This is a genomic window from Pseudomonas sp. NBRC 111130, assembly GCF_001320485.1.
GTDB lineage: Bacteria > Pseudomonadota > Gammaproteobacteria > Pseudomonadales > Pseudomonadaceae > Aquipseudomonas > Aquipseudomonas vlassakiae.
In genome coordinates this window covers 113,480-170,265 of record NZ_BCBG01000003.1, presented here as the reverse complement: position 1 = coordinate 170,265, position 56,786 = coordinate 113,480, and the positions used below count along the sequence as shown (strand labels likewise).

At 63.1% G+C, this 56,786-nt stretch carries 50 protein-coding genes, 4 tRNA genes and 1 pseudogene (2 of these 55 running past the window's edge); 25 read left to right on the top strand and 30 right to left on the bottom strand.

From position 1 onward, the window contains the following. Positions 1–718: the 3' portion of a phosphoadenylyl-sulfate reductase gene (locus APH33_RS02180; RefSeq protein WP_054883572.1), read on the top strand. The gene continues 17 nt to the left of window position 1, outside the view; 718 of the gene's 735 nt are visible here — the last part of the coding sequence; its start codon lies beyond the left edge, outside the window; the stop codon is at positions 716–718. A gap of 54 nt (positions 719–772) precedes the next feature. Here APH33_RS02180 and cysB read toward each other — a convergent pair whose 3' ends face one another. From cysB to APH33_RS02165, 3 genes are all read right to left on the bottom strand, one after another. After that, positions 773–1,747 (bottom strand): HTH-type transcriptional regulator CysB, encoded by a 975-nt coding sequence (cysB, locus tag APH33_RS02175; protein ID WP_033699078.1) that lies wholly within the window; start codon positions 1,745–1,747, stop codon positions 773–775. A 129-nt stretch (positions 1,748–1,876) separates the two neighbouring features. After that, the gene (locus tag APH33_RS02170; protein WP_054883571.1) at positions 1,877–2,374 is read right to left on the bottom strand and encodes a universal stress protein; all 498 of its coding nucleotides are present in this window, start codon (positions 2,372–2,374) and stop codon (positions 1,877–1,879) included. 103 nt (positions 2,375–2,477) lie between these two features. Continuing rightward, entirely contained in the window at positions 2,478–3,425 is a 948-nt protein-coding gene (locus APH33_RS02165) for a putative 2-dehydropantoate 2-reductase (protein ID WP_054883570.1), read from the bottom strand. 200 nt (positions 3,426–3,625) lie between these two features. On the opposite strand from APH33_RS02165, the gene APH33_RS02160 reads away from it, so the two are divergent. Next, a complete protein-coding gene (locus APH33_RS02160; RefSeq protein ID WP_054883569.1) occupies positions 3,626–4,702 on the top strand; it encodes a 3-deoxy-7-phosphoheptulonate synthase in 1,077 nt (358 codons plus the stop codon). 64 nt (positions 4,703–4,766) lie between these two features. Here the strand turns inward: APH33_RS02160 and APH33_RS02155 are convergent, their stop codons facing one another. Then, a complete protein-coding gene (locus APH33_RS02155; protein WP_008095521.1) occupies positions 4,767–5,048 on the bottom strand; it encodes a GNAT family N-acetyltransferase in 282 nt (93 codons plus the stop codon). Between the two features lie 520 nt (positions 5,049–5,568). Between APH33_RS02155 and oprI the strand changes: the two genes are divergently transcribed. Next, a complete protein-coding gene (gene oprI / locus APH33_RS02150) occupies positions 5,569–5,820 on the top strand; it encodes an outer membrane lipoprotei OprI (protein ID WP_003259780.1) in 252 nt (83 codons plus the stop codon). A 138-nt stretch (positions 5,821–5,958) separates the two neighbouring features. Here oprI and APH33_RS02145 read toward each other — a convergent pair whose 3' ends face one another. The 3 genes from APH33_RS02145 to APH33_RS02135 all read right to left on the bottom strand — a co-directional run bounded on the left by APH33_RS02145 (position 5,959) and on the right by APH33_RS02135 (position 8,013). Next, positions 5,959–6,936 (bottom strand): L,D-transpeptidase family protein, encoded by a 978-nt coding sequence (locus tag APH33_RS02145; RefSeq protein ID WP_054883568.1) that lies wholly within the window; start codon positions 6,934–6,936, stop codon positions 5,959–5,961. Positions 6,937–7,067: 131 nt separating this feature from the next. Then, on the bottom strand, positions 7,068–7,349 hold the full coding sequence (locus APH33_RS02140; RefSeq protein ID WP_054883567.1) for a hypothetical protein: 282 nt from the start codon (positions 7,347–7,349) through the stop codon (positions 7,068–7,070). A gap of 58 nt (positions 7,350–7,407) precedes the next feature. Further along, on the bottom strand, positions 7,408–8,013 hold the full coding sequence (locus tag APH33_RS02135) for an arylesterase (RefSeq protein WP_054883566.1): 606 nt from the start codon (positions 8,011–8,013) through the stop codon (positions 7,408–7,410). A 10-nt stretch (positions 8,014–8,023) separates the two neighbouring features. Here APH33_RS02135 and APH33_RS02130 point away from each other — a divergent pair, with 10 nt between their 5' ends. Then, the gene (locus APH33_RS02130; RefSeq protein WP_054883565.1) at positions 8,024–8,707 is read left to right on the top strand and encodes an ABC transporter ATP-binding protein; all 684 of its coding nucleotides are present in this window, start codon (positions 8,024–8,026) and stop codon (positions 8,705–8,707) included. After that, on the top strand, positions 8,707–11,214 hold the full coding sequence (locus tag APH33_RS02125; protein ID WP_054883564.1) for an ABC transporter permease: 2,508 nt from the start codon (positions 8,707–8,709) through the stop codon (positions 11,212–11,214). Before APH33_RS02130 ends, APH33_RS02125 begins: the two co-directional genes overlap by 1 nt. Positions 11,215–11,338: 124 nt before the next feature. Here APH33_RS02125 and greB read toward each other — a convergent pair whose 3' ends face one another. The 3 genes from greB to APH33_RS02110 form a co-directional block, all read right to left on the bottom strand. Further along, the gene (gene greB / locus APH33_RS02120) at positions 11,339–11,812 is read right to left on the bottom strand and encodes a transcription elongation factor GreB (RefSeq protein ID WP_054883563.1); all 474 of its coding nucleotides are present in this window, start codon (positions 11,810–11,812) and stop codon (positions 11,339–11,341) included. 11 nt (positions 11,813–11,823) lie between these two features. Then, the gene (locus APH33_RS02115; protein WP_054883562.1) at positions 11,824–12,132 is read right to left on the bottom strand and encodes a hypothetical protein; all 309 of its coding nucleotides are present in this window, start codon (positions 12,130–12,132) and stop codon (positions 11,824–11,826) included. A gap of 205 nt (positions 12,133–12,337) precedes the next feature. Then, on the bottom strand, positions 12,338–13,744 hold the full coding sequence (locus APH33_RS02110; RefSeq protein ID WP_054883561.1) for a transglycosylase SLT domain-containing protein: 1,407 nt from the start codon (positions 13,742–13,744) through the stop codon (positions 12,338–12,340). Positions 13,745–13,902: 158 nt separating this feature from the next. Between APH33_RS02110 and APH33_RS02105 the strand changes: the two genes are divergently transcribed. The 3 genes from APH33_RS02105 to APH33_RS02095 all read left to right on the top strand — a co-directional run bounded on the left by APH33_RS02105 (position 13,903) and on the right by APH33_RS02095 (position 16,723). Then, positions 13,903–14,700: a TatD family hydrolase gene (locus tag APH33_RS02105; protein ID WP_054883560.1), complete on the top strand. Its 798-nt coding sequence runs from the start codon at positions 13,903–13,905 to the stop codon at positions 14,698–14,700. A gap of 88 nt (positions 14,701–14,788) precedes the next feature. Next, positions 14,789–16,267, top strand: coding sequence for a methyl-accepting chemotaxis protein (locus tag APH33_RS02100; RefSeq protein WP_054883559.1), 1,479 nt, complete (start codon positions 14,789–14,791; stop codon positions 16,265–16,267). 87 nt (positions 16,268–16,354) lie between these two features. Further along, positions 16,355–16,723 (top strand): Mpo1-like protein, encoded by a 369-nt coding sequence (locus APH33_RS02095; protein WP_054883558.1) that lies wholly within the window; start codon positions 16,355–16,357, stop codon positions 16,721–16,723. A gap of 3 nt (positions 16,724–16,726) precedes the next feature. Here APH33_RS02095 and APH33_RS02090 read toward each other — a convergent pair whose 3' ends face one another. The 3 genes from APH33_RS02090 to APH33_RS02080 form a co-directional block, all read right to left on the bottom strand. Then, positions 16,727–17,524: an acyl-CoA thioesterase II gene (locus APH33_RS02090; RefSeq protein ID WP_054883557.1), complete on the bottom strand. Its 798-nt coding sequence runs from the start codon at positions 17,522–17,524 to the stop codon at positions 16,727–16,729. An 87-nt stretch (positions 17,525–17,611) separates the two neighbouring features. Then, positions 17,612–18,379, bottom strand: a complete 768-nt coding sequence (locus tag APH33_RS02085) for a CHAD domain-containing protein (RefSeq protein ID WP_054883556.1) — start codon at positions 18,377–18,379, stop codon at positions 17,612–17,614. Between the two features lie 14 nt (positions 18,380–18,393). Further along, positions 18,394–18,672: a hypothetical protein gene (locus tag APH33_RS02080; protein WP_054883555.1), complete on the bottom strand. Its 279-nt coding sequence runs from the start codon at positions 18,670–18,672 to the stop codon at positions 18,394–18,396. Between the two features lie 167 nt (positions 18,673–18,839). Here APH33_RS02080 and APH33_RS02075 point away from each other — a divergent pair, with 167 nt between their 5' ends. Then, the gene (locus tag APH33_RS02075; RefSeq protein WP_054883554.1) at positions 18,840–19,880 is read left to right on the top strand and encodes a patatin-like phospholipase family protein; all 1,041 of its coding nucleotides are present in this window, start codon (positions 18,840–18,842) and stop codon (positions 19,878–19,880) included. A 167-nt stretch (positions 19,881–20,047) separates the two neighbouring features. On the opposite strand, the gene APH33_RS02070 is transcribed toward APH33_RS02075, so the two are convergent. The 11 genes from APH33_RS02070 to APH33_RS02020 all read right to left on the bottom strand — a co-directional run bounded on the left by APH33_RS02070 (position 20,048) and on the right by APH33_RS02020 (position 29,784). Next, on the bottom strand, positions 20,048–21,919 hold the full coding sequence (locus APH33_RS02070) for a SurA N-terminal domain-containing protein (protein WP_054883553.1): 1,872 nt from the start codon (positions 21,917–21,919) through the stop codon (positions 20,048–20,050). Between the two features lie 183 nt (positions 21,920–22,102). After that, positions 22,103–22,375 carry a nucleoid-associated protein HU-beta gene (gene hupB, locus APH33_RS02065; protein ID WP_054883552.1) on the bottom strand — a complete coding sequence of 91 codons (273 nt, stop codon included), beginning with the start codon at positions 22,373–22,375 and terminating at the stop codon, positions 22,103–22,105. A 152-nt stretch (positions 22,376–22,527) separates the two neighbouring features. Continuing rightward, entirely contained in the window at positions 22,528–24,924 is a 2,397-nt protein-coding gene (gene lon / locus APH33_RS02060; protein ID WP_054883551.1) for an endopeptidase La, read from the bottom strand. 165 nt (positions 24,925–25,089) lie between these two features. Further along, positions 25,090–26,373, bottom strand: a complete 1,284-nt coding sequence (clpX, locus tag APH33_RS02055; protein ID WP_054883550.1) for an ATP-dependent Clp protease ATP-binding subunit ClpX — start codon at positions 26,371–26,373, stop codon at positions 25,090–25,092. 108 nt (positions 26,374–26,481) lie between these two features. Then, entirely contained in the window at positions 26,482–27,123 is a 642-nt protein-coding gene (gene clpP, locus APH33_RS02050) for an ATP-dependent Clp endopeptidase proteolytic subunit ClpP (RefSeq protein WP_003259400.1), read from the bottom strand. A 91-nt stretch (positions 27,124–27,214) separates the two neighbouring features. After that, positions 27,215–28,528: a trigger factor gene (tig, locus tag APH33_RS02045; protein ID WP_054883549.1), complete on the bottom strand. Its 1,314-nt coding sequence runs from the start codon at positions 28,526–28,528 to the stop codon at positions 27,215–27,217. Positions 28,529–28,776: 248 nt separating this feature from the next. Next, the gene (locus APH33_RS02040) at positions 28,777–29,076 is read right to left on the bottom strand and encodes a DUF6388 family protein (protein ID WP_054883548.1); all 300 of its coding nucleotides are present in this window, start codon (positions 29,074–29,076) and stop codon (positions 28,777–28,779) included. A 258-nt stretch (positions 29,077–29,334) separates the two neighbouring features. Beyond that, positions 29,335–29,410: transfer RNA gene (locus APH33_RS02035), tRNA-His, on the bottom strand. 36 nt (positions 29,411–29,446) lie between these two features. After that, positions 29,447–29,531: transfer RNA gene (locus tag APH33_RS02030), tRNA-Leu, on the bottom strand. Positions 29,532–29,588: 57 nt separating this feature from the next. Next, positions 29,589–29,664: transfer RNA gene (locus APH33_RS02025), tRNA-His, on the bottom strand. Positions 29,665–29,707: 43 nt separating this feature from the next. Continuing rightward, positions 29,708–29,784: transfer RNA gene (locus tag APH33_RS02020), tRNA-Arg, on the bottom strand. Positions 29,785–30,054: 270 nt separating this feature from the next. On the opposite strand from APH33_RS02020, the gene folD reads away from it, so the two are divergent. From folD to APH33_RS01980, 8 genes are all read left to right on the top strand, one after another. Then, complete coding sequence (gene folD / locus APH33_RS02015) at positions 30,055–30,909, top strand: bifunctional methylenetetrahydrofolate dehydrogenase/methenyltetrahydrofolate cyclohydrolase FolD (RefSeq protein WP_054883547.1); 855 nt, start codon at positions 30,055–30,057, stop codon at positions 30,907–30,909. Positions 30,910–31,112: 203 nt separating this feature from the next. Further along, the gene (locus APH33_RS02010; protein WP_054883546.1) at positions 31,113–32,177 is read left to right on the top strand and encodes an ornithine cyclodeaminase; all 1,065 of its coding nucleotides are present in this window, start codon (positions 31,113–31,115) and stop codon (positions 32,175–32,177) included. Between the two features lie 75 nt (positions 32,178–32,252). Further along, positions 32,253–32,744, top strand: coding sequence for an Lrp/AsnC family transcriptional regulator (locus APH33_RS02005; protein WP_054883545.1), 492 nt, complete (start codon positions 32,253–32,255; stop codon positions 32,742–32,744). 66 nt (positions 32,745–32,810) lie between these two features. Next, positions 32,811–37,613, top strand: coding sequence for a dermonecrotic toxin domain-containing protein (locus APH33_RS02000; protein ID WP_054883544.1), 4,803 nt, complete (start codon positions 32,811–32,813; stop codon positions 37,611–37,613). Between the two features lie 302 nt (positions 37,614–37,915). Next, positions 37,916–39,226, top strand: a complete 1,311-nt coding sequence (locus APH33_RS01995; protein WP_054883543.1) for a C4-dicarboxylate transporter DctA — start codon at positions 37,916–37,918, stop codon at positions 39,224–39,226. Positions 39,227–39,270: 44 nt separating this feature from the next. After that, positions 39,271–39,975, top strand: a complete 705-nt coding sequence (locus tag APH33_RS01990) for a FadR/GntR family transcriptional regulator (RefSeq protein WP_054883542.1) — start codon at positions 39,271–39,273, stop codon at positions 39,973–39,975. 16 nt (positions 39,976–39,991) lie between these two features. Continuing rightward, on the top strand, positions 39,992–40,672 hold the full coding sequence (locus APH33_RS01985) for a GntR family transcriptional regulator (RefSeq protein ID WP_054883541.1): 681 nt from the start codon (positions 39,992–39,994) through the stop codon (positions 40,670–40,672). A gap of 85 nt (positions 40,673–40,757) precedes the next feature. Further along, on the top strand, positions 40,758–41,822 hold the full coding sequence (locus APH33_RS01980) for a hypothetical protein (RefSeq protein ID WP_054883540.1): 1,065 nt from the start codon (positions 40,758–40,760) through the stop codon (positions 41,820–41,822). Between the two features lie 118 nt (positions 41,823–41,940). Here APH33_RS01980 and APH33_RS01975 read toward each other — a convergent pair whose 3' ends face one another. Beyond that, positions 41,941–42,369, bottom strand: coding sequence for a PACE efflux transporter (locus APH33_RS01975; RefSeq protein WP_054883539.1), 429 nt, complete (start codon positions 42,367–42,369; stop codon positions 41,941–41,943). Positions 42,370–42,467: 98 nt separating this feature from the next. Between APH33_RS01975 and APH33_RS01970 the strand changes: the two genes are divergently transcribed. From APH33_RS01970 to APH33_RS01960, 4 genes and pseudogenes are all read left to right on the top strand, one after another. Then, positions 42,468–43,346: a LysR family transcriptional regulator gene (locus APH33_RS01970; RefSeq protein WP_054883538.1), complete on the top strand. Its 879-nt coding sequence runs from the start codon at positions 42,468–42,470 to the stop codon at positions 43,344–43,346. Positions 43,347–43,490: 144 nt separating this feature from the next. Then, positions 43,491–44,519 (top strand): annotated as a pseudogene (gene mcpA / locus APH33_RS27890) (methyl-accepting chemotaxis protein McpA); the annotation flags it as partial. Positions 44,520–44,636: 117 nt separating this feature from the next. Further along, positions 44,637–45,377 carry a methyl-accepting chemotaxis protein gene (locus tag APH33_RS27885; protein ID WP_371263233.1) on the top strand — a complete coding sequence of 247 codons (741 nt, stop codon included), beginning with the start codon at positions 44,637–44,639 and terminating at the stop codon, positions 45,375–45,377. A gap of 172 nt (positions 45,378–45,549) precedes the next feature. Then, positions 45,550–46,335 carry a sulfite exporter TauE/SafE family protein gene (locus tag APH33_RS01960; protein WP_054883536.1) on the top strand — a complete coding sequence of 262 codons (786 nt, stop codon included), beginning with the start codon at positions 45,550–45,552 and terminating at the stop codon, positions 46,333–46,335. A 19-nt stretch (positions 46,336–46,354) separates the two neighbouring features. Here the strand turns inward: APH33_RS01960 and APH33_RS01955 are convergent, their stop codons facing one another. After that, on the bottom strand, positions 46,355–46,894 hold the full coding sequence (locus tag APH33_RS01955; RefSeq protein WP_054883663.1) for a histidine phosphatase family protein: 540 nt from the start codon (positions 46,892–46,894) through the stop codon (positions 46,355–46,357). A gap of 140 nt (positions 46,895–47,034) precedes the next feature. On the opposite strand from APH33_RS01955, the gene APH33_RS01950 reads away from it, so the two are divergent. From APH33_RS01950 to APH33_RS01940, 3 genes are all read left to right on the top strand, one after another. Beyond that, a complete protein-coding gene (locus APH33_RS01950; RefSeq protein WP_054883535.1) occupies positions 47,035–47,610 on the top strand; it encodes a biliverdin-producing heme oxygenase in 576 nt (191 codons plus the stop codon). 155 nt (positions 47,611–47,765) lie between these two features. Then, positions 47,766–49,049, top strand: coding sequence for an arsenic transporter (locus APH33_RS01945; RefSeq protein ID WP_054883534.1), 1,284 nt, complete (start codon positions 47,766–47,768; stop codon positions 49,047–49,049). Between the two features lie 229 nt (positions 49,050–49,278). After that, a complete protein-coding gene (locus APH33_RS01940; RefSeq protein WP_054883533.1) occupies positions 49,279–50,481 on the top strand; it encodes an MFS transporter in 1,203 nt (400 codons plus the stop codon). Here the strand turns inward: APH33_RS01940 and APH33_RS01935 are convergent. Continuing rightward, positions 50,478–50,807: a S24 family peptidase gene (locus tag APH33_RS01935; RefSeq protein WP_156351859.1), complete on the bottom strand. Its 330-nt coding sequence runs from the start codon at positions 50,805–50,807 to the stop codon at positions 50,478–50,480. The two genes, APH33_RS01940 and APH33_RS01935, sit on opposite strands and share 4 nt — an antisense overlap. Before the next feature lie 200 nt (positions 50,808–51,007). Between APH33_RS01935 and APH33_RS01930 the strand changes: the two genes are divergently transcribed. Then, positions 51,008–51,712, top strand: coding sequence for an SOS response-associated peptidase family protein (locus tag APH33_RS01930; protein ID WP_054883531.1), 705 nt, complete (start codon positions 51,008–51,010; stop codon positions 51,710–51,712). Positions 51,713–51,833: 121 nt separating this feature from the next. Here the strand turns inward: APH33_RS01930 and APH33_RS01925 are convergent, their stop codons facing one another. The 3 genes from APH33_RS01925 to fdhF form a co-directional block, all read right to left on the bottom strand. Next, positions 51,834–53,639, bottom strand: coding sequence for an ABC transporter ATP-binding protein/permease (locus APH33_RS01925; protein WP_054883530.1), 1,806 nt, complete (start codon positions 53,637–53,639; stop codon positions 51,834–51,836). Positions 53,640–53,832: 193 nt separating this feature from the next. Next, entirely contained in the window at positions 53,833–54,036 is a 204-nt protein-coding gene (locus tag APH33_RS01920) for a formate dehydrogenase subunit delta (protein WP_054883529.1), read from the bottom strand. Next, on the bottom strand, positions 54,033–56,786 hold the 3' portion of the coding sequence (gene fdhF, locus APH33_RS01915; RefSeq protein WP_054883528.1) for a formate dehydrogenase subunit alpha. Its footprint extends 117 nt past the window's final position; only the last 2,754 of its 2,871 coding nucleotides appear in the window; its start codon lies off the right edge, out of view — the gene reads right to left on this strand; it ends in the stop codon at positions 54,033–54,035. Before fdhF ends, APH33_RS01920 begins: the two co-directional genes overlap by 4 nt.

The following is a 56,786-nucleotide window of genomic DNA, read 5'->3' as shown; positions in this document are numbered from 1 at the left end:
CGTCGCCGCCCTGGCCGCGACCTATGCCAACAAGTCCCCGCAGGACATCCTCAAGCTCGCCTTCGAGCACTTTGGCGATGACCTGTGGATCTCCTTCAGCGGCGCCGAGGATGTGGTGCTGGTCGACATGGCCTGGAAGCTGAACAAGCAGGTCAAGGTGTTCAGCCTCGATACCGGCCGCCTGCATCCGGAGACCTACCGCTTCATCGACCAGGTGCGCGAGCATTACAACCTGCCGATCGAAATCCTCAGCCCGGATCGCGCCAGGCTCGACCCGTTCGTCAAGGAAAAAGGCCTGTTCAGCTTCTACAAGGATGGCCACGGCGAATGCTGTGGCATCCGCAAGATCGAACCGCTGCGGCGCAAACTTGCCACCGTCAGCGCCTGGGCCACCGGTCAGCGCCGTGACCAGAGCCCGGGTACCCGCAGCCAGGTGGCAGCACTGGAAATCGACGGCGCCTTCTCCACGCCTGAACGTCCCCTCTACAAGTTCAACCCACTGGCGCAGATGACCAGCGAGGAAGTGTGGGGTTACATCCGCATGCTTGAATTGCCGTACAACAGCCTGCATGAGCGCGGTTTCATCAGCATCGGTTGCGAGCCGTGCACGCGCCCGGTGCTGCCAAACCAGCACGAGCGCGAAGGCCGCTGGTGGTGGGAAGAGTCGACCCAGAAGGAATGCGGGCTGCATGCCGGCAACCTGATCAGCAAGGCCTGATTCACAGGTAAAGAAAAACCGGCCATTGGGCCGGTTTTTTCATGCCTGGCGCACTCAGTGCACCGGCAGTTCGACGCCGTCGAACAGCTCTTCGAGTTCCTGCTTGTTGTGGCACTGGATGGCCTTGGCCATCACTTCACGGGTCAGGTGCGGCGCGAACTTCTCGATGAAGTCGCACATGAAGCCGCGCAGGAAGGTGCCACGACGGAAGCCGATCTTAGTGATGCTGGCTTCGAACAGCTCGCTGGCATCCAATGCCACCAGGTCGCTGTCGAGCTTGGTGTCGACCGCCATTTTGGCCACGATGCCCACGCCCAGCCCAAGGCGCACATAAGTCTTGATCACGTCGGCGTCAGCCGCAGTGAACACCACCTTCGGCGTCAGGCCACGGTGATTGAAGGCTTCGTCCAGCTTCGAACGGCCGGTGAAACCGAATACATAGGTGACGATCGGGTATTCGGCAACCGCCTCCAGGGTCAGCTTCGGCAGCTTGGTCAGCGGGTGACCTTGCGGTACGACCACGCAACGGTTCCACTTGTAGCACGGCATCATGATCAGGTCGCCGAACAACTCCAGCGCCTCGGTGGCAATGGCGAAATCGACGGTGCCGTCGGCGGCCATTTCCGCGATCTGCATCGGTGAGCCCTGGTGCATGTGCAGGGCGACTTCCGGGTACTGCTTGATGAAGCTGCTGATCACCGGCGGCAGCGCATAGCGGGCCTGGGTGTGGGTGGTCGCGATGGACAGAGTGCCCTTCTTCTCGTTGGAGAATTCCTGGGCGATCTGCTTGATGCTCTCGACCTTGCGCAAGATCTCACCAGCGGTGTTGATGATGCGCTCACCGGCCGGTGTCACCCGGGTCAGGTGCTTGCCGCTGCGGGCAAAGACTTCAACACCCAGTTCGTCCTCGAGCAGGCGGATCTGCTTGCTGATGCCCGGCTGCGAGGTATACAGGCTCTGCGCCGTCGCGGAGACGTTGAGGTCATGGTGCGCCACTTCCCAGATGTAGCGCAGTTGTTGAAGCTTCATAGGTTTCCCTCGAATCGGCGGTAAGTCAGCGGCAGCAGGCAGCGACGAGATATAACTATATTAGTGGTTCTCGAAATAAAACTAGAACTATTTTGTTACACGCGCCTCCGAAACAGACTACAGCCAGCTTCACGATTTCCTACGCCCTAAGTGCTGCGAGAGCGGCACCATGTACACCGGCACCGGCGACAGTTGCAGCAGACGCACCGCCGTCCGCCCAATCGGCACATCCACCCCGGCACCGGCACTGTGGCTGCCGAAGATCAACAGGTCGACACTCAGCCGCTGCGCCTGGTCGAGGATGACCTGTGCCGGGTCACCCTGACGCACCCGCACTGCCCTGATCAGCGCCAAGTCAGCGTCCTCGCCCAATTCGTCACGAAAGTTCTCCAATACCCGCTGTTCGATATTGGCCATCACCGTGTTGACGCCTTCACTGTGCAATGCATCCAGCGTCTGCTCATCGAGGTAACTCTGCAGCAGCGACTCAGCGAACTGGCCCATGGGCTCCACCGCGTGAATCACATAGAGTTCTGCGTTGAAGGCCCGAGCCAGGGTCAGGGCGTGCTGCATGACAAAAGGTGCGTAGACACCGAGGTCGGTGGCGTACAGCATGGAGCGGATCATTCGACCTCCTCGACTGCCGTGACGGCAGAGCAAGCTTCAGCTTAGCAGTGCACCGGACCCGCGCTCTGCCGTCCGGCGCACTGCCGATGCGGCCTGCAGAGCATCAGCCAGCTCGGTTGGCGCGGTCGATGAAGGCCAGGGCCTGATACAACATTTGCATCCGCGGCAGACTGCAGCCGGCCGCCCCTGCACGGGCAATCGGCTCGGCATAGATCGCCTGCAGTTCCAGCGGGCGTTGCTGGGCATGGTCGTGGTACATGCTCGGCCAGTAATCAGGCATCTGCTCGGTCATGCGGAACAGTTGCTCAGCATAGCCCGCCGGCAGTTCATACCCGCACGCGGCAGCGCCTTGCACCACTTCAGCCATCAGCGCCTGGATCAGGTCGCGACTCTCGTCAGCGGCCATCAGCGGCGCGGTGCTGGCCCCCAACAAAACCGAAAGGCCGTTGTACGGCACGTTCCATACCAGTTTCTGCCAGCGCGCCTGAGCCAGGTTGGCCATCGGCTGGGATTCGACGCCCGCCGCGCGGAACAGCGCGGCGCCCGCCGCCACGATCGCCGCACCGCCATCTTCGGCCGGCCCACTGTGGTAACCGAGGTTGACCGCACCCAGCGCCTGGTGGCGGATCACCCCCGGGGCCTGGCGGTTGACGCAGATGAAACACAAGCCGCCGAGCAGGTGCAGGTTAGCCGGCAAGGCCACCCTCAACTGCTCTTCCACGCCCAGGCCATTCTGCAACAGCACCACCTTGGCATCGGCTGTGGCGGCCTGGATGATCAGCGGTGCGAGCTCGACATTGCTGGTTGACTTGGCACCCACCAGCAGCCAGTCGCAGGGCGGCATGTCGGCAGCACTGGTGTAGGCGCTGACCGGCATCTGCACCACGCCATGCACGGCATGCTCCAGGGTCAAGCCCTGTTCGCGGACCACGTCATATTCGCTGCGCAGCAGAAAATGCACATCGAAACCAGCGCGCGCCAGCATCAGCCCATAGAAGCCACCGATAGCACCGCTGCCAATGATGCCGATGCGTGGTTTGCGAGAAGCCATGGAAATCTCCTGAGTAGGTTGGTTCGCTTTTTTACACCCATCTGGGCCTTTCGAGGACACACAAGTGTCAACACGTACCAAATCCCATTGTCGCGCCCCCTGTAACGCGCTAAGGTTCGGCTCCCCGCTGCGAACATTATTGCTGCTGGGCCGCACGGGGATTGCTGGCGGCCGGCACCCGTGACCTGACGAGTAACACGATGGCTGATTTACCGATCGACGACCTTAACGTTGCCTCCAACGAGACCTTGATCACCCCCGATCAGCTCAAGAAGGAGATCCCCCTCAGCGCCAAGGCCCTGCAGACTGTGACTGCCGGCCGCGAAGTTGTGCGCAATATCCTCGACGGCAAGGACCATCGCCTGTTCGTGGTAGTCGGCCCATGCTCCATCCATGACATCAAGGCCGCTCACGAATATGCCGAGCGCCTGAAGGTGCTGGCCGAGGAAGTGTCCGACACGCTGTACCTGGTCATGCGCGTGTACTTTGAAAAGCCACGCACCACCGTTGGCTGGAAAGGCCTGATCAACGATCCATACCTGGATGACTCGTTCAAGATCCAGGACGGCCTGCACATTGGCCGCCAGTTGCTGCTGGACTTGGCCGAAATGGGCCTGCCGACCGCTACCGAAGCGCTCGACCCGATCTCGCCGCAGTACCTGCAGGACCTGATCAGCTGGTCGGCCATCGGCGCCCGCACCACCGAATCGCAAACCCACCGCGAGATGGCCTCGGGCCTGTCATCGGCGGTCGGCTTCAAGAACGGCACCGATGGCGGTTTGACCGTGGCCATCAACGCTCTGCAGTCGGTGTCCAAACCGCACCGCTTCCTCGGTATCAACCAGGAAGGTGGCGTATCGATCGTGACCACCAAGGGCAACCCTTATGGCCACGTGGTGCTGCGTGGCGGCAATGGCAAGCCCAACTACGATTCGGTCAGTGTCGCCCTGTGCGAACAGGATCTGGCCAAGGCCAGGATCAAGGCCAACATCATGGTCGACTGCAGCCACGCCAACTCCAACAAGGACCCGGCCCTGCAGCCACTGGTCATGGAGAACGTCGCCAACCAGATCCTCGAAGGCAACCAGTCGATCATCGGCCTGATGGTCGAGAGCCACCTGAACTGGGGCTGCCAGTCGATCCCGAAAAACCTCGACGAACTGCAGTACGGTGTGTCGATCACCGATGCCTGCATCGACTGGTCGACTACTGAAAAAACCCTGCGCAGCATGCACGCCAAGCTCAAGGACGTGCTGCCACAACGCAAGCGCGGTTGAGTCAAGCGCGATGAAAAACGCCGGGCATTGCCCGGCGTTTTTGTAACAGCTGTCGCTTGCCCGTTCAGGCCTTGCTCGAATGGCGCTGCTGGCGCTCCATGTAGCGCTCCACATACGAGCAGGAAGGAATCACCGTGTAGCCCATCTGGTCTGCATACTCGAGGGCTTTCTCGGTCAACGCTGCTGCGATCCCGCGGCCACGCAGAGCGTTGGGAACAAAAGTGCGATAGATGTCCAGTGTCTGCTTGCCCAGGTCCATGTAGGTCAGGTAGGCACGATGACCGTCCACGTTGGTTTCGAACTGATGACCGGCCTGGTCATGGTGGATGGTCAGCGCTTCACTCATCACTACTCCTCGCAGGCCTTTCTGGCAGACCCTTACCTTAACCGTGTGGTTTATCCGGCGGAGGAACCTCAACGCCACCTCATGCCCCTTGGACCATCCGCCGACAGCAATTGTTCGACCGGGTCGGGCACTCACAAATAGTAGGCGCCGCAAGCGGGATTGCTCAAGGTGGTCAGCGTTAAAAAGTAGCAGCAGGCCACGCCTGGAGCTTGCACACCCTGCAACAGCAATCACGCCCTGAACAGCAACCGGATGTTGTTGTGCTTAAGACGCTGAGAGACAGTTAAAGTCACCGCTAGTTCAGCAAAAAAGTTCCTGCAGCACAATCGCTTGCACCGGCTGTACGGTTTTTTCACAAAACCCCGGCAAATCTTGTCGGCGTGACCCATAGCAACATTTTTTTTGCAGTTCTTGCGCTCTGTCAGTTTACTTACTACAAGTAATGGGTACTATGTACGCCGGCCAGTTTCTCTTTTCCGAGAGATGGCTATTTAATAGAAAGTCCTTGAAGGGGAACACGATGAACAACGTTCTGAAATTCTCTGCTCTGGCTCTGGCCGCAGTTCTGGCTACCGGTTGCAGCAGCGTATCCAAAGAAACCGAAGCTCGTCTGACTGCGACTGAAGACGCAGCAGCTCGCGCTCAGGCTCGTGCTGACGAAGCCTACCGTAAGGCTGACGACGCACTGGCAGCCGCTCAGAAGGCTCAGCAGACTGCTGACGAAGCCAACGAGCGCGCTCTGCGTATGCTGGACAAAGCCAGCCGCAAGTAATAATCCTCACGGATTGTTATGGAGCCGACCCACTTGTGGGTCGGCTTTTTTATTGCCCGAAGGAAAGGCCTCCAGCGCAAACCAAAAGGCCCGCATCAGGCTGTAAACCCGAGCGGGCCCGAAGGTGTTACAAAAGCGTTACTGCAGTTCGGGCGGGATGCTCGACACCATCGGTGCGGCGCCCTGGTTATTGACCGGTACGGCAATTTCCACCGGCATGCCGTCTTCTGCGGCCACCACGTCACGTACCATGTCCCAGTTCATGCGCAGGTTGTTGGCCAGGTCTTCACGCTTGAGCAAGGCATTGATGACTGCCGTGTGCTTGTCGACCACGGACGGGTTGCCGTGATCGTCCAGCGGCGTATGGGCCTCGAGATAAACCTTGCCGCCACTGATGCCGAACTTGTAAGGCTCGTTGATGATGCGCACCGGCGTGCCCACCGGGACCATCTTCGACAGTTCCAGCACGTTGTTGTTGAGCATGCGGAAGCAGCCATGGCTGGTGCGCATGCCGATACCGAACTTCTTGTTCGAACCATGGATGAGGTAGCCCGGCACACCCAGGGTGAACTTGAACGGCCCCAGCGGGTTGTCAGGGCCGGCCGGCACCACGGTCGGCAGGATGTCACCGTCTGCGGCGTGCTCGGCACGGATCGAGGCGGGAGGCGTCCAGGTCGGGTTCGGCGTCTTCGCGGTGATCTTGGTCATGGCCACCGGGGAACCCCAGCCTTCGCGCCCGATGCCCAGCGGGAAGGTATGCACCACGTTCTGCCCTTTCGGGTAGTAGTACATACGGTACTCGGCCAGGTTGATGACGATGCCTTCACGCGGGCCCGGCGGCAGGATATAGCGGGTCGGCAGGATGATTTCGGTGCCAGCGCCCGGCAGCCACGGGTCGACACCCGGGTTGGCAGCGATCATTTCCAGGTAGCCGAGGTCGTTGGCAGTGCCGATGTCGGCAAAGGTGTCTTCGTACTTGGCCTTGATCGTCTGGACCTGGCCAACGACGTCTTCACCGGGTGGCGGCAGTGGCAGTTCCAGCGCAGCAGCGGGGCCCGCTACCAGCAGGGCGGCCAGGGACAGGCAACGGGTGACGGCGGGAAAGCGCGGCAACATCCGGTAAATCCTTCGAAAGGTAGTCAAGAAGCACGATTGTACACCCGCCTCGCTGCAAGCGGGAGGCATTGGCGTCTTACATGCGTTTCAGATGATGAAAGGTGCGCGCAGTTTCGTACCTGCCATTCACCTCAGAGCTCGGGCCAGACCGGCCGCATGCCGCGGCGCTGGGCATCGAGGATCGCCCGGCAGAGGTCGCACAGGCGTCCGTCACGGTAAATGCTGCGCGATACCCCGGACCAGCGCGGTTGCGCCGGCAGCAGGCCACCGCACAAGGTGCGGTCGACCGGCACGCCGAGTTCGAGCTGACGGGCCACGAGGTGGACGCGTATTTCCTGGCAAGCGAACAGGTCGAGCTGCTCATCAGGCTCGATCAGTTGATAGGCAAACAAGGACCAGGCAGGGCGCGGCATCGGGGGCTCTCGAAACGGGGGGCGCAACATTAGCCGAAAGCCGGCCCCGTTTAAAGCGTCACAGCAAGGGTTTTATCTTGGGCCAGGCATTTTCCAGCAGCCGCTGCTGGGCAGCCTGTGCCGGATGGATGCCATCGGCCTGCATCATTCCCGGCACACCGCCAACCCCTTCGAGGAAGAACGGCACAAGCGCCACCTGCTTTTCCGTCGCCAGCTGTTCATAGACGTTGGCGAAGGCCGTGGTATAGCGCACGCCATAGTTCGGTGGCAGGCGCATGCCCAGCAGCAGCACCTTGGCCCCCGCCTGGCGGGCACTCTCGATCATCGAGGCAAGATTTTGTTGCAATTGCTGCGGAGGCTGACCGCGCAGGCCATCATTACCTCCCAATTCCAGCACCACCAGGCTCGGCTTATGCGCTGCAAGCAGCGCCGGCAGCCGGGCCTGGCCGCCTGCACTGGTGTCGCCACTGATCGACGCGTTGACCACCTGATCGTCGAAACCTTCGTCCTTGAGCCGGGTCTGCAACAAAGAGACCCAACCCTGGCGGGTATCCAGGCCAAAACCGGCGCTGATACTATCGCCGACGACCAGCAATGTTCCCGCCGCCGCGCTCTGGGCCAGGCAATACAGGGCCAGACCGGCACTCAACCACCACATTCGCATCGGATTCTCCATGGGCCCCAGCATTCTCGTTGCGCAGAACCTTAGCAAAGTGGTCCCCAGCGCGGAAGGTGACCTGACCATCCTCCACGCCCTTTCCCTCGACCTCGCCCAGGGCGACAGCCTGGCCATCGTCGGTGCCTCCGGCTCGGGCAAGTCGACCCTGCTCGGGTTGCTCGCCGGCCTCGATCGTCCCAGCGCCGGCCAAGTCATTCTCGCCGGGCACGACCTCGGCCCGCTGGACGAAGACCAACGCGCCAGGGTACGCGCCGAGCATGTCGGTTTCGTCTTTCAATCGTTCCAGCTGCTCGACAGCCTCAATGCCCTGGAGAACGTGATGTTGCCGCTGGAGCTGGACGGTCGGCGCGACGCCCGCGAGCATGCCCGCACCCTGCTGGAGCGGGTCGGCCTGGGCAAGCGCCTGGCCCACACCCCACGCCAGCTTTCCGGTGGCGAGCAACAGCGTGTCGCCATCGCTCGCGCCTTCGCCGCACAACCGGCAGTGCTGTTCGCCGACGAACCTACCGGCAACCTCGACAGCCACACCGGCGAGCGCATCAGCGACCTGCTGTTCGAGCTGAACAAGGAGCGCGGCACCACCCTGGTGCTGGTCACCCATGACGAGCGCCTGGCCCGGCGCTGCCGCCGCCAGATCCGCCTGGACGCAGGCCGCCTGGTGGCGCAGGTGGAGGCCTGATGAAGCACATGCCACTGTCTCGCCTGTGCGGCCTGGCCCTGCGCCAGCTGCTGCGCGACATCCGCGCCAGCGAAGTGCGGGTGCTGTTCTTTGCCTTGCTGGTGGCCGTCGCCGCCAGTACCGCCATCGGTTATTTCGGCGCCCGCCTGAATGGCGCGATGCAACTGCGCGCCAGCGAATTCCTCGGTGCCGACCTGGTACTGCAAGGCAGCACGGCGGCCCGTGAAGAACAGCTCAGCGCTGGCCAGGCGCTGGGCCTGCGGCATGCCCAGGTCGTCGAATTCACCAGCGTGGTGGGCGGCGATGCCGGCATCCAGCTTTCCAGCATCAAGGCGGTCGATGGCGCCTACCCGTTGCGCGGGCAGGTACGCAGTGCCGCAGCCCCGTATGCCGAGGAAACCCCTGGAGGCGGCCCGGCCCCTGGAGAAGCCTGGGTCGAACCTCGCCTGCTCGCGGCGCTGGGGCTGAAAGTCGGCGACCGCATCGACGTCGGCATGAAGACCTTGCGCATGAGCCGGGTGCTGACTTACGAGCCGGACCGCGCCAACAACTTCTATAGCCTGACGCCCCGGCTGATGATCAATCTGGCCGACCTGCAAGCGACCGGGGTCGTTCAGCCCGGCAGCCGGGTCACCTACCGCGACCTCTGGCGCGGCGATGCCGAAGCCGTCGTGCAATACCACAAGAACGTGGCAAAGCACCTTGCTGCCAACCAGCGCCTGCTCGACACCCGCGATGGCAACCGCCAGATCGGTGGCGCCCTGGGCAAAGCCGAGCGCTACCTGAACATGGCTAGCCTGGTGGCCGTGCTGCTGGCAGGCGTCGCCGTGGCGCTGTCCGCCAGCCGCTACGCTGCGCGGCGCCTGGATGCCAGCGCCTTACTGCGCTGCCTGGGGCTGTCGCGGCACCAGGCCTTGGGGCTGTATTGCCTGCAACTGGCGATGCTCGGGCTGGTCGCCGCACTGGCTGGCGCCCTGCTCGGCTGGCTGGCGCAACTGGGCCTGTTCCGCCTGCTGCATGGCCTGTTGCCCAGCGAAGTGCCGGCCGGGGGCATGCTTCCGGCACTGGCCGGCATCGCCACCGGCCTGGTCGCCCTGGCCGGTTTTGCCTTGCCGCCGCTGGCGGCGCTCGGCCAGGTGCCACCGCTGCGCGTGCTGCGCCGTGATCTGCTGCCCGTGCCACCGAGCAGTTGGCTGGTGTATGGCGCCGCCCTGCTCGCCCTGGGCCTGATCATGTGGCGCCTGAGCCTCGACCTGCTACTGACCTTCGCCCTGCTCGGCGGTGGCCTGGTCGCCGCACTGCTGCTGGGCGGGCTGCTGTTGCTCGGTTTGCAGAGCTTGCGCAAGGCACTCGCCGGCGCGCCACTGGCCTGGCGCCTGGGCCTTGGCCAGTTGCTGCGCCACCCCATGGCCGCTGCCGGGCAAGCCCTGGCATTTGGCCTGATCCTCCTGGCAATGGCAGTGGTGGCGCTGTTGCGGGCAGAACTGCTCGACAACTGGCAGGCACAACTGCCCAAGGACGCACCCAACCACTTTGTCCTGAACATCCTGCCCACCGACCGCGAACCGTTCGCCCAGCGCCTGCACGAGGTAAACGCCAGTTCGGCACCGCTATATCCGGTGACACCGGGCCGGCTGATTCAGATCAACGATCAACCGGTGCAGCAGGTCGTCAGCAAGGATTCCGCCGGCGAGCGGGCGGTACAACGCGACCTCAGCCTGACCTGGGCTGCCGACCTGCCCGTGGGCAATGTGCTGAGCGCAGGCAACTGGTGGCAAGCCTTGCCTGCCAGCGACGAAACTCCCGGTGTGTCGGTCGAGGCCGAACTGGCTGCCAGCCTGAAGCTGCAACTGGGCGACCTGCTGACGTTCGACATTGGTGGCGAGCAGCGCCAGGCGCGCGTCAGCAGCCTGCGCAGCGTGCACTGGGACAGCTTTCAGCCGAACTTCTACATGATCTTCCAGCCGGGCACCCTGCAGGGGCTGCCAACCACGTACCTGACCAGCTTCTACCTCGCCCCCGGCCATGATCTGGACGTGGTGGCGCTGTCGCGGGCGTTCCCGGCAGTGACCATCCTGCAGGTCGATGCCTTGCTCGAGCAGCTGCGCAGCATCCTCGCCCAGGTCACCCTGGCGGTCGAGTATGTGTTGCTGTTCGTGCTGGCGGCAGGGCTTGCCGTATTGTTCGCCGGGTTGCAGGCAACGTTGGACGAGCGGATTCGCCAAGGTGCCTTGCTGCGGGCACTGGGCGCCGCGCGCCCCTTGTTGGTCAAGGCGCGGCGCATCGAGTTCGGTTTGCTGGGGGCGGCCAGTGGTGCCTTGGCGGCGCTGGGGTGCGAGCTGATTACCCTGGTGCTGTATCGTTATGCGTTCGACTTGCAGTGGAGCCCGCATCCGTGGCTGCTGCTGTTGCCGCTGATCGGGGCGATGCTGGTGGGCGGGGCAGGTGTTTTAGGCACTCGACGAGCGCTGAATGCCAGCCCACTGGCGGTACTACGGGAAAGTTGATAGCGCCTGTGCTGGCCGCTTCGCAGCTAGAGCCGCTCCCCCAGGTACATCACCAGTCTGAAAGTTGTGCAATCGCTGTGGGAGCGGATTTACCCGCGAAGAGGCCGGCGCAGGCGATATTGATTCATTGCCCGTAGTGGATGCTGTTCACGTACCAGGTTGCTTGACCGGTGGGGGTGTTCACCAGCACTTCGTCGCCCTCCTCCTTCTTGAGCAGGGCCCGGGCCATCGGCGAGTCGATCGAGATATAGTCGTTACGGCCATAGATCTCGTCATACCCGACAATACGAAACTTCTTGGTCTCGCCGTCATCGTTTTCGATTTCGACCCAGGCACCGAAGAAGACCTTGCCTTCCTGCTGCGGCGAGTAGGCGACCACCTTCACATCCTCGAGGCGCTTGCGCAGATAGCGGACCCGACGGTCGATTTCGCGCAGCAACTTCTTGTTGTACTGGTAGTCGGCGTTCTCGCTGCGATCGCCGAGCGAAGCGGCCCAGGCCACTTTCTGGGTGATTTCCGGGCGGTACACCCGCCACAGATGATCCAGCTCCTTCTTGAGGGCCTCGTGACCTTCCGTGGTGATGATGTTGGTGCTCAACGGCGCGCTCCTCAGCGTCGGGTAATCAGGCCCTGGCGCGCGATGCGGGTCAGCTGGCCAATCACTTCGGCCGCGTCCTCGCGGGTTGGCGCCTGGATCACCGCCAGGTCGAAGCGATCGTTGCCGAACTGTTCCAGGCGGCATGCGTCTTCGGCGAACTGGATGAGAAAAGCGCGGGCCTGCCCCTTGCGGCGCGACAAGCCTTCAAGTTGGCGCAAGAGCGTTGGTTGATGCTGGCCACCGAGCAGAATGCGCGGTGTACGGGAAGCCTGGCCGGCAGGCAACGGGCTCAAACAGACACTGGTACGTGGACAACTCATGGAGTTTCTCTCCGCCTCGCGAATCCCGCTGGGCAGCGGTGGGAGGCGTCACCGAACCAGCGCTTTAGCGGTATTTCGGACGACCCGGAAAGCGTGCCAGTCCCGCGCCCCGCAAGTAGCTGTTTAAATCGGCGCAGGCGGTATGCTAGAGCGACCAGCCGCAAGCTGCAAGCCCCACGCTGAAATGCGTTCGGCTGGCGCTTGGTCAACGACTGACAACACGTTCCAGCGCCGTGCGTTCGCGGCTGAACGCCAGGAAGTACTTGTTGACGCTGTTGACGAAATTGACCGGCCCCATGCCGACCTGCTCCATGGCGATGCGCTCGGTCTGGAAGAACCATTGGTTACCATTGAGGCCGCGCTTGCGGGCCTCGGCGCGCATGGCCTGGACCCGCTCCGGGCCGAGGTTGTAGGCCGCCAGCACAAACGCCATGCGCTCGCGCTCGTTGATCTGCGGGCTGGCGAAGAACTTGCGGCGGATCAGCGCCAGGTAGCGCGCACTGGCCTGGACATTGCCATCGACCGAGCCAGTGTCGCTGACCCCCACCCGTTGCGCAGCCGACGGGGTGATCTGCATCAGGCCGTGCGCCCCGCCGCTGCCGCGTGCCGCAGGGTTCAGGGTGGATTCCTTGAAGGCCAGGGCCGCCAGGTTCAGCCAGTCGATCTGCTGCGCCTCGGCATGCTTCTGCAATACCGGGCGCAGTGAGTTCAGGCGCTGCCGGTCTTTGCCAGCCAACGGGTTGTGTACCCGGTACTGGCGTCGGTAGATGCGTTCGAAGGCCGCATCCTGGTTTTCCGGCGCATGATACCCCTGGAGAAAGCGATCAACCGTGGCCAACAGCATCGTCGCATCACGCCGCACATACCACCGCATGGCCTGCGCCTGCCCCAGTTGCACGCGGGTGTCCAGGCGCAGGTTCGGCATGACCCTGGCCCAGCGCTGGGCGATCGGGCGCTCCACCATGGTCAACGGATAGATGCCGGCCTGGACCATCTCCAGCACGTCTTCCACCGCCAACGTCGCATCAACCCATTCGATCTTGATCGGCGCCCGTTTACGCAGCGCCAGCTGCTGATTGAGCTGCTGTATCACCGCCCCTGCCGCGCTGGCGCTGGTCAAGGCCACCGTACGGCCGGAGAGCTGTTCGGCGCGGGTATAGCTGCGATCCCCCTTGCGCCCGACCAGCAGCAGCGGCACCTGGTCGAGCACTGGTGCACTGCTGTTGACCCCGCCGGTCAGGGCCGGGTCGAGCAGCTCGCCTGGTGCGGCCAGGTCACCTTCACCGCGCTGCAGGGCACCCAGCAGCTGCTCCTTGGCCCGTGGAATGATCTTCAGGCTGATCTGCTGGCCAGCACCGGCCCGGGCATTGAGGTAATGCTCGAGGCCACGCAGGCGGTAATACTCGATACCCACCGGTTCACCCTTGATCTCACCGGAGCTGTTGCGGCTCTGGTTGACCAGCACCCGCAGCACCTTGGTGCTGCGGATCTGCTGCAAGTCTCGGGCACTGTTCACCGGCACGTGCTGCTGTGGCCCTGGCAGCCGTGCGTAGGCCGGACCGACCGCGGTCAGCCCGAGCATCAGCATCAGGGTCAGCAGGTATCGCAGCATGCGAAATCGTGTCCGTGGTCGGTGGGCAGCAGCCATGGCGGAACGTGCGGTCGTAAGAAATGACGCTAGAAGACCACGACAACTGCCTGAAGTTCTTGGTTTTTTCCGAATATCACGCTTTTTGCTATGCTGGCCGCCCCGCGGCACGAGGTAGCACCATGCAACTGATCGATATCGGCGTCAACCTGACCAACAGCAGTTTCCACGACCAGCAGGCCGCCATCGTCGAGCGCGCCATCGAAGCCGGCGTGCTACAAATGGTCCTGACCGGCACCAGCCTGGAGGTCAGCGAGCAGGCGCTGGAGCTGTGTCAGCAGCTCGATGGCGACGGCCAGCACCTGTTCGCCACGGCTGGCGTGCACCCACACGATGCCAAGTCATGGGATGGCGACAGCGAGCAGAATCTGCGCCAGCTGCTGGCTGAATCCCGGGTGCGGGCCGTGGGTGAATGCGGGCTGGATTTCAACCGTGACTTCTCCCCTCGCCCGCTCCAGGAAAAGGCCCTGGAAGCCCAGCTGGCCCTGGCGGCGGAACTGCGCTTGCCGGTGTTTCTGCATGAGCGCGATGCCAGCGAGCGCCTGCTGGCCATCCTCAAGGATTACCGCGACCACCTACCGGCTGCAGTGGTGCATTGCTTTACCGGCGCGCGCGAAGCCTTGTTCGCCTACCTGGACATGGACCTGCACATCGGCATCACCGGCTGGATCTGCGACGAGCGTCGCGGCACCCACCTGCATCCGCTGGTGGGCAACATCGCCGAAGGCCGGCTGATGCTGGAGAGCGACGCGCCCTACCTGCTACCACGCAGCCTGCGGCCAAAGCCGAAAAACGGCCGCAATGAGCCGGCATTCCTCACCGAGGTGTTGCGTGAAGTGGCGCTGCATCGCAACGAGCGCATCGAGCACTGCGCCCAACACACCACTGCCACGGCCAAAGCCTTCTTCCAGCTTCCTTGACGCATGTCATGAACGTTTCTCGAGTGCGCGGGCACAATGATGGCACCTTGCCAATAATGTTTCCGCTCAACTCAGAGAAGACCTGCCCATGGGTGCCTGGCTTAGCAATATTTCCCTGAAGTACAAATTCTGGGCCGTCAACGCGGTGGCCTTTGTCACGACATTGCTGCTGGTGCTCTATGCGGTGCACCTTGAGCAACGCGCCCGTGCCGAGGCTGCGCAAGCCCAGGCGCAAGCCCAGGCCGAACTGCTGGCGGCCTGGCCTACCGGTCAGGCCCTGCCGCGCCAAGCCAACCTGATCACCTGGCAGCCCGGGCAGACCCCGTCTTATGCGGGTGAAGGCCTCGAAGCCCTGACCACTGCCCAAGGCTGGGTAGCCTTGCCGGCGGCCTGGATCCTCGGCGACAACCCGCTGCGCGGCGCTCAGGTGCTGCGCCATGGTTCGCAGCAACTGGCCGTACTGGCCGTAGCGCCAAGCCTTCGCCAGGTGTTCTTAGACCGCTTCAGCAACTACGCCTTCTGCGTGCTTATCCTCATGCTCGCGATGCTCGGCGCATCGCAGCTGCTGATCCGCTTCCTGCTCAGCCAGCTCAACACCCTCAAGGACGTGATGCTGCACGTGGAAAAGACCGGCGACCTGTCGGCCCGCGTGCCGCTGGCCTGTGGCGACGAAGTCGGCCAGATGGCCGGTGCGTTCAATGCCATGCAGGCCACCTACCACCGTGTGGTCAGCACCGTCGCCCAGACTGCGGCGCAGCTGGATTCCGGTGCCGCGCGCCTGGCCGCAAGCATGAGCGAAGTGCGCCATGGCATGCTCGGCCAACAGAGTGAGACCGACCAGGCGGCCACGGCAATCAATGAAATGTCGGCCACTGTGCACCACATTGCCCAGCATGCAGGCGCCACCCGTGACTTGTCGCAGACCGCCGACACCCTGGCCGGCAGTGGCAAGGACGTGGTCAGCCGGGTGCAGGACTCGATCTCCGGGCTCTCCAGTGGCGTTCAGCAAACCGCCGAGATGATTCGTCAGCTCGCCGACGACAGCCAGAAGATCAACAGCGTGGTCGGGGTCATTCACAGTATCGCCGAGCAGACCAACCTGCTGGCACTCAACGCCGCCATCGAAGCCGCCCGCGCAGGTGACCTGGGCCGTGGATTTGCCGTGGTTGCCGACGAGGTGCGCAACCTGGCCAAGCGCGTGCAGACCTCCACTGACGAAATCACCCGCATGGTCGCCGACCTGCAGGCTGGCACCCGTGACGCCGTGGAGTTCATGCAGGAGAGTTCGTACAAGGCCGACGACTGCGTCCGCCAGGCGCAGGAGGCTGGCGCGGCGTTGGCCGAAATTACCGGCGCGGTTGCCCAGATGCGCGAGAGCAATACACAGATTGCCGTCGCTGCGGAGCAGCAAAGCCAAGTGGCCGAAGAGATGAACCGCGCGGTGGTCAGCATCCGCGATGTCACCGAAGAGACCGTGCAGCAGACCGTCGACTCGGCCACCACCAGCAGCCACCTGGCGACCCTGGCCGGTGAGCTGAGCAAGGCCATTGGCCAGCTCAAGCTATAGTCGCCATAGCCAGCCTCGATTGGCCCCGTAACCGGGGCCACACTAAGCTTTGGGCATGCCTGCAAGAAAAAGCGCGAGGAGCTGCCCATGAGCAAACGACTGCCCAACCTGCACGCCTGGCAATGGCGTGGCTACCACCACAATCACCGGCACCCGACCAATCTGGTGTTGCACCTGATTGCCGTGCCGCTGTTCATCCTCGGTGCGCTACTGGTGTTGTCAGGCCTGTTCGGCCTGGACCTGGGCCAGATCGCCGTCGGCATCATAGCCGTGATTGCCGGCCTGGGCCTGCAGCGCCAAGGGCATCGCCTGGAAGCCGAGCAGCCTGAACCGTTCGCCAATCGCAAGGACGCGGTGCAGCGGCTGCTGACCGAGCAGTTCGTCACCTTTCCACGCTTCGTGCTCAGCGGCGCCTGGTGGAGAGCCTGGCGCGACCGGCACAAGCACCGGCACTGATGATCAGGCGAACACCGTGACCGTCTGCCGGCTCAGCGCCAGCAACTCCCCTTCGGCACTCCACAACGCTGCCGCCGCGTGGCCGTAGCCATCGCGCGCATGTTCGGTCTCGACACGGTAATAGCACCAGTCCAGCGTTGACAGTTTCGCCGTCGGCTGGATGAATTCGATGGTCCAGGTCAAGGTACTGCCCGCGGCTGGTTGCTTGAGAAACGGCATCAGGCTCGGTGGCCAGGCGTCCACCAGCGCCAACAGGTGCGCCTCGTTGATCTGCTCTTCAGCAACATCGCGCAGGCGCACCCAGCCGCCCATGTGGCGCGACGGGTTGCCACTGAACGGCAGGCCTCCGACCGTCCAGCGCAACGCAACATGGCGCATGAACTCCGGAGTGACGCCCTTGATGTAGGGTAACTCCGGAGCCGCTTGCTCGAGCGGTGTCATCGCCACGGCGGGCGCAGCGGCAACATTGATCACCGACGGTCGGCCCGCACCAAAATTGCCCTGCACCAGCGTCACCACCTGGCCATTCTGAATGGCGCGGCCCAGCAAGGTGCTGACTGCCTTGCCCTCACGCAGCACTTCTACCTCGAAACGGATGGGCACATCCGCTGCCGCCGGGCTGACGAAGCTGATGGCCAGCGAACGCACCGGGCGATCATCGGCGAGCTTCAGACGCATACGCTCATAAACCATGGCCGCCATCAGGCCGCCGAACACGGCACGCCCCTGGGCCCAGCTGGGCGGAATGCTGAGCGCCTCGGGGTTTTCCCGCACCGCGTCGAGCAATTGGTTGAAATTCATCGGCCGGCTCCTGCCTACAGCGAAAGGTTTGCCAATACTAGCCAGCAAACGCCGACCGATCAGCCCGCATATCGGTCATTTGCCGGGCTAACGTCGCTTGAGCGAGGCCTGCAGCGCATCGAGGGTGAGGTCGGCGTTGCGTTCTGCGTCGCGCAGTTGCCGCTCCCAGCTTTCCTTGCATGGCGCCAGGTCCGGGTGATCCTTGGCTTGCAGCAACCACTGCAGGCGGTCATGCCAATCACCCAGATCGCCCTGGGCCTTCTTCAACAGACGCTGCAGCTTCTTGCCGGCATGGTCGAGCTGCGGATAAGCCTCGTCGCCGTACCGTACCCGCTTGATCAGCAGGCGCAAACGATGGCGATCATGGCCGGGGGCCTGCAGGGCTTCATGCAGCTTGTGCCATTGCTTGACCAGGCGCTTGTCGACCCGCTTGACCAGCGACTTGGCCAGCCCCTCGCGCTCCGCTGCCCGCAGAAACAGCGGGAACACATCGACTATCGCCAGCACCCGGGTCAGCTGCGGGCTGGCGGCAACACTGGCGAATGCACTGTCCCACCTTGCCAGGCGCCGTTGCCCGGCTTCGGCATGGCCGCACCCGATGAGCTCGGCAGCCAGCACCTCTCGATCCCGCAGGGGCGTGGTCAGCGCCCCCAGCGACCGCGCCGCCTCCTCCAGCTGCTCCACTCCTGGCAGCCCCCGCAGCGGCCGCAACAGGCTGCGCAGGCGCCGCAGGCTGGTCCGCAAGTCGTGCAGCGCCTCGCTGTCAGTATTGGCAGCCAGGCGCTCACGGCAGGCCAGCAGACGCACCTGCAAGGTCAGCAACTGGGCAACGATATGATCGAGCATGGCTGACATGTGACACTCCTTGATCAACGCCCGGCGCGCGACTCACGAATGTAGAAGCGGGCCTTCTCGGACTTGTGGGTGCACCCTTCGTACCCCTCGAACTGCTGCTGCGTCTTGGCACCCGTCAGCAACGACAGCGCCTTGGAATAGCTGACAGTGCCGGCGAAGCCCTCGGCCTTGGCCAGGTCCAGCTCCTTCCAGGCGGCATCGAGCTGAGTCGCGCAGCTTTCGCGGTAGGCCGTCTTGCCCGCGCAGCCTGCAAGGGCCAGGGCAATCAGTGGAAGGCAGATCCAGGCTTTCATCGGTAGTACCTCAAAGGTCAAAAAACAGTGGCTGTTCGACGCCTGTGCAACTGAAAAGTGCCCGGCTCGATATGCTTTGCTTAGCGTAGTTCAGCGCCGTCTGGATTGAAGCACAGGCAGCGATGAGTGCATTGTAGAACCATGGTGGCACAAGCCGGGGATCGCTCATGAGCAAACGCGTGGCATTGGTGTTGGGATCGGGAGGCGCTCGTGGGTATGCCCATATCGGCGTTATCGAGGAAATCGAACGGCGCGGCTACGACATCGCCTGCATTGCTGGCTGCTCCATGGGCGCAGTGATTGGCGGTATCTACGCGGCAGGCAAACTGGAGGAATACCGCAACTGGATCGAAAGCCTGGACTACCTGGACGTACTGCGCCTGGTCGATGTCAGTTTCCGCCTTGGCGCCATCCGCGGTGACAAGGTGTTCGGCCAGATCCGCAAGATCGTCGGCGACATGAACATCGAGCAGCTGCGCATCCCTTATACGGCAGTGGCGGCCGACCTGACCAACCAGCAGGAAATCTGGTTCCAGGAAGGCTGCCTGCATCAGGCCATGCGTGCCTCGGCGGCGATACCGAGCCTTTTCACCCCGGTGATGCAGGGCAATCGCATGCTGGTCGACGGTGGCATTCTCAACCCTCTGCCGATCGTACCGGTGGTGTCCAGCCACTGTGACCTGATCATCGCGGTCAACCTTAACGCGACCAACCAGAAGCAATACCAGCTGCCGGTGATCGAGCGGCCGGCAGCTTTCAAGATGCGCTTCGATGCCCTGCTCAGCTCACTGGGCTCGCGCCTGCCGTTTCGGCGCAAGCCTGCCGAAGAGCTGATTCGCATCGAGCAGGAGATCGTCGCCGAAGGGCTGGCACCGCCCAACCCGTGGCTGGCCGACACGGCCGCCCCCGAGGCCCAGCAACCCGCCGCAGCGCCCGAGGGTGAAGGCGCGCCCAAGTCAGCAACCGGCTCGTTCATCATCGACAACGTCGGGCCGGCCTCGCTGCTCGACCTGATCAACCAGAGCTTCGAGGTGATGCAGACGTCACTGGCGCAGTACAAGATCGCCGGGTATCCGCCGGATGTGCTGATCAACGTGCCAAAGCGGGTGTGCCGCTTCTTCGAGTTCTACAAGGCGCCGGAACTCATTGCGCTGGGGCGGGAGATTGCGCGGGATACGCTGGACAACTATGAGGGACTCAAGCGCTAGACCTTGAGTTGCCTTTGCGGGCCTCTTCGCGGACAAGCCCCACAGGTACGGCACAGCTTTCAAGAGCGGTGCCGTACCTGTGGGGCTTGCCCGCGAAAGGGCCGGTACAGGACGACAGAAAAGAAACAGGCCGCACAAGGCGGCCTGTTTTGTCATGCAACCATCACTCAGTAACGGGTGATGTCGGCAGTGCCTTCCAGTTGCTTGCGGTAGGCTGCAAAGTCTTGCTGCCCTGCACGCGATGCGAGGTAGCGGCGGATCTGCTGCTTCTCGTCATCGCTGGCGGCGGCACCTTCGTTGACGCCCTTGAGCTGCAGCACGACCAGGCTGCCGTCGGCCAGGACCACGCTGCCGTACACCGGCTTGTCCTTGGCTTGCGGCTTGGCCAGGCGGAACAGCGCCTGCAGCTCGGCCGGATCGATACCGTCCTGACCACGGGTCACTGCTTCGTGAGCCTTCCACTGCTGACCGTCGTGCGCACCAGCAGCAGCGATGGAACCGTCACGCAGGCCGGCAATCAGCTTGTCCGCCTTGGCCTTGAGTTCGGCAGTTGCCTTCTCCTTGGCCAGGTGTTCGCTGATGTTCTTGGCCACGGCTTCCAGCGGCAGTTGCTCCGGCTTGCGGTGTTCCTTGACACGCAGCACGACGGTGGTTTCCGGGTCGAGTTCGATGGCGGTGCTGTTGGCACCTTCATCCATCACCTCTTCGGAGAACGCCGCCTGAATCACGCCACGGTTGGCGGTGATGCCCTCGCCGCCTTCGCGGCCGAACGGCGCGGAAGTCTGCACCTTGAGGTTCAGGTCCTTAGCCGGCTGGGCCAGGTCGGAAGCCTCGTAGGCAGCATCCTGCAGCTGCTTGCTGGCGTCGACGTAACGCTGCTCGACCAGAGGGGTCTTCAAGTCGCGGGTCAGCTTGTCCTTCAGGCTGGCGAAACTCGGTATTTCCGGCGCTTGCTTGCCCAGCAGCTTGATCAGGTGGTAGCCGAACTCGGTACGTACCGGGGCCGATACCTGACCGTCGTTGAGCTTGTACAGCGCGTCTTCGAAGGCCGGGTCATACACGCCTGGGCCTGCGAAGCCGAGATCACCGCCATTGCTGGCAGAACCTGGGTCCTGGGAGAACTCCTTGGCCAGCTTGGCGAAGTCTTCGCCCTTGGCCAGGCGCTGTTCGATCTCTTCGGCCTTGGCCTTGGCCTGGGCGTCGGTGACCTTGTCGTTGACCTCGATGAGGATATGCGCGGCACGACGCTGTTCGGCGAGGTTGGCAACTTCCTTCTCGTATTGGGCCTTGAGCTCGTCGTCGGTGACCTTGACCTGGTCGAAGAACGCCGACTTCTTCAGCTCGATGTAGTCGATGACCACCTGGTCAGGGGTCATGAACTCTTTGGCGTGCTGGTCGTAATGCGCCTTGACCTCGTCATCGCTGACCTTGACTGCGGCCGGGTTGGCCTTGAAGGTCAGGGAAGCGAAATCGCGGGTCTGGTTTTCCAAACGGGCAAAGGCGTCAACCTGCTGGTCGGTGACGAAGCTGCTGCCAGCGATACCGGTACGCAGCTGGCCGATCAGCATCTCTTCCGCGAGCATGTCGCGGAACTGCATGCGGCCATAACCCAGCTGGCGGATAACCTGATCGAAACGATCGGCACTGAACTTGCCATCGACCTGAAATTCCGGCGTCTGCAAAATCACCTGGTCCAGCGCGGCCTCAGAGAAGGCGAACTTGGCGTCTTTGGCACCCTGCAGCAGCAGTTTGCGATCGATCAGACCTTTGAGCGCAGCGTCGCGCAGGCGCTTGTCATCCAGCACCGCTGGGTCGAAATCCTTGCCCAACTGTTGCATCAGCTGACGGCGCTGCATGTCGGCAGCCTGGCTCAGCTCATTCTGGCTGATGGTGTCGCCGTTCACCTTAGCCGCGTCCTGGCTGTGGGTGGCGGCCTTGAAAATGGCTTCGAAACCGGTCAACGCCATCAACACGACGATAAGGCCGATGATGGTCTTGGCAATCCAACCTTGTGAATTGTCCCTGATATTTTGCAGCATGCGTCCCCCAGAAACGGCTGTACCACTGCGTCGACAACCGCGGAGCGTGGGTAGAATCCTGATAAAAGAAAGGCGCATCCGAGGATGCGCCTTTTCTTAGCAAACGTGTCAGGCGGGAACGTTTGCGGCCCGCCATCAGCGTGCTCGGACCTGGCCAAGCCGGGCCCGGCTGAAAGAGACGACTTAGTTGACGGCGTCTTTCAGGCCTTTGCCAGCCTTGAAGCCTGGAACCTTGGCAGCTGCGATCTTGATCGCCTTGCCGGTTTGCGGGTTGCGGCCGGTGCGCTCGGCGCGCTCTTTGACCGAGAAGGTACCGAAGCCAACCAGAACGACGTCGTCGCCTGCTTTCAGGGCGCCAGTCACGGAGTCGATCACAGCGTCCAGAGCTTTGCCGGCGGCAGCCTTGGAAATGTCAGCCGATACAGCGATAGCGTCAATCAGTTCCGACTTGTTCACTCTAAGTCCCCTTATTTCTCTATTGAGTTTGTTTCTAAGTATGTAATGAAAAGCTTATGAAACGTTCGCCGGGTGGCAGCTTGACAATAGCGTGCCGCTTTATAGCAAGGCCCCGAAAAAACTGTCAAGGAAAGCCCCCCGGCCAAAAACTACTAATGCGTGCTAATTCTTTCCTTGGCATCGCCGTCGCGTTTGTCATCTTTCGCGACAATCTCCGGAGCCACATCTGGCAAGGGCTCCGGGGCGTATTGCAGCGCAATTTGGAGGACTTCGTCAATCCATTTGACCGGTTTGATCTGCAGATCCTGTTTGATATTTTCCGGAATTTCCTTCAGATCGCGAACATTTTCCTCAGGAATGATCACCGTCTTGATCCCGCCACGGTGTGCAGCCAGCAGTTTTTCCTTCAAACCGCCGATGGCCAATACCTGACCACGCAGGGTGATTTCACCGGTCATTGCCACGTCGGCACGCACCGGAATCTGCGTCAGCGCCGACACCAGCGCGGTGCACATGCCGATACCCGCGCTCGGGCCGTCCTTCGGCGTGGCGCCCTCGGGCATGTGGATATGCACGTCGTGCTTCTCGTGGAAATCGGCGGCAATACCCAGGCTGCGGGCACGGCTGCGGACCACGGTTTGCGCGGCAGTGATCGACTCGACCATGACATCGCCCAGCGAGCCGGTCTTGATCAGCTGGCCCTTGCCGGGGATCACCACCGACTCGATGGTCAGCAATTCGCCGCCCACCTGGGTCCAGGCAAGGCCGGTGACCTGACCGATCTGGTCCTGCTGCTCGGCCAGGCCGTAGCGGAACTTGCGAACGCCGAGCAGGTGCTCGAGCTGCTCACCGGTGACCTTGACCTTGACCTGCTTCTGCCCGGTATGTTCCTTGACCACCTTGCGGCAGACCTTGGCAATCTGGCGCTCCAGGCCACGCACACCCGCTTCGCGGGTGTAGTAACGGATGATGTCACGAATCGCCGAGACGTCAATCTCCAGCTCTTCGACCTTCAGGCCGTTGGCCTTGACCTGCTTGGGCGTCAGGTACTTGACCGCGATGTTGATCTTCTCGTCTTCGGTGTAACCCGGCAGGCGGATGACTTCCATCCGGTCCAGCAGCGCCGGCGGAATGTTCATCGAGTTCGAGGTGCACAGGAACATCACGTCCGAGAGGTCGTAGTCGACTTCCAGGTAGTGGTCGTTGAAATTGTGGTTCTGCTCTGGGTCGAGCACTTCCAGCAGCGCCGAGGCCGGGTCGCCACGCATGTCGCTGCCCATCTTGTCGATCTCGTCGAGCAGGAACAGCGGGTTGCGTACACCCACCTTGGTCATCTTCTGGATCAGGCGGCCAGGCATCGAACCGATGTAGGTACGACGGTGCCCCCGAATCTCGGCCTCGTCACGCACGCCGCCCAAGGCCATGCGCACGAACTTGCGGTTGGTCGCGGCAGCGATCGACTCGGCCAGCGAGGTCTTGCCCACGCCAGGCGGGCCGACCAGGCACAGCACCGGGCCACGGATCTTCTTCACCCGTTTCTGCACGGCGAGGTACTCGAGAATCCGCTCCTTGACCTCTTCCAGGCCATAGTGGTCGGCGTCGAGGATCTCTTCGGCCTTGGCCAGGTCCAGGCGCACCTTGCTCTGGGCCTTCCACGGCACCTGCACGAGCCAGTCGAGGTACGAGCGCACCACGGTGGCCTCGGCGGACATCGGCGACATCTGCTTGAGCTTGTTCAGCTCGGCCTGGGCCTTGGCCAGGGCGTCTTTCGGCAGGCCAGCGCCTTCGATGCGCTTTTTCAGCTCTTCGACTTCGTTATGGCCTTCGTCACCGTCGCCAAGTTCCTTCTGAATGGCCTTCATCTGCTCATTCAGGTAGTACTCGCGCTGGCTGCGCTCCATCTGTTTCTTGACCCGGCCGCGGATTCGCTTCTCGACCTGCAGCAGGTCGATTTCGGCATCGAGCAGGGCCAGCACGTGCTCGACTCGGGCCGCCAGGTCGACGATCTCGAGGATTTCCTGCTTTTGCTCGATCTTCAGCGCCATGTGCGCGGCCATGGTATCGACCAGGCGACCAGGCTCTTCGATGCTGTTCAGCGACGACAACACTTCGGCGGGCACTTTCTTGCCCAATTGCACGTACTGCTCGAATTGCGAGAGCAGCGTGCGCACGAAGACTTCCGACTCGCGCTCGGCGGCGTCGGTTTCATCGATCAGGGAAACTTCGGCACGGATGTGCCCTTCTACTTCGGTGAAGCGCTCGACCGCACCGCGCTGCTCGCCCTCGACCAACACCTTGACAGTGCCATCGGGCAGCTTCAGCAATTGCAATACGGTAGCGACGGTACCGACCCGATACAGGGCGTCTTCGCCTGGATCGTCATCGGCAGGGTTTTTCTGGGCCAGCAGCAGGATCTGCTTCTCGCCCGTCATCGCCGCCTCAAGGGCTTCGATAGACTTCTCACGCCCCACGAACAGTGGGATGACCATGTGCGGATAGACGACGACATCGCGCAATGGCAAAAGAGGCAAGTCGAGGGTGGTCTTCATGATTTCGCCTCTACAGCGGCCTTATGGCCGGAAACCGGTGGAAATGATGCTTGGACCTAATGTGGGGGCACGCTTGGGAAATTACAAGCGCTTGCATAGGAAAAGCAGAAAGGGGCCCGTAGGCCCCTTCTAGCTTTGCTGCCATCACCCGGTGTTCGCCTGGAATCAGGCGTCGGGTGCAGCCTTGGCTTGCGGCTCGCTGTTTTCGTAGATCATCAGCGGCTGCGAGGTGCCTTCGATGACGCTCTCGTCGATCACCACCTTGCTGACATCCTTCTGCGAAGGAATCTCGTACATGGTGTCGAGCAGCACGCCTTCGAGGATCGAACGCAGGCCACGGGCGCCCGTCTTGCGCTCCAGGGCCTTGCGTGCGACGGCCTTGAGGGCGTCGGTGCGGAACTCGAGGTCCACGCTTTCCATCTCGAACAGCTTGGCGTACTGCTTGGTCAGGGCATTCTTCGGCTCGGTGAGAATCTGCATCAGTGCAGCCTCGTCAAGCTCGTCGAGGGTCGCCAGAACCGGCAGGCGACCCACGAACTCGGGGATCAGGCCAAACTTGACCAGATCGTCCGGCTCGACCTCGCGCAGCGATTCGCCGACCTTCTTGCCCTCTTCCTTGCTGCGTACTTCGGCGCCAAAACCGATGCCACCCTTGGTGGAGCGGTTCTGGATGACCTTTTCCAGGCCGGAGAAGGCGCCACCGCAGATGAACAGGATGTTGCGGGTATCAACCTGCAGGAATTCCTGTTGCGGGTGCTTGCGGCCGCCCTGCGGCGGTACCGAAGCAACGGTGCCCTCAATCAGCTTCAGCAGTGCCTGCTGCACGCCTTCACCCGAAACGTCGCGGGTAATGGACGGGTTGTCCGACTTGCGCGAGATCTTGTCGATCTCGTCGATGTAGACAATGCCCATCTGGGCCTTTTCCACGTCGTAGTCGCACTTCTGCAGCAGTTTCTGAATGATGTTCTCGACGTCCTCACCCACATAACCGGCTTCGGTCAGGGTGGTGGCGTCAGCTATGGTGAACGGTACGTTCAACAGTCGCGCAAGGGTTTCGGCGAGCAGGGTCTTGCCCGAGCCAGTAGGCCCGATGAGCAGGATGTTGCTTTTGCCGAGTTCGACTTCGTCGCCCTTCTTGTCACGCTGGTTCAGGCGCTTGTAGTGGTTGTACACCGCTACCGAGAGCACCTTCTTCGCGCGCTCCTGACCGATGACGTACTGGTCCAGGATGCCGCTGATTTCTTTCGGCGAAGGCAATTTGTGCGCGCTGCTCTCGGCCTGGGCTTCCTGCACCTCCTCACGGATGATGTCGTTGCACAGGTCGACGCACTCGTCGCAGATAAATACCGAGGGCCCGGCAATCAGTTTGCGCACTTCGTGCTGGCTTTTGCCGCAGAAGGAGCAATAAAGCAATTTGCCGCTGTCCTCGCCGTTACGGGTGTCAGTCATTCGATCGATCCAATCCGGTAGGCTTGCAACACAAGATGAAGGCAATTGCGGGCTTTTTCAAGTCCGCAGGTAGGCGCTTTGCGCACCTACCTGCCCTGGCACCTGGGTTCAGGAGGCCAGTTGCCGCTTGTCGTATACCGAGTCGATCAGGCCGTACTCGGCCGCGCGCGAGGCGCTCATGAAATTGTCACGCTCGGTGTCGCGCTTGATGGTCTCGAGGTCCTGGCCAGTGTGGTAGGCCAGCAGCTCGTTCAGGCGCGCCTTGATATTGAGGATTTCCTGGGCGTGAATCTCGATATCGGTGGCCTGCCCCTGGAAACCGCCCAGTGGCTGGTGGATCATCACGCGCGAGTTCGGCAGGCAGTGACGCTTGCCCTTGGCTCCTGCGGCCAGCAGGAACGCACCCATGCTGCAGGCCTGGCCGATGCAGATGGTCGAGACGTCTGGCTTGATGAATTGCATGGTGTCGTAGATCGACATGCCAGCAGTCACCGAACCGCCTGGGGAGTTGATGTACAGATGGATATCCTTGTCCGGGTTTTCCGCTTCAAGGAACAGCAGCTGCGCCACAACCAGGTTGGCCATGTAATCCTCTACCGGGCCAACCAGGAAGATCACTCGCTCCTTCAACAGGCGCGAGTAGATGTCGTAGGCACGTTCGCCACGGGCGGACTGCTCGATAACCATCGGGACCAGGCCGCCTGCGGCCTGGATGTCAGAGCTCTGCTGAATATAAGAATTGCGGGACATGTCCTGCGCTCACTCCCAAATAGTCATGGCTTGATAACGCACAAGCCAGCTCGAAGGCTGGCTTGTGGGGGTTTCCTACGAGAGAAGCCTGTTACTCAGCGGCGGCAGGGGCCTGTGCTGGCTTTACGGCATCTTCGTACGAGACCGACTTGTCGGTCACAGTCGCTTTCTGCAGAACAGTATCTACAACTTGTTCTTCCAGCACAACCGAACGAACTTCGTTCAGTTGCTGGTCGTTCTTGTAGTACCAGGAAATGACCTGCTCAGGCTCTTGGTAAGCCGAGGCCATTTCTTCGATCATTTCGCGAACCTTGCCTTCGTCCGGCTTCAGCTCGAACTGCTTGACCACTTCGGCGACGATCAGGCCCAGCACCACGCGGCGCTTGGCTTGCTCTTCGAACAGCTCGGCCGGCAGTTGCTCAGGCTTGATGTTGCCACCGAACTGCTGAACAGCCTGCACGCGCAGACGGTTGACTTCATTTTCCAGCAGGGCCTTTGGCACTTCGATCGGGTTGGCGGCCAGCAGACCGTCCATGACCTGGTTCTTGACCTTGGTCTTGATCGCCTGGCGCAGCTCACGCTCCATGTTCTTGCGAACTTCGCTGCGGAAGCCTTCCAGGGTCGACTCTTTGATGCCGAACTGGGCGAAGAACTCTTCGTTCAGCTCTGGCAGCACAGGCGCCGAGACGCTGTTGACGGTGATGGTGAACTCGGCGGCCTTGCCAGCCAGGTCCAGGTTCTGGTAGTCCTCAGGGAAGGTCACGTTGACAACGCGCTCTTCACCCGCCTTGGCGCCAACCAGGCCGTCTTCGAAGCCAGGGATCATGCGGCCGGAACCGAGTACCAGCTGAGTGCCTTTGGCGGAACCGCCAGCGAACACTTCACCGTCGACCTTGCCGACGAAATCGATGTTGACCTGGTCGTCGTTCTGCGCAGCGCGCTCGACAGCCTCGAAACGGGTATTCTGCTTGCGCAGCACTTCCAGCATGTTGTCCAGGTCGGCGTCAGCCACTTCGGCGCTCAGGCGCTCGACGCTGATCGACTCGAAGCCGGCAACGGTGAACTCCGGGAATACTTCGAAGACAGCAACGAATTCCAGGTCCTTGCCCTTCTCGAAGGACTTCGGCTCGACGGCCGGAGCGCCAGCAGGGTTCAGCTTCTGCTCGACGATGGCTTCGTAGAACGAAGCCTGGACCAGGTCACCGAAGGCCTCTTGACGGGCATCGGCTTCGAAACGCTGACGGATCACGCTCATCGGCACCTTGCCTGGACGGAAGCCCGCGACCTTGGCGCGCTTGGCAGTCTGTTGCAGACGCTTGTTGACTTCGTTCTCGACGCGCTCGGCCGGAACGGCGATGGTCATGCGGCGCTCGAGAGCGGAAGTGTTTTCAACAGAAACTTGCATGGATATTCCTCGTTGCACAGACGTTAGCCGGCGATAGCCCGACTCCAGAATCAAGGGCGAACATTCTAGTGAGTCACGCACCAGAAGTCACCCCACCCGGGACGACGGGAAGCCACGCCGGTCGATTAACTTGCATGGCCCGCACGGTGAAGTGCCGAGCCTCTTTATATAGAAGGCCGCATACCAGCCAACGCCGGCACACGACCGAAATACCTTGTCAAACATCCACCAGCTTGAGAGCGACCCGTTTATTCAGGATCAATCTCGTTGAACTGGCAGTACTCCTCCCACTCCATGCCCAACGCCTCGGCCACTTCGCGATGGGTCTCCAGGCGCATGGCCTGCAGTTGCTCGGGGCTTTCGGCAATCAGCTGCAACGCCAGCTCCCAAGGCTGAAGGCCCTGCTCATCGGCAGCATCCTCGAATGCCCACTCGATCTGCTGGGCCTGCTCACGCGCATCCAGCTCGCGAATTTCTTCGAGCAGTTGCGGATTGGCTTCGGCAAAGCGCTGCAACGCCATGGCCTGGCGGGCTTCTTTTGCAATCATCAGGGGTATTCCTCTGCCGGCCAAATGGACCGGTGTTTCAACCGGCTGAAATCTAACAGCTTTTATTGGGGTGCCACCAGAGGATTGCAAGGGGGGATTGAGTAATGACTGCGAAGTCCTGCCCTGAAAGTTGTGGCGCCTGCCATATCGAGCGCCGCGCGGGCGGCGCTCGAACCCACAGACGCCAAACCCCTCAAGGCAGGCACCCCGAAAACGACAAAGGCGCCCGATCTCACGATCAAGGCGCCTTCGAAAATATGGGGTGGACGATGGGAATCGAACCCACGACAACTGGAATCACAATCCAGCGCTCTACCAACTGAGCTACGCCCACCATATTGCGGTGTTGCGATACAACCTTACAGAAGCATGGTGCGGACGAAGAGACTCGAACTCTTACAGCTTGCGCCGCTGGAACCTAAATCCAGTGTGTCTACCAATTTCACCACGTCCGCGTAACGCTTAAAAACAAAGGCGCCAGACCATTCAATCAGCGGCGCCTTCGTCGAATATGGGGTGGACGATGGGAATCGAACCCACGACAACCGGAATCACAATCCGGCGCTCTACCAACTGAGCTACGCCCACCATATTGCATTACAGCCTTACTTGCTTGCCCAAGCTGCCTAAATGGCGCACCCGGCAGGACTCGAACCTGCGACCATCCGCTTAGAAGGCGGATGCTCTATCCAGCTGAGCTACGGGCGCTTAAGCTTGAAGCCTAACCGAACAAGCCGTTAACAGATAACTGCCAAACTACTCATTCTGCCCGACCTCGCCAACCAGTGCTAGGCTGTGCCCGACAAGTGCGGCGAATCTTATAGGCGACCCTACAGGTCGTCAACACCTTTCTCGGAAAAATTTAAATTATTTAAGGGGTTAGAGGATTTGCCCGACCACCCGCCTTTGCCCTTGGGCGGACTCGTGCGAGAATGCGCCCTCTTTATTGTTCCTTTCTCGATGGTTAATCACGCGTCTATGACTGCACACCTAATCGATGGCAAGGCGATCGCCGCCAACCTGCGCAAGCAGATCGCTCAACGTGTCGAGGAGCGTCGCCAGCAAGGCCTGCGCACGCCGGGCCTGGCGGTGATCCTGGTCGGCACCGACCCCGCCTCCCAAGTCTATGTCTCGCACAAGCGCAAGGACTGCGAAGAGGTCGGCTTCATCTCCCAGGCATTCGACCTGCCCAGCGAGACTACGCAGCAAGCGCTGACCGAGCTGATCGACCGCCTCAATGACGACCCGGCCGTCGACGGCATCCTGCTGCAACTGCCGCTGCCGGCGCACCTGGACGCCTCGCTGCTGCTCGAACGCATCCGCCCCGACAAAGACGTCGATGGCTTCCACCCTTACAACATCGGCCGCCTGGCCCAGCGTATCCCGCTGCTGCGCCCGTGCACGCCAAAAGGCATCATGACCCTGCTGGAAAGCACCGGGCAGGACCTGTACGGCATGAACGCGGTCATCGTCGGCGCTTCCAATATCGTTGGCCGCCCGATGGCCATGGAACTGCTGCTGGGCGGTTGCACCGTGACTGTCTGCCACCGCTTCACCAAGGATTTGGCCGGCCACGTCGGCCGCGCCGACCTGGTGGTTGTGGCCGCCGGCAAGCCGGGCCTGGTCAAGGGTGAATGGATCAAGGAAGGCGCCATCGTCATCGACGTCGGCATCAACCGCCAGGAAGATGGCAAGCTGGTCGGCGACGTGGTCTACGAGACCGCCCTGCCACGCGCCGGCTGGATCACGCCGGTGCCGGGTGGCGTCGGGCCGATGACCCGCGCCTGCCTGCTGGAGAATACGCTGTATGCGGCGGAAGAACTGCACAAGTAACAGCGCGTGACATGAAGACGGCACCTCTGGCAGGTGCCGTTTTTTTTTGCTTGCGCCACAGCGCAGCCGATTCGGCTGCAGGGGCGCGCAAGATCAGCCGCTCCCGCTGCCAGCATCCCCTGCTTCAGCCAGCATCGCCACGCTCTGCGCCCGACAATATTTCCAGAGACCTCACTGGAAGCGTCGCCGCAAGGAGACCCGTCATGACCCGCTATATCGATGTGCAAGACCTCGCCCGCCTGGTCAACCGCAAAGGCCTGGCCACTTGCCTGGTAGAGATGGCCGAGTACATTCGCCAGGACTACCTGCGCTGGCCGGCCTTCGAGAAGTGCGCCCGGGTGGCCAACCATTCGCCCGACGGGGTGATCGAGCTGATGCCGGTGTCCGATGCGAGCCTTTACGCTTTCAAGTACGTCAACGGCCACCCGAAGAACACCCACCATGGCCTGCCCACAGTGATGGCCTTCGGTACCCTGGCCGATGTCGACACCGGCACCCCCTTGCTGCTCAGCGAGATGACCCTGACCACGGCGATCCGTACCGCCGCCACCTCGGCACTGGCAGCTCGCTACCTGGCGCGGGAGAACAGCCGCTGCATGGCCCTGATCGGCAACGGCTCGCAAAGCGAGTTCCAGGCCATCGCCTTCAATACCCTGTTGGGCATCGACGAGATCCGCCTGTACGACATCGACCCTGCTGCCACGGCCAAGCTGGTGGCGAACCTGGCCGGCCGCCCTGGCCTGAAGTTGAGCGTCGCCAGCTCCGTGACCGAAGCGATCCGCGGTGCCGATATCGTCACCACAGTGACTGCCGACAAGGCCTATGCAACCATCCTCACGCCGGACATGATCGAACCAGGCATGCACCTGAATGCGGTGGGGGGCGACTGCCCGGGCAAGACCGAACTGCACCGCGACATCGTCGAACAGGCGCGGGTGATCGTCGAGTACGAACCGCAGAGCCGTGTCGAGGGCGAGATCCAGCAGATGCCTGAAGATTCGCCGGTGGTCGAATTGTGGAAGGTCGTCGCGGGGCTTGTTCAAGGCCGCGAGAACGCAGGGCAAGTGACCCTGTTCGACTCGGTCGGATTTGCCCTGGAAGACTACTCGGCCTTGCGCTACGTGCTGGACACCGCACGTATGCTGGGCATTGGCCAGGACATCGCGCTGGTACCGAAGCTGGAGAACCCGAAGGACTTGTATTCACTGCTGCAGCCGCGCGTGGTTGGCGTACGCGCGATGCGCAAGGAAGATACCGCCTGCGCCTGATCAACCCCGGGGCCGAGCAGCAGCCCCGGATTACGCCTACCCTGTTCGTGCCCACTTTCGAAAGAAGCCCTGCGCATGGACACCAAGGACGCCAATGCCCAACCTCTGGACCGGATCGATGAGGCCATTATCGAGGTGCTGCGCCACGACGGTCGCATCACCTTCGAAAAGCTCTCGACCCTGGTGCACCTCACCCCGCGCCCCTGCCTGGAGCGCGTGCGCAAGCTTGAACGCCGGGGTGTGATCCGCGGCTATGGCGCGATCATCGACTTGCAGAAACTCGCCCCTGGCTTGTCTTTGCTGGTGCTGGTGGCCCTGTCCAACCAGAGCGGGCGCGCCGCGCAGAAGGCCTTCGAGGCCACCATGCTGGCCTGCCCGGACGTCTACGAATGCCAGCTGATCAGCGGCCACTTCGACTACAGCCTGCGCCTGCGCTGCCGCGACATGGAGCACTATCGGGTGCTGAGCGAAAGCTGGATGAACAATGATGCACTGCACATCGACAAGCTGGTGGCACACCCTGAGCTGGCGTCGATCAAGTGCATGGCGCCGCAGATCGGGCGCTAACCCTGTACCCCCAAGCCCTTGTCAGCTTGAATAGCCTCGCCGTCTCCTTGCAATGGAGTACGGCCCATGCCTCAAGCCCCTTCACCTCACCTGGCATTTATCCAGCGGCGCATGCCCCAGTGGCTGAAATCGTCTACGCCCCGGCAACGCAAACAGCTTGAACTGCGCGTGCGCGGCAGCCATCGCGCCAGCCACCGGCTGCGCAAACATCTGGCAACGCTGCAAGCCCCAGAAGCATTTTGCCGCGCCCACCTGAACGACGCACTTGCATACTGGTTTGCCGAGCGCGAGCTACCCGACGTCGGCCAGGGCTGGCTGTGGCATGCAGCGCTGGGGCGCGGCATGTCCTGGCTGGAAGCCGCCATGCTGAACTTCGATGAAACCGACAAGGTACAGCTGTACCTGCGCAAGGACGCGCCGGCAGCCACCAACATCGATACCGAGCGTTTCGTGAAGATGGTCCGCAACCTCGACCTCGGCCGCCGTTACCAAGATCACCTGGCCGCCCTGCTCGATTCCGAACTGACCGCCCAACTGCAGCAAGACCAGGACCGCGCAGCCTTCGCCGCCGAGTTGAGCCTGGCGCTGCTGCGCGGTCATATCGACAGCCGTGGCGAGTTATTGGGCGAAGCGGCACTGGCGGGGGCTACACAGCTCACTCGCCCCGATGCCAGCCAGCGCGATCTGCAGTGCAGTTATCTGAGCCTGCTCGACTGCCCGCTGAACGGGCCATTGCTCATCACCCTGCAAGCTCACGCCGACACTGAACCCTGCCTGCTTTACCTCCCCGGGCACCCAAGCAGGCCCCTGCGTCAGTACGCCTCCCTCGCAGCACTGGGTCAGAGCCTCACCCGCATGCTCTGGGACGACGATGAACGGCGGTTTTTCTTGCGCTACGTCAGCCATGACCAGCAGCCCCGCTTCGCCATGAGGCTGCGCGAGACCTTGTTCCCCCACTACCCCTACGCCACAGTGCAACCCGGCACACCGATATTGGAGAAAGGCCAGCACGTCAGCTGGATCACCCGGCTTTTCCCTGACCCTCACCATCCGTGGCAAGAAACCCTGGACAAGAATGCACGGTTACCCTGGAGCGCTTCGCGCTGGCGCAGGGACTGCTTTGCAGAACGCGTGCGCACTCAGATCGAACGCAAGCGACAGGATGCGGCCAGCATTGTAGTGCCCACCGAAAAACGCGACGCGGCGGCACTGCTCGAGCGAATTGAAGGCTGGCTGCAGACCGGCCTGAACCTGCTCAATGTTGCCAGCTTCTTCGTACCCGGCCTGGCAGAAGTGATGTTGGTGGTGGGCGGGGCGCAGCTGGTCGACGAATTCCTCGAAGGTGTCCATGCCGCCGATGAAAGCGATACCGACGCCGCTGTCGCCCATTTGTTCGGCGTCTTCGAAAACCTGGTGCTATTCGCCGCACTGGGTACCGCCGGGCACTATGTCGAATCGCCAGGGCCATTGCACCAATGGCACCGCATTGGCCATGGCGACACCGAGCGCCTGTGGCATGGCGACCTTTCAGCGTTCGCCCGGTCTCGCCCATGGCCTGCGGATACACCAGTGACCGCCGATGGCCTGCAGGCATGGCAAGGTCAGCACTGGTGGCAACACGAAGGCAAGGCATTGGCGCTGGCGCCAGAAGCAGAGGGTGGCTGGCGCCTGGCGCCAGGTGAAGGCCATCGCCATCAACCCAGGCTGCTCGGCAACGGTGACGGCAGCTGGCTACTGGAGCATGAGCGGCCACTGGCCTGGCGCAGCCCAGAACTGCCGCGGCGCCTTGGCCGCGCGTGCGCGGGCCTGGACGACGCCGCCCTGGCCAACGCCTTGCGCAGCTGCGGCTACGATGACGCCGCGCTGAGGCGACTGCTGCTCGATCACCGGCCACTGCCCGCGCTGTTGCTGGACGGACTTGAAGCCTTTGGTTCCACGCCGCTGCCGCTCATTGAAAGGGGCGATAGCGCCGTGCTGGCAAGGGACTTTCCTTCGCTCAGCCCACGAGCACGCAACGAAATCCTGGCTGCGGCATCGCCGGGTGACGTGGCACGGCTCAGGCAAACCGGCCGACTGCCGCTGGCCATGGCCGAACAAGCCCGGCTGTACCTGCGCGAAGCGCGACTCAATCGAGCACTGGGCCAACTCCGGCAAGCTTCGGCCAACAGCAGTGATCGCGATGCCCTGGTGTTTGCCAACTTGCCACGCTTGCCGGGGTGGACCGGCAACATCCGCCTTGAACTTGTCGAGCAAGGTCAAGTCATCGAAGCTGTTGGCGCGCCAGGCTCAACGGTCAAGCGCGTCTTGCGCAGCAATCATGGCTACCAGGCAGTCGACGCGTCTGGCCAGACCCTGGAGAACCGGGAGTCGCTTGCTAATGCCATCCTGCATGCCCTGCCAGACAGCGAACGCGACGCACTCGGGCTGGCCATTTACGACGCACCAGCCCTGCAAGATGCCTTGTTCGAACTGGCCCACAGAGACCGCGAAGCAACCGCACGCGACCTGGGCATGGCACCCGTGCGCCCGCTGTACAACCCGCCCAGCTCGCTACCGGGCAGCCACCGGGTTGGCTATCAGCTCAGTGGTCACGGCCGCGGCGTGCTGACCGCCGACCAATTGTTCGACCAGCTTTACCCTGCCGGCAATCTGGAAGAGCGCCAGCTCCTGCGTCAACGCCTGCGCCACCAGGCAGGCCATGGGCCGGGCGCCTTCATGCGCTTGCTGGATGGCCTGCGCAGTGATTATCGGCAGCTGGATAGCGAGCTGCAGAGCTGGGTCGAGTATGGCCAGGGTGCGCAGCGCACCGCACGAGACACCCAGGCCCAGCGCATTCGCCGAGCCTGGCGCAGGGAAAGCCCCGACGAGCCCACCGGTTCGATCGATCACGTCATTCTCGACATCAACGCAGCACAACTGCAAACCTTGCCCAGGTTGAGCGTGACCCTGCCACACGTTCGCGACTTGCGTATCACCGAGCTTCCCGAACGTGTTCACACGCAACTGGACGCCTTTCTCCGGGTTTTCCCCCAGGTCCGCTACCTGGACCTGGAAGGCAATGCCCTGCGCAGCCTTCCTCCGGCACTGGGCGAACTCGGCGAAGTGCAATCACTGGACCTCTCGTACAACGAGCTCGATCTCTCTCAGGAAACCGACCTCACAACCCTCACGCGGCTGACCAACCTCCAGCGCCTGAATCTGTCGCAATGCCTGCAGGACCTGCCGGTCAGTGCCCTGCAACGGCTTGCCAATCTGCCAGCGCTGACGTTTTTCCAGGCCGACCGGAACGCCTTGAGCTTCGGTGTAGAGCACTTCCAGGCACTGCAGGGCTGGCCGAGCCTCACCCACCTTGAACTGGGTCACAACCAGATCGTGCTGACCGAAGCAAGCCGCACGGCACTGGCCGGGCTGAATCGGCTGCGTCTGCTTTCACTGCGTCGCAACCCGCTGGAGCTGGCGCCCGACCTGACTGGCTGGGCTGCACTTGAGCAAATCGACCTGGAGCGCACGCTGATCGTCGAATGGCCTGCCGGCCTGACCACCTTGATGAGCCATGAACCGCTCAACCTCCGCGCCATCGACTTGAGCCTCAATGAACTGAGCGATGCACCCGCCCTGCGCGACACCACCTTCGCCCGCCGATACCGCGAACGCGACCCGGAGCTGAGTTACGCCTTCGACGACAACCCCTTCAACGATCTGGCCTTGCAGCGCCTCGAAGAGGCTGGATTACCTGCCGATCAGCAAGACTTTGAGGAAGACGACTGGTCCGCCGGCTGGCCTGGCGCCCTGCGGGCGCATCTGGCCGAGTTCTGGATGGACGCGAACTGGCAGCCCTTGTTCGACTTGTACCAGCGACTGCCCAACACGGAGGCATACCGGGTCAGCACAGCAGCCATGGACCAACGGATGCGCCAAGTGCTGCAGACCCTGGTTGAAGGCGCACAGTCAGATCAAGCCGGCACAGGCTTTGCCCAACTGCAACAGCAGATCCATGACCTTCTGGTGGACGCTGGCCAGGAATGCGTCGACCAGGCCAGCCTGCTGTTTCAGCAGGTCGAGACAGAAGTCTCGCTTTGGCAGTCCGTGGCCCGCGCAGAACCAGGTGCAGGCAACGAACAAGTGGCCATCGACAGCGCCGCGAGCCTGATGCGTCAGCGTTTGCTCGACGAGCAGATTAGCGGGTTGTTCAACGCTCGGCGCGCCAGGCGCCGTGCACTGGCCGACGCCGGCAATAGCGCTGAGCGCGAGGCTGCACCTGCCTTGTCGAGGCATGATGACCTCAGTGATGCGCAGCTGACCGAGGCGAGCTTCCTGCTGGATGAGCTGGAAATGGCCTTGTACGCACGCATTCGCCTGCAGCAGCGGCTGCGCCTGCCCCCACAACCCGACGGGATGCGTTTCGAGTACCTGGCACGCCTGAGCGATGCCACCTTGCAACGGTTGGAGCAGGCTGTGTGGTCGGATGCGACAGCGACGCGCCTGAGTGCCTGGGTCAGCGACCAACCCTTCTGGCAGCGCTGGCTACAGCGCTTGCGCCCGCAAGCATTCCAGCAGTTCGACCTGCAATGGGAGGGTGCTTCAGAGTATTTCGACACGCTCAATGACAGCGCCAGCGTGACCGGTAGCTACACCGGCCCCGAGGTCCCGCAGGCCTACATCACCCGCCTGGAACAGCACATGGGGCAGATCACCTGGCGCCGCGCAGGCGTGCTGCAACGCGTTGACCTGTCCAACGACGACGCCCTCTACCTACGGGCTTCGGAGCTTTTGCTGCAAAGTCGACAACAGGCGCGGGAAGCGCTGCTGAGGACACTGACTGAAGCCCTGAGCGACGCCAACCCGCATACCTTCGCGGCCAGCCCTTGAACCCGCGCCCCATCATCTTGGCAAGCTGATTGCAGCAGTTGATCAGGCGTTGGCCAGTCCTGATCTGATTTCAGCGGACAGCGTGGGGCAGGAGCTGCGCCCCATGCACCGAACTAGAGCCAAGGCAGTGCTAATGCCCTACAACTGGTCAGACCGGTAAGGCCAAAATCGCTTGCAAACTTGGATTTTTCGCGCTTTTATGATCCCGCGCTGAACATACCGGTAAGACCACAATAATTAAGTCCTGCGCTCTTTCGCCCCGTGCGGCACCGAAGCAAGGACACCGATCTGAGATCCCTCCCATGCTCAAATGGTGCTCGCGTTCGATCTTCCTGCAAGTTGTGCTCGGCCTTGCTCTCGGCATTGCCTGCGGCCTCAGCTTCCCCGACCTTTCCCTGCAGCTCAAACCCCTCGGCGACGGCTTCATCAAGCTGATCAAGATGCTCATCGGCCTGATCGTGTTCTGCGTGGTGGTCAGCGGCATTTCCGGCGCCGGCGACCTGAAGAAGGTCGGGCGCATCGGCCTGAAATCGGTGATCTATTTCGAAGTGCTGACCACCATCGCCCTGGTCATCGGCCTGGTGTTCGCCTTCAGCAGCGGCATCGGCAGCGGCGCCAACATACACCTCGACCAGCTGTCCAGCGCCGATGCCAGCAGCCTGGCCGAGCGCGGCCAGCACATCCATGGGGCCACGGCGTTCTTCATGGACCTGATCCCGACGTCGGTGGTGGGTGCCTTCGCCGACAACAACATCCTCCAGGTGCTGCTGTTCTCGGTACTGTTCGGCAGTGCCTTGAACCTGGTGGGCGACTCGGCCGCTGGCATCTCGCGGCTGATCAACGAACTGAGCCACGTCATCTTCCGCATCATGGGCATGATCGTGCGCCTGGCGCCGATCGGCGTGTTCGGCGCCATCGCCTTCACCACCAGCAAGTACGGCCTGGAATCGCTGCAGCACCTGGGCGGCCTGGTGGCATTGTTCTACCTGACCTGCGCCGGCTTCGTGCTGATTGTGCTGGGTACCGTGATGCGCCTGTCCGGCCTTAAGCTGTTGCCGTTCATCAAGTACCTGCGTGAAGAGCTGACCATCGTCCTGGGCACCGCTTCGTCCGACGCCGTGCTGCCGCAGATCATGCGCAAGCTTGAACACCTGGGCATCGGCAGCTCCACCGTCGGCCTGGTCATTCCCACCGGCTACTCGTTCAACCTCGACGGTTTTTCCATCTACCTGACCCTGGCCATCGTGTTCATTGCCAACGCCACCGGCACACCGCTGGAGATGACCGACCTGCTGACCATTTTGCTGGTGTCGCTGGTGACCTCCAAGGGTGCTCACGGCATCCCAGGCTCGGCGCTGGTAATCCTTGCCGCCACCCTGACCGCCGTGCCGGCGATCCCGGTGGTGGGCCTGGTGCTGGTACTGGCGGTGGACTGGTTCATGGGCATTGGCCGGGCGCTGACCAACCTGATCGGCAACTGCGTGGCCACCGTCGCCATAGCCCGCTGGGAAAAGGACATCGACCTGGAACGTGCGCATAACGTGCTCGATGGCAAACCCGGCTTCGCCCCTGCGCCACGCAAGCAAGCCAACCCCCATCAACAGCAATTCTGAGCGAACGTGGCCGGCGCTGACGCCGGCCCTTGCAGGAGCGAACCGTGATCAGCTCATCGACCGTCGTCAACTCAGTGGTGGAAAAACTGCGCCAGGCCCTGGCCCGCGGCCAGTGGCGCTCCGGCGACATGCTGCCCGGGCAGCGCGAACTGGCCGAACAACTGGGTATCAGCCGCCCCAGCCTGCGCGAAGCGGTGACTGTGCTGGAAACCCTGGGCCTGGTGCGTGCGTTGCCAGGCAAGGGTGTGCTGGTACTGGATCCCGATGCCGTGCCCCAGGACCCAGCCAGCGAAAGCGCCGCAGCGGCCAGCCTGGCCGATGTGCTGGAACTGCGCTACACCCTCGAACCGTTCATCGTCGGGCTGGTCGCGCAATCGGCCAACAGCCAGGACATCGGCCAGCTGCGCCTGACCCTGATGGACATGCGCGAAGCCCTGGAAGCCGATGACAGCGAAGCCGGGGCCAAGGCTTACATCGCGTTCCACGAGGCGCTATTCGCCCTGACCACCAACCCGATCTTCCAGAGCGTGGTGCAGCAGACCGGCAACGCCCTCAAGCAGAGCGCCAGCATGCTGCGCAACTCGCCCGAGCACTTGGCCGCACGGCTCAAGGAGAATGAAGCGGTGGTGCGCGCCATCCGCGAACGCAACAGTGCCCAGGCCAGCGCCCAGATGCGCCAGCACATTCTCGCCGAAGGCCAGCGCATGGGCATTCAACTCAATATCCCGGACGACCAGCCCGGCCAATGACCCTTGGAGAGCGACCATGACCGCCTGCGCCCACGCCGCCCCCCGCCTGCCTGCCCTGCTCGCCGCCGGCGAGACCCGCCTGTCGGCCGAGCAGATCTACCCGCGTCTGTTCGACGCGATCCTCGAACAGCGCCTGCCGCCTGGCAGCCTGTTGCCCGAACAGGCCCTGGGCAATGCCTTTGGCGTCAGCCGCACGGTGATCCGCCGGGTGCTCGGGCGTCTGTCGGACCAGCAAGTGGTGGTGCAGCGCCCCAGCCACACTGCCCACCTGGCTGCGCCCGACCCGCAGCAGGCGCGCCAGGTACTGAGTGCCCGGCGCCTGGCCGAAACCACCCTGATCAGCCTGGCCGCACAACGCGCACGGCCGGTGCAGGTTCGCCAGCTGCGCCAACTGGTCGAACGCGAGCGCCAGCACCACGAACGCGGTGAACGCTGCGCCGCCATCCGCCTGGGTGGCGAATTTCACCTCAAGCTCGCCCAGGTGGCGGCCAATGCGCCGCTGGCGCGCTTCCTCAACGGCCTGGTACCCATGACGTCGCTGATCATCGCCCGCTATGAATCGCCTTGCTGCGACCACTGCGCCTGGGAGGAACATGCCGCGATCATCGATGCCGTTGAAGCCGGTGATGCAGAGGCGGCACTGGCGTTGATGCATGATCATCTCGACCGTCTGGAAGACAAGCTCGACCTTGGCTGACCACGGCCGATAGGCTGCACGGCAGCCCCCTGAGCTGCGCCCTATACTCGGATGACCACCCCGCCTCTACCCGGGAGGCAGCCGAGTGAGCCGAAGATTGCTGGTCCTGCTGTGCATCTTGCTGGCTATCGCCGGCTGCGCAGGCAAACGCCCGCCGGCCCCGCCCCCGCCAGTGGTACTCGACCCCGCCAGCTGGCAGCGCATCGACCAGGAGCTGATCGAGGCCTCGGTCGGCGCGGCCGGCTCGGCCAACGACTATGCACGGCGCTCGATGCGGGTATGGAAGGAACAGGTGCAGCAACGCACCGAAAACGACTTTATCCCTTGGTTCACCGGTTACTGGACCCAACAATGGCTGACCATGAAGGTAGCCTGGTACAAGCTCGACAGCGGCGAAGGCCGCGAGCCTGCAGAGAAGCGCCTGGCTTTGTACCTGCAGGAGCAGTACCACGAGCGGGTGATCGAACCCGTGGCCGAACAGATCAACCCAGAAGGCATTCGCGATCGTGCCTGCGAGCTGTACGTGCAACTGTTCGGCCAGCAACTGCCAGCAATCATCCAGCGCTTCCATGCGCCGCCCGAGCAGTTCAGCCAGCGCCTGAATCGCATCCCGGCGATCAACCTGGGGCCGCCACCCGCCCGCAATGCCTCGCTCTATCAATTGCTCCGGGCCAAGCCGCTCGAGCAGCAACCGGCCTGGCTGGCGTTGCGCGAGCACTTGCACAAGCAGGCCGCCAAAGGCCCGGGGAAAACCGATGTGAGCTTGTCGTCCGTGGCCACCAATGCCAGTGAGAAACTCGGCGCCACCCTGGCCCCTCGCGGCATCGCCAGTGCCGTCGCCAGTGCCGTGGGCAAGGTGGCAGGCGCGATGATCTCGATCGCGGCGACCGGCTACGGCATCATGTCGCACAACCGTGACCAGCCGCAGATGGTCGAGCAACTGCGGGTCATCCTCAATGTCGCGCTCAACCAGGAATGGCAGGAGCTGATGGAAAACCGCCAGAGCGGCGCCCTGGCGGGGGTGTACTACCTGTCTGGGCAGGTCGAGGACAGCCTGCTGGCGACCATGCCACAACCTTCGATGGAGCAGCAGACCGAACAGCGCCAGGCACCCACAAGACAGGAGCCTCTTCTGATTCGCTTGCCCTAGGTTCCTGTTCCGGCCTTTTCGCGGCTAAAGCCGCTCCAACAGGGGCACCACTGTTCCCGAGGGCAGTGACATACCTGTGGGAGCGGCTTTAGCCGCGAAGAGGCCTGACCTGCCTGCCTCAGGCAGCGGCCATCGCCGAAGTCGGCAAGCCAAAGATCCGGTCGAACGCCCAGTTGTAGGCGAAGGTGTAGCACGGGATCAGAACGATGAACGCCAGGTCCACCAGCAACGCCTCCACCAGGCTCATGTCCAGCCACCAGGCAATCAGCGGAATCAGGTACACCACCAAGGTCAACTGAAAGCCGACGGCATGCGCCACCCGCCGCGCCACGCTGCGCCCACGCTTGGCCTGGCGGCTCTCCCAGTACTCGAAGAGGCTGTTGTAGATCAGGTTCCAGAGCATGGCGATGGTGGTGATCATCACCGCCAGCGGCCCGGTGTGCGAAGCCTGGGTGTCGGACAGGTAGGCCAGCCCCAGCGTCGACATGCACAGGCCGATGAGTTCATAGGCGGTCACGTAGACCAGTTTGCGTTTGACGCCCTGCACGGGTTACCTCATGTGTCGAATTGCGAGAGCGCAAGGATGATTCACCTGGCTTGACAGGAAAAGTCAACAGCCTTCAGATTGACTGACAGGAGGCCGCCATGAACTTTTCCAGCGATAACATCCAGCTGTTTCTTGCCGTGCTCGACCGCGGCTCGTTTTCCGCCGCTGCCCGCGCCCTGCACCGGGTGCCTTCGGCGGTGAGCATGGCCATTGGCAACCTCGAAGCCGAACTGGGCTACACCCTGTTCGAGCGCGGCTCACGCGAAGTCCGCGCCACCGCCCAGGCGTTGGCACTCGAGCCCCATGCACGGCTGATCGCCGAGCAACTGGGCTTGTTGCAGGTGCACGCGCTGGAACTGTCCCAGGGCCTGGAAAGCAGCCTTACCCTCGCCGTGGTCCCGGATATCGATCATCGCCCGTTGCTCGCCGCCATTGCCAACCTCGGCGCCCGCTACCCGTTGCTCGACATCCAGTTGCTCAGCGCTCCCCAGGAAGAAGCCCTGCAGCTGCTCGACAGCGGCCGCGTCGATCTGTGCCTGGCTTTTGCCGGCTTGCAGGTCGATGCCCGGCGCAGTTTCCAGCACATCGGCATGGAAACGCTGGTGGCCACCTTGTCGCCCACCCACCCGGCCCTGCTCGAGGGCCGTATTCACTACCTCGAGGACCTGGTCAACGTGCGCCAGATCCTGGTCCGCAGCCGCGACCTGCCACTGCTCGACCCACGCCCACTGATCGGCGCCACGCACTGGTCCACCGATAGTTTCGACCTGGCCCTGCAGATGGTCGAAGCCGGCCTTGGCTGGGGCGACCTGCCCCTGGCCCGGGTCGCGCCGCTGGTCGCGGCCGGGCGCCTGGTGCGCCTGCAATTTGGCAATACCCGCAACGAACTGCAGCTGCCAATCCATGTGCTCTGGCGCAAGCAGCATCCGCTGCACCAGGGCGCTCGCCTGCTGATCGATCTGCTGGCAGCAGGCTAGCCCACCGTCCGTCGTCGGTGAGCCAGGCAAATAGCTAATTGTTTCAACCTTTTACCAAGCGCGCCGATAACAGGTAGGACAGGACTCGCCTTTTCGCCACAAGCACGCGGCGCCCTTCCCATCCTTGGCTCAAGGTCTCGAAACATGAACCTGAAATTTCGCCACAAGATCCTTCTCAGCGCCTGCGGTGTCGTGGTGCTGGCCTTTGCACTGTTCACGCTCTACAACGATTACCTGCAACGCAACACCCTTCGCCAGAATATCGAATCGTCCGTGCAACAGTCTGGCGCGCTGACTGCCAGCAGCGTGCAGAACTGGATGAGCGGGCGCATCCTGGTGCTGGAAAACCTGGCGCAGGACATTGCCGAACAAGGGGCAGGAGAAACCTTGGGCGGGCTGATCGAGCAGCCTTCCTATACGCGAAATTTCCTTTTCACCTATCTGGGCCAGGCCAACGGCGCATTCACCCAGCGCCCTGACACCCAGATGCCGGCCGGCTACGACCCCCGCCAGCGGCCGTGGTACAGCAGCGCGGCCAGCGCCGGCCAGACCGTGCTCACCGCCCCTTACCAGGGCGCAGTCGGTGGCCTCATGGTCACCATCGCGGTACCGGTGAAAAGCAAGCGTAACGGCGAACTGATCGGCGTGGTCGGCGGTGACCTGACCCTTGACACCCTGGTAGAGATCATCAACTCGGTCGACTTCGGTGGCATCGGCCACGCCTTCCTCGCCGACAGCAGTGGCCAGGTGATCGTCAGCCCGGACAAAGACCAGCTGATGAAAAACCTCAAGGACATCTACCCCGGCAGCGGCCTGCGGGTGGCCGCTGGCATGCAGGACGTCACCCTCAACGGTGAAGAACGGCTGATCTCGTTCGCCCCGGTGGCCGGCCTGCCGTCGGCGCAGTGGTACATCGGCCTGTCGATCGACAAGGACAAAGCCTACGCTGCACTCAGCCAGTTCCGAACTTCAGCGATCATCGCCATGCTCATCGCCGTAGTCGCCATCGCCGTGCTGCTGGGCCTGCTGATCCCGGTGCTGATGCGCCCGCTGACCACCATGGGCCGCGCCATGCGTGACATTGCCGAAGGTGAAGGCGACCTGACCCGCCGGCTCGAGGTGCAGCACAAGGACGAATTCGGCGAGCTGGCCAGCTCGTTCAACCGCTTCGTCGAGCGTATCCACACCTCGATCAGCGAAGTCTCTTCGGCCACCCGCCTGGTGCACGATCTGTCGGAAAAAGTCGTCGACGCCTCCAACGCCTCGATCATCGGTTCCGAAGAACAGAGCATGCGCACCAACAGCGTGGCCGCGGCCATCAACCAGCTGGGCGCCGCGACCCAGGAAATCGCCCGCAATGCGGCCGACGCCTCGCAACACGCCAGCGGTGCCAGTGAGCAGGCCCACGGCGGCCGTGAAGTGGTCGAGCAGGCGATCAGCGCCATGACTGCGCTTTCCCAGCGCATCAGCGAATCGTGCCAGCAGATCGAAACCCTCAATGCCAGCACCGATGAGATCGGCAAGATTCTCGACGTGATCAAGGGCATTTCCCAGCAGACCAACCTGCTGGCGCTCAACGCCGCCATCGAAGCCGCCCGCGCCGGTGAGGCCGGACGCGGCTTTGCCGTGGTCGCCGACGAGGTGCGCAACCTGGCCCACCGCACCCAGGAATCGGCCGAGGAAATCCACCGCATGATCACCAGCCTGCAGGTGGGCTCGCGTGAGGCGGTGCACACCATGAATACCAGCCAGGTATCGAGCGAACAGACCGTGCAGGTGGCCAACCAGGCCGGTGAACGCCTGGCCAGTGTCACCGAGCGCATCGGTGAAATCGATGGCATGAACCAATCGGTGGCCACCGCTACCGAGGAGCAGACCGCAGTGGTCGAGAGCCTGAACCTGGACATCACCCAGATCAACGCGCTGAACCAGCAAGGGGTGCAAAACCTCAACCAGACCCTGCAGCATTGCGATGCGCTCGCTCAACAGGCCGGGCGCCTGAAGCAGCTGGTAGGCAGCTTCCGCATCTGATGACGTGTAACCCCTCGTCGGCGCTTGCCGACGAGGGCTTTCGCCAGCGCACGTCTGCATCAACCCAAGAACCGGTTATAACCTAATAACGAACAAGTCTATTTGGCTATAAAAACTCCCTATATGCTGGCACGCATCCGATAACGGGCAAAGCTGGGCAGTCGAGTAGCGTATGGATGTAGGTTCTTTCGGTTTCACCATTGCCGGACTGGTTGTGGGTTTCATCGTCGGCATGACCGGCGTCGGTGGTGGCTCACTGATGACCCCGATCCTGCTGTGGTTCGGCATCAACCCGGCGACTGCCGTGGGCACCGACTTGTTGTATGCGGCGATCACCAAGGGCAGTGGCGTCTGGGTGCATGCCCGACAGAAGAACATCGACTGGAAGATCACCGGCCTGCTCAGCCTCGGTAGCGTACCGGCGGCAGCCCTGACCCTGTGGTTCCTCAGCAGCCTGCACACCGACACCACGGCGCTGAACGCCATTATCAAGCAGGGCCTGGCGGTGGTGCTGATCCTCACCGCCCTGGCAATCCTGTTCAAGACGCGCCTGCAAGCGTTCGCCAGCCGTCATGCGGGTGACCACTATCACCTCAGCGACCGCAGCCTGAACGTTCTCACTGTGCTGACCGGCGTACTGCTGGGCGTCATGGTCACCCTGACCTCGATCGGTGCCGGCGCCCTGGGTACCGTGGCGCTGTTCCTGCTCTACCCCTTCCTGGCCACCCGTCGCCTGGTTGGCACCGAAATCGCCCATGCCGTCCCCCTGACCTTGGTTGCCGGTATCGGCCACGCCGGCATGGGCAACATGGACTGGTCGCTGCTGGGTTACCTGCTGCTGGGCTCGCTGCCGGGCATCTACCTTGGCAGCCACCTCACCGGGCGCATCTCTGATCGCGTCCTGCGCCCTTGCCTGGCGACCATGTTGCTGCTGATCGGCTACAAGCTGGTGTTCTGACCTGGCAACCGGCGCTTGCTCAACCCAGACGCAAGCGCCACTGCCCGGCAAAGCTCAACTCGACCCGCGACAACGGCAGCACATCGATCCGCTGCGCAGCAGCCAGCGGGCATTCCAGCACCGCCACCAGTGCGGCGCGGATCACCCAGGGGTGAGTGACCGCCAGCCACTCACCCGGCCCGTCGAAGGCCGTCAACCATGCCTTTACACGTTCGCACACCTGCGCAAACGATTCACCGCCAGGGGGCGCACTGAGCGGGTCGGCGAGCCACAGCGCCAACGCCTGAGGCTGCTCGGCCTGCAACTGTTTGAGTGGCAAACCCTGCCAATGGCCAAGGGCGCAATCGGCCAATGCCGGTACGCACTGCACCTGCGACGAGAGGCACAGCGCCGTCTCCTGCGCGCGCCGCTCAGGCGCAGCCAGCAGCTGCATGCCGGGAGTAGACGCCAAGGACTCGAGGGCCGAAGGCAAAATGCCGTCGTCGGGCTGCGCCAGGCGCCCGCTTTTCTGGGCCGGGGTCAGGGCATGGCAGAGCAAGGTCAGGCGTACGGCTTTCACCAAGGCGTTCTTCATTGAAAGTCAGGCCGACTGGTTTAACATGCCAGCCACTTTTTTACCGCAACAAAGTCACGCCAGGGCGGAACGTCGAGTTAGCATCGCCACTCCTACCTAGGCGAAATGCCACCAGAGCCAGATCGATGCCCACCACTACGCCCAGCCCTTTGCTACTTGCCCTGCGCCAAGGCACCCGTGACTGCCACAAGCTGCTGGAGGCGCGCCTGCCGTTCTTCAGCCCCAGCTTCGATAGCGCTGACTATCGGCGCCTGCTGCAGGCCTACTACGGTTTTCACTTTCCCCTGGAACATCGCTTGAGCGATTACCAGGGACGAGAGCGCCACAAGGCCCCAACCTTGGCCCGCGACCTGCTGGCCTTGGGCCTGAGCGAAGCCGACATCGGCGCCCTGCCGCTGTGCCAGGCACTGCCGGCCATCCACGACGAGGCCAGCGCGCTGGGTGTTATGTACGTGCTGGAGGGTTCGACCCTGGGTGGCCAGGTGCTCAAGCGGGCGATGGCCGAGCGCCTGGGCATCGGCCACGACAGCGGTGCAGCCTTTCTCGACGTGTATGGCGAACGGACCGGCAGCTACTGGCGAAGCTTCCTGGAGCGGCTTGGCCGGGCACCGGCTGCAGAACAGGCCGCTACCATGCAGGCCGCCATCGACACCTTTACCCGCTTCGAAGCGTGGCTGGACCATCGCGGTGTCTTGCACTAGCGACTGCCGCTTGCCCTGACCGGTGTCTTCAGCATGCTCGCGAGCGACCCTGGCCATCCATTGGCCGGTCAGATCCTTGTAGTTGAAAGGTACGATTTCAGGTACAACCCACAGACGCTTCACGTCGACCCTCTCCCTCAACGAATCCCTTGCCCATGCTCCCAGCCGCACTGATCTTCCTGTTCACCCTGACCCTGGTCATCTGGCAGCCCAAGGGCCTCGGCGTCGGCTGGAGCGCCAGCCTTGGCGCCGTGCTGGCGCTGTTGTTCGGGGTGGTCTCAGTGCAGGACATCCCCACCGTATGGGCGATCATCTGGAACGCCACCGGCACCTTCATCGCCCTGATCGTCATCAGCCTGTTGCTGGATGAGGCGGGTTTCTTCGAATGGACAGCGCTGCACGTGGCACGTTGGGCGCGCGGCGACGGGCGCAGGCTGTTCGCCTTCATGGTGCTGCTGGGGGCTGCGGTGTCGGCATTGTTCGCCAATGACGGGGCAGCGCTGATCCTCACCCCGATCGTCATGTCGATGCTGCTGGCCCTGCGTTTCTCCCCCGCAGCGACCCTCGCCTTCGTCATGGGTGCCGGTTTCATTGCCGACACCGCCAGCCTGCCGTTGGTCGTGTCGAACCTGGTGAACATTGTTTCAGCTGACTACTTCGGCCTCGGTTTCAATGCCTACGCGTCGGTGATGGTGCCGGTGAACCTGGTGGCGGTGGCGGCCACGCTGCTGGTGCTGGGGTTGTATTTTCGCCGTGACATCCCGGCCCGATACACTGCCGAGGACCTCAAGCTACCGGCCCTGGCCATCCGCGATCGCGCTACCTTCCGCGTCGGCTGGGTAGTGCTTGTGGGCCTGCTGGCCGGGTTGTTCGTGCTGGAGCCGCTCGGCATTCCGGTCAGCGCCGTGTCCACTGCGGGGGCGCTGGTGCTGTTCGCGGTGGCTGCGCGCGGCCACGTCATCATGACCCGCCGCGTGCTGCGTGAGGCGCCGTGGCACATCGTGGTGTTCTCGCTGGGCATGTACCTGGTGGTCTACGGGCTGCGCAATGCCGGCCTGACCGACTCGCTGACCCACGTGCTCAATGGCCTGGCCGGGCATGGCCTGTGGGCGGCATCACTGGGAACCGGGCTGATTGCCGCGCTGCTGTCCTCGGTGATGAACAACCTGCCCAGCGTGCTGATCGGCGCACTGTCGATCCACGCCAGCGAGGCGCACGGCGTGGTACGCGAGGCAATGATCTACGCCAACGTGATCGGCTGCGACCTGGGGCCGAAGATTACGCCGATCGGCAGCCTGGCGACCTTGCTCTGGCTGCATGTGCTGGCGCGCAAGGGAGTGACGATTGGCTGGGGGTATTACTTCAAGGTTGGCGTGCTGCTTACAGTGCCGGTGCTGCTGGTGACCTTGGCGGCGCTGGCAGTGCGGCTGAGCATTTGAGATCGCCGGGCAGGCTTGGCCTCGGCACCGCGAGCGACGACACAGCCGTCATTGTTGCTGAGCACGACGATGGGCGTACGTTGCGGGCTTCATTGCAAATATCATCGATACTGTATCTATATACAGTGAATCACAACGCCTTGCCGATGCCTCCAGCCACTCATCCAATTTGCATCCTGCGCACGCAGTCCTACAGTTTCGAGCTGTGACAACTCCATCGAGGCTCCCGATGCACAGTGCCGAAAAGTCCGAACAAGGCAGCACCGCCAAGGCCCTGCCGAAGATCCCTCGTAGCGTCTGGGCGCTGGGTTTCGTGTCGATGTTCATGGACATCTCCTCGGAAATGATCCACGCCCTGCTGCCGCTGTACATGGTCACCGTGCTCGGTACGTCAGTGGTCGCCGTTGGCTTCATCGAGGGTATCGCCGAGGCCACCGCGTCGATCATCAAGGTGTTCTCCGGCGCACTCAGCGACCGCCTCGGCAAGCGCAAGCTGCTGACGGTGCTGGGCTATGGCCTGGGCGCGCTGACCAAGCCAGTGTTCCCGCTGGCCTCCGGCCTGGAGTGGCTGACTGCGGCGCGCTTCGTCGACCGCATCGGCAAGGGTATCCGCGGCGCCCCGCGCGATGCGCTGGTCGCCGATGTGACGCCGGCCGAACTGCGTGGCGCGGCATTCGGCCTGCGCCAGGCGCTGGACACCGTGGGAGCTTTCCTCGGCCCGTTGCTGGCGATCGGGCTGATGTGGCTGACGGCGAGCCATTTCCAGACGGTGTTCTGGGTGGCGGTGATCCCGGCGTTCGTCGCCGTGTACATTCTCGTTGCCTTCGTCCGTGAGCCCGAGACAGCACCCAGCGCGCGGCCGGTGCGCTCGCCGCTGGCATGGCATGAACTGGCGCGCCTGGGCCCGGCCTACTGGCGCCTGAGCGGCCTGGCCATGCTGTTCACACTGGCCCGGTTCAGCGAGGCTTTCCTGCTGCTGCGCGCCCAGGATATGGGCCTGGCGCCTTTGTGGGCGCCCGCGGTGCTGGTGCTCATGGCCCTGGCCTATTCGCTGTCGGCCTACCCGGCCGGCGCGCTGTCAGACCGCGTCGGCCGCCGTGGCGTGCTGATGACAGGACTGGGCCTGCTGATCGCCGCTGACCTGTTGCTGGCCCTGTTGCCAGGCTGGGCCGGGCTGGCGCTCGGGGTTGCCGCCTGGGGCCTGCACCTGGGGTTCACCCAGGGCATCTTCGCCGCGCTGATTGCCGACCGTGCACCGGCCAGCATGCGTGGCACCGCGTTCGGCCTGTTCAACTTGCTGACTGGGGTGGCACTGCTGGGCGCCAGTGTGGTGGCCGGGCTGCTGTGGGATGGCGCCGGGTTCCAGGCGACCTTCCTGGTCGGGGCGGGTTTTGCCGGCGCCACCCTCGTCGGAGTGATGCTGCTGCGCTAAGCCGGGTCATGGCTGCGCAAACTGAACGTCCCCACGCCCCAGATCATGAAGTCGTCACCCTCCATGAGGTAGCGTGGCGCATAGCGCAGGTTTTCCGAGCGCAGCAGCACTTGCCCGGCGACGTACTGCAGCCGCTTGCACGGCGGCTCGCCGTTGACTGCGGCAATCACGATATGGCCATGGCGCGCCTCTATCGAACGGTCGACGAGCACCAGGTCGCAATCAAATATGCCGGCACCTTGCAGGCTGTCGCCGTCTATCCTGACCAGATAAATGTGCGGTGCCCGCAGGTTGGGCAGCTCGTCCAGCGAGATGGGCTGCTCCATGTGGTCGGCGGCAGGTGACGCAAAGCCCGCCGGAACACGGAACAGATAGCGCGGCACGGCACACTGGCCCCCGTGATGGGAGCCAGGAAGAAAGTCATGCGACGGCCTTGATGTTTAGCTGTATGCATATACAGTAAACGCCGTAGCAGGTATCCGGTCAATTTCGCCGCAGGATATTTTGACAAGTGGGGGTAGATGCCATGTGTGGACGCTTCGCCCAGTACCAGGGCCTGGCCGACTACCTGCGTGAACTGGACGCCGAACAGGACGTGATCAGCGGGTACGACAACGTGCCGATCGGCCGCTACAACGTCGCCCCCGGCAGCCGCGTGCTGATCCTGCATCAGGCCACCGATGGCCTGCGCATCGCCCCCTGCCATTGGGGTTGGGCGCCGTTCTGGGCCACGGGCAAGCGGCCGGCACCGATCAACGCGCGGGTCGAGACGGTGACCTCCGGCAAGTTCTTCAAGGCCCTTTGGCCGCACGGGCGGGCTTTGGTGATGGCTGACGGCTGGTACGAGTGGGTGGCTGACCCGCATGACCCCGAGCGTAAACAACCCTATTTCATTCGCCTGAAAAACCAGGCCCCGATGTTCATGGCGGCACTGGCCGAGGTGCGTGCCGGGCAGGAGCCTAACGAAGGCGATGGCTTCGTGATCATCACCGCCGCCAGCGATGCGGGGATGGTCGATATCCAAGACCGCCGGCCCCTGGTGCTGAGCCCGGAGCATGCGCGAGCCTGGATTGACCCCGAGGTACCTGCCGAGAAGGCCGAGCGCCTGGCGCGGGAGCAGTGCTTGCCGGTGGCGGCGTTCGAGTGGTTTGCGGTGGGCAAGGAGGTGGGGAATGTGCGCAATGAAGGGGCTGAGCTGATCGTCATGCTGGATGCCGAGCATCAGCCTTGAAGTTTTTGATGCCTGTGATGGCCTCTTCGCGGGCGCGCCCGCTCCCACAGATACAGCGCAGAACTCCAGATCTGTGCACCACCTGCGGGAGCGGGCATGCCCGCGAAGAGGCCAGCACTGGCTAAACCAGAACCTCCTGCTGGCGCAGCGACCAGCCGCCTTGCCCATCCACTTCCAGCCGGTGGGTATGGAAGTCGGCCAAGGTGCTGCGATGCCCCACGCTCACCAGCAAGGTCTCGGGCATCTCCTTACGCAACAGCGCATACATCGCATGCTCCAGCCCTTCGTCCATCGCCGAGGTGGATTCGTCGAGGAACACCACCTGCGGCCGGTTGAACAGCACCCGGGCAAACGCCAGGCGTTGCTGTTCACCGACCGAGAGAATGTTCGACCAGTCGCAACTCACCGCCAGCCGCTCGGCCAGGTGCGCCAGGTTGACCTCGCGCAGGGCCTGCTGCATGCGCGCTTCATCCTCCGGCTGGCTGTCGGCCGGGTAGGCAATGGCGGCACGCAAGTCGCCCAGCGGCAGGTAAGGCCGCTGCGACAGGAACAACGCCTGGGTCCCCAACGGCCGCCGGACTTCGCCCTCGGCATACGGCCACAGGCCTGCCAGGGCGCGCAGCAAGGTGGTCTTGCCGCTGCCCGACGGCCCTTTGATCAGCAGCGCCTGGCCGCCCTGCAGGCGCAGGTCGAGGTCGGCAATCAGCGCATGCCCGTCCGGGCGCAGCACCTGCAGGCCAATGATATCCAGGGCGCGTGGCTGGTCTTCGGTCAGCACCCGTGGCAGCGCACTGGCCTGGTCGTTGGCATTGAGGAAGCCGGTCAAACGGTCGAGGGTGGCGCGGTACTGGGCAAAGGTGTCGTAGGACTCACGGAAGAATGACAGCGAATCCTGCACCTGGCCGAACGCCTGGGAGGTCTGCATCACGTCACCGAGCTTGATCGCCCCGCTGAAAAAACGTGGCGCCTGCAGGATGAACGGGAACACCACCGCCACCTGGCTGACGCCAAGGTTGAAACCGCTGAACTTCAGGTTTCGGAACACCAGCGCCCAGACGTTGCCGATCAGTGCGCCGAAGCGCCCGAGCAAGGTTGCCCGTTCGACCGCAGCGCCCTGGTAGAAGGCAATGTTCTCGGCGTTCTCGCGCAGGCGCATCAGCGCATAACGGAAGTTCGCCGTGAGTTTTTCATTGAGGAAATTCAGGCGGATCAACGGCCGGCCGAGGCGGAAGGCAATCCAGGTGGCGATCAGCACGTAGATATACACCGCAAACACCATCGCCCGGGGTATCTCGTACCCCGCCACTGTCAGCGGCGCCGACAGGCCCCAGAGGATGCCGGTAAAGGCCACCAGCGAAACCAGCGCGCTGACCGCGCCCAGGGCCAGCGAAACAGAATGGGTGACGAACGCGCTGACGTCCAGTTCGATACGCTGGTCGGGGTTGTCCACCGGCTCGGCGAGGAAACGGCCGCGGTAATAGGCATCGGCTTTCATCCAGTCGCCGGTCAGGCGCTCGGTCAGCCACACCCGCCATTGAATGCTGAACGCCTGGGTCACGTAGAAGGTGAACAGCGAACGCAGCACATGGATGGTGGCCAGCACCGCGAACACCCCCAGCAGGTACCAGAAGGCCGTCTGGTCGAGAGCCTGCAGGGCGCTGTAGAAGCCGTTGTACCAGAACGAGAACAGCACGTTCAGGCGCACCGAGAACAGCGTCAGCACCAGCAGCAGGCCGAACACCAGCAGCGGGCGCCAGCTGCGGCGGAAGGTGAAGTAAGGCCCCGCCAGCTGCCAGAACTGGCTGCCCCAGCGCGTGTAGCGCACGGCCAGGAAAGCAGCAGCGGTGAAGCCGATGAGGGTGATGAACGAGGCGATTGCAAGCCAGCTCAGGCTCTCTTGCAGGGCCTGGTGCCAGTTCATGTCCATAGAAGATATCCGTGACGAGGGTTTCCGCGAGCGTAGCATTGCGGCGGGATTCGTCTTGCATAAATGACGGACATTTCATTTTGCCTGTGCCGGCCTCTTCGCGGGCTTGCCCACAGGGATATCACCGGCCTTGAAGTCGGTGCCACACCTGTGGGAGCGGGCAAGCCCGCGAAGAGGCCGGAACAGACAGGCGCTAGGCCAGGGCCTCTACCACCTTGGCATCCAGCCCTTCCTGGCCATGCTCGGCAATCCACTCCCCCAGCTGCCGGCGCATCGCCGGCGTCCAGAAGCTGTGCAGATGCTGCCTCACGCCCTGCACCGCCTGCGCCCGGTTTGGCTCGCTGTCGAAGTAGTGGGCAATCTGGTTGGCCATCTTGACCAGGTTGTCACTGCTCATCGGCGCACCTCGGCTTGTTCCTGTGTGCGGCGCTCCTTGAGCAGACGCCGCTGTTGGTCACTGAAGTCCTGGTAGCGCTTCTGCCATTCCGATGGGTGGAACACCTTCACCACTTCCACCGCCGTGACCTTGTATTCCGGGCAGTTGGTGGCCCAGTCGGAGTTGTCGGTGGTGATCACGTTGGCACCGGACTCGGGGAAATGGAAGGTGGTGTACACCACCCCCGGGGCCACCCGCGTGCTGACCTTGGCACGCAGCACAGTCTGCCCTGCACGGCTGCCGATGCCGACCCAATCGCCGTCATGGATGCCGCGGCTTTCAGCGTCGTCGGGGTGGATCTCCAGCCGGTCGGCATCGTGCCACGCGGTGTTGCTGGTGCGCCGGGTCTGGGCGCCGACGTTGTACTGGCTGAGGATGCGTCCGGTGGTCAGCAGCAACGGGTAACGGCTGTTGACCCTCTCGTCGGTGGGCACATAACCGGTAAGCATGAAACGCCCCTTGCCGCGCACGAACTGCTCGATGTGCATGGTCGGGGTGCCGTCCGGGGCGGCGTCGTTGCACGGCCATTGCAGGCTGCCGTGGCGGTCGATCTCGGCATAACTGACGCGGTGGAAGCTCGGGGTCAGGCGGGCGATCTCGTCCATGATCTCGGATGGATGGCGGTAGTCCATCGGATAGCCCAGAGCATTGGCCAAGGCCACGGTAGCCTCCCAGTCGGCCTTGCCGGCGAGCGGTTCCATGACCTTGCGCACCCGCGAGATGCGCCGCTCGGCGTTGGTGAAGGTGCCGTCCTTCTCGAGGAACGAGCTGCCCGGCAGGAACACATGGGCAAACTTGGCCGTCTCGTTGAGGAAGATGTCCTGCACCACCACACATTCCATGGCGCGCAGGGCAGCGGTGACATGCTGGGTGTTGGGGTCGCTCTGGGCGATGTCCTCGCCCTGGCAGTACAGCGCCTTGAAACTGCCATCGAGCGCCGCTTCGAACATGTTGGGAATACGCAGGCCCGGATCGGGCTGCAAGGTCACGCCCCACGCCTGCTCGAACTCGGCCCGCACCCCCTCGTTGGAGATATGCCGGTAGCCCGGCAGCTCGTGGGGGAACGACCCCATGTCGCACGAGCCCTGCACATTGTTCTGCCCACGCAGCGGGTTCACCCCTACCCCTTCACGGCCGATGTTGCCGGTGGCCATGGCCAGGTTGGCGATGCCCATGACTGCGGTGCTGCCCTGGCTGTGTTCGGTCACCCCCAGGCCGTAGTAGATCGCCGCGTTGCCACCGGTGGCGTACAACCGGGCGGCACGGCGGATCTGCTCGGCGGGCACACCGCATACGGGCCCCAGGGCTTCCGGGGCGTTTTCCGGCAGGCTGACGAAGTCACGCCAGCGGGCAAAGTCCTCGGTTTCGCAGCGGGCGTCGATGAACGTCTGGGCCAGCAGCCCCTCGCTGACGATCACATGTGCCAGGGCATTGAGCATGGCCACGTTGGTACCGGGGCGCAGCTGCAGGTGCAGTTCGGCGCGGGCGTGGGGCGAGTCGACCAGGTCGATGCGCCTTGGGTCGATGACGATCAGCCGTGCGCCTTGGCGCAGGCGGCGCTTGAGCTGCGAGCCAAATACCGGGTGGGCGTCGGTTGGGTTGGCGCCGATCACCAGGATCACATCGGCCTGCATCACCGAATCGAAGCTCTGGGTGCCAGCCGACTCACCCAGGGTCTGCTTCAGGCCATAGCCGGTCGGCGAATGGCAAACCCGGGCGCAGGTGTCGACGTTGTTGTTGCCGAACGCCGTGCGCACCAGCTTTTGCACCAGGTAGGCTTCTTCGTTGGTGCAGCGGCTGGAGGTGATGCCGCCGATGGAATCCCGCCCGTACTTGAGCTGGATGCGGCGGAACTCGCTGGCGGCGTAGGTGACCGCCTCATCCCAGCTGACTTCCTGCCATGGGTCTTCCAGGCGCTTGCGGATCATCGGCCTGGTGATGCGATCGGGGTGGGTGGCATAGCCCCAGGCGAAGCGGCCCTTGACGCAGGCGTGGCCGTGGTTGGCGCCGCCATTCTTGTCCGGGACCATACGCACCAGCTGGTCGCCCTTCATCTCGGCGCGGAACGAGCAGCCAACACCGCAATAGGCACAGGTGGTGATCACCGCACGCTCGGGCTGGCCAAGCTGGACCAGGCTCTTCTCAGTGAGGGTCGCCGTCGGGCAGGCCTGCACGCAGGCGCCACACGACACGCATTCGGAGGCCAGGAAGTTGTCGCCACCGGCTGCCGCTACCCGCGACTCGAAACCGCGCCCGGTGATGGTCAGGGCGAAGGTGCCCTGGATGTCTTCGCAGGCACGCACGCAGCGGCTGCAGACGATGCACTTGCTGGGTTCGTAGTCGAAATACGGGTTGGAGGTGTCCTTCTTCTCCGCCAGGTGGTTGGCGCCGTCATAGCCGTAGCGCACCTCGCGCAGACCGACCTGGCCGGCAACGGTCTGCAGTTCGCAGTTGCCGTTGGCCGAGCAGGTCAGGCAATCCAGCGGGTGGTCGGAGATGTACAGCTCCATCACATTGCGGCGCAGGTCGGCCAGGCGCGGGGTTTGCGTGCGCACGACCATGCCCTCGCTGACCGGCGTGGTGCACGAGGCCGGGTAGCCACGCATGCCGTCGATTTCCACCATGCACATGCGGCACGAGCCGAAGGCTTCGAGGCTGTCGGTGGCGCACAGCTTGGGGATGCTGGTGCCAAGCATGGCGGCGGCGCGCAT

Bases quoted from the DNA above. Each gene is read 5' to 3' on its own strand.
- APH33_RS02140 (WP_054883567.1), bottom strand. From the start codon at position 7,349: ATGCCGCGCCCTGCCTGGTCCTTGTTTGCCTATCAACTGATCGAGCCT.
- tig (WP_054883549.1), bottom strand. From the start codon at position 28,528: ATGCAAGTTTCTGTTGAAAACACTTCCGCTCTCGAGCGCCGCATGACC.
- APH33_RS02070 (WP_054883553.1), bottom strand. From the start codon at position 21,919: ATGCTGCAAAATATCAGGGACAATTCACAAGGTTGGATTGCCAAGACC.
- APH33_RS02010 (WP_054883546.1), top strand. From the start codon at position 31,113: ATGACCCGCTATATCGATGTGCAAGACCTCGCCCGCCTGGTCAACCGC.
- APH33_RS02005 (WP_054883545.1), top strand. From the start codon at position 32,253: ATGGACACCAAGGACGCCAATGCCCAACCTCTGGACCGGATCGATGAG.
- APH33_RS02105 (WP_054883560.1), top strand. From the start codon at position 13,903: ATGCAACTGATCGATATCGGCGTCAACCTGACCAACAGCAGTTTCCAC.
- APH33_RS02145 (WP_054883568.1), bottom strand. From the start codon at position 6,936: ATGTTGCCGCGCTTTCCCGCCGTCACCCGTTGCCTGTCCCTGGCCGCC.
- APH33_RS02170 (WP_054883571.1), bottom strand. From the start codon at position 2,374: ATGATCCGCTCCATGCTGTACGCCACCGACCTCGGTGTCTACGCACCT.
- APH33_RS02100 (WP_054883559.1), top strand. From the start codon at position 14,789: ATGGGTGCCTGGCTTAGCAATATTTCCCTGAAGTACAAATTCTGGGCC.
- APH33_RS02155 (WP_008095521.1), bottom strand. From the start codon at position 5,048: ATGAGTGAAGCGCTGACCATCCACCATGACCAGGCCGGTCATCAGTTC.
- APH33_RS02135 (WP_054883566.1), bottom strand. From the start codon at position 8,013: ATGCGAATGTGGTGGTTGAGTGCCGGTCTGGCCCTGTATTGCCTGGCC.
- APH33_RS01945 (WP_054883534.1), top strand. From the start codon at position 47,766: ATGCTCCCAGCCGCACTGATCTTCCTGTTCACCCTGACCCTGGTCATC.
- APH33_RS01995 (WP_054883543.1), top strand. From the start codon at position 37,916: ATGCTCAAATGGTGCTCGCGTTCGATCTTCCTGCAAGTTGTGCTCGGC.
- APH33_RS02080 (WP_054883555.1), bottom strand. From the start codon at position 18,672: ATGAAAGCCTGGATCTGCCTTCCACTGATTGCCCTGGCCCTTGCAGGC.
- APH33_RS02165 (WP_054883570.1), bottom strand. From the start codon at position 3,425: ATGGCTTCTCGCAAACCACGCATCGGCATCATTGGCAGCGGTGCTATC.
- APH33_RS02040 (WP_054883548.1), bottom strand. From the start codon at position 29,076: ATGATTGCAAAAGAAGCCCGCCAGGCCATGGCGTTGCAGCGCTTTGCC.
- APH33_RS02110 (WP_054883561.1), bottom strand. From the start codon at position 13,744: ATGCTGCGATACCTGCTGACCCTGATGCTGATGCTCGGGCTGACCGCG.
- oprI (WP_003259780.1), top strand. From the start codon at position 5,569: ATGAACAACGTTCTGAAATTCTCTGCTCTGGCTCTGGCCGCAGTTCTG.
- APH33_RS01985 (WP_054883541.1), top strand. From the start codon at position 39,992: ATGACCGCCTGCGCCCACGCCGCCCCCCGCCTGCCTGCCCTGCTCGCC.
- APH33_RS02115 (WP_054883562.1), bottom strand. From the start codon at position 12,132: ATGAGTTGTCCACGTACCAGTGTCTGTTTGAGCCCGTTGCCTGCCGGC.
- APH33_RS01960 (WP_054883536.1), top strand. From the start codon at position 45,550: ATGGATGTAGGTTCTTTCGGTTTCACCATTGCCGGACTGGTTGTGGGT.
- clpP (WP_003259400.1), bottom strand. From the start codon at position 27,123: ATGTCCCGCAATTCTTATATTCAGCAGAGCTCTGACATCCAGGCCGCA.
- APH33_RS02000 (WP_054883544.1), top strand. From the start codon at position 32,811: ATGCCTCAAGCCCCTTCACCTCACCTGGCATTTATCCAGCGGCGCATG.
- APH33_RS02090 (WP_054883557.1), bottom strand. From the start codon at position 17,524: ATGAATTTCAACCAATTGCTCGACGCGGTGCGGGAAAACCCCGAGGCG.
- APH33_RS02125 (WP_054883564.1), top strand. From the start codon at position 8,707: ATGAAGCACATGCCACTGTCTCGCCTGTGCGGCCTGGCCCTGCGCCAG.
- APH33_RS01925 (WP_054883530.1), bottom strand. From the start codon at position 53,639: ATGGACATGAACTGGCACCAGGCCCTGCAAGAGAGCCTGAGCTGGCTT.
- clpX (WP_054883550.1), bottom strand. From the start codon at position 26,373: ATGACTGACACCCGTAACGGCGAGGACAGCGGCAAATTGCTTTATTGC.
- APH33_RS02095 (WP_054883558.1), top strand. From the start codon at position 16,355: ATGAGCAAACGACTGCCCAACCTGCACGCCTGGCAATGGCGTGGCTAC.
- APH33_RS01950 (WP_054883535.1), top strand. From the start codon at position 47,035: ATGCCCACCACTACGCCCAGCCCTTTGCTACTTGCCCTGCGCCAAGGC.
- APH33_RS01935 (WP_156351859.1), bottom strand. From the start codon at position 50,807: ATGGAGCAGCCCATCTCGCTGGACGAGCTGCCCAACCTGCGGGCACCG.
- lon (WP_054883551.1), bottom strand. From the start codon at position 24,924: ATGAAGACCACCCTCGACTTGCCTCTTTTGCCATTGCGCGATGTCGTC.
- cysB (WP_033699078.1), bottom strand. From the start codon at position 1,747: ATGAAGCTTCAACAACTGCGCTACATCTGGGAAGTGGCGCACCATGAC.
- APH33_RS01920 (WP_054883529.1), bottom strand. From the start codon at position 54,036: ATGAGCAGTGACAACCTGGTCAAGATGGCCAACCAGATTGCCCACTAC.
- APH33_RS02160 (WP_054883569.1), top strand. From the start codon at position 3,626: ATGGCTGATTTACCGATCGACGACCTTAACGTTGCCTCCAACGAGACC.
- APH33_RS27885 (WP_371263233.1), top strand. From the start codon at position 44,637: ATGCGCACCAACAGCGTGGCCGCGGCCATCAACCAGCTGGGCGCCGCG.
- APH33_RS01930 (WP_054883531.1), top strand. From the start codon at position 51,008: ATGTGTGGACGCTTCGCCCAGTACCAGGGCCTGGCCGACTACCTGCGT.
- APH33_RS02085 (WP_054883556.1), bottom strand. From the start codon at position 18,379: ATGTCAGCCATGCTCGATCATATCGTTGCCCAGTTGCTGACCTTGCAG.
- APH33_RS02075 (WP_054883554.1), top strand. From the start codon at position 18,840: ATGAGCAAACGCGTGGCATTGGTGTTGGGATCGGGAGGCGCTCGTGGG.
- folD (WP_054883547.1), top strand. From the start codon at position 30,055: ATGACTGCACACCTAATCGATGGCAAGGCGATCGCCGCCAACCTGCGC.
- APH33_RS01970 (WP_054883538.1), top strand. From the start codon at position 42,468: ATGAACTTTTCCAGCGATAACATCCAGCTGTTTCTTGCCGTGCTCGAC.
- APH33_RS02130 (WP_054883565.1), top strand. From the start codon at position 8,024: ATGGGCCCCAGCATTCTCGTTGCGCAGAACCTTAGCAAAGTGGTCCCC.
- APH33_RS01940 (WP_054883533.1), top strand. From the start codon at position 49,279: ATGCACAGTGCCGAAAAGTCCGAACAAGGCAGCACCGCCAAGGCCCTG.